This is a genomic window from Bradyrhizobium frederickii (assembly GCF_004570865.1).
Classification (GTDB): Bacteria; Pseudomonadota; Alphaproteobacteria; order Rhizobiales; family Xanthobacteraceae; genus Bradyrhizobium; species Bradyrhizobium frederickii.
In genome coordinates, this window is record NZ_SPQS01000009.1 from 115,344 (window position 1) to 169,548 (window position 54,205).

The 54,205-nt window shown below is 65.5% G+C and carries 60 protein-coding genes, 2 tRNA genes and 2 pseudogenes (1 of these 64 running past the window's edge); 16 read left to right on the top strand and 48 right to left on the bottom strand.

What is annotated here, in order from left to right:
* Positions 1-188: 188 nt before the first annotated feature.
* From E4K64_RS17240 to E4K64_RS17265, 6 genes and pseudogenes are all read right to left on the bottom strand, one after another.
* A pseudogene (locus E4K64_RS17240) lies at positions 189-336 on the bottom strand (methyl-accepting chemotaxis protein); the annotation flags it as partial.
* A gap of 53 nt (positions 337-389) precedes the next feature.
* Positions 390-1,061, bottom strand: coding sequence for an ABC transporter ATP-binding protein (locus tag E4K64_RS17245; RefSeq protein WP_135164578.1), 672 nt, complete (start codon positions 1,059-1,061; stop codon positions 390-392).
* Positions 1,058-1,801 carry an ABC transporter ATP-binding protein gene (locus E4K64_RS17250; protein WP_135164579.1) on the bottom strand — a complete coding sequence of 248 codons (744 nt, stop codon included), beginning with the start codon at positions 1,799-1,801 and terminating at the stop codon, positions 1,058-1,060. Before E4K64_RS17250 ends, E4K64_RS17245 begins: the two co-directional genes overlap by 4 nt.
* A complete protein-coding gene (locus E4K64_RS17255; protein ID WP_235884696.1) occupies positions 1,801-2,757 on the bottom strand; it encodes a branched-chain amino acid ABC transporter permease in 957 nt (318 codons plus the stop codon). The genes E4K64_RS17250 and E4K64_RS17255 overlap by 1 nt, the downstream gene beginning before the upstream one ends.
* Positions 2,757-3,656 carry a branched-chain amino acid ABC transporter permease gene (locus E4K64_RS17260; RefSeq protein WP_135164581.1) on the bottom strand — a complete coding sequence of 300 codons (900 nt, stop codon included), beginning with the start codon at positions 3,654-3,656 and terminating at the stop codon, positions 2,757-2,759. Before E4K64_RS17260 ends, E4K64_RS17255 begins: the two co-directional genes overlap by 1 nt.
* A gap of 71 nt (positions 3,657-3,727) precedes the next feature.
* Positions 3,728-5,032 (bottom strand): ABC transporter substrate-binding protein, encoded by a 1,305-nt coding sequence (locus E4K64_RS17265; protein WP_135164582.1) that lies wholly within the window; start codon positions 5,030-5,032, stop codon positions 3,728-3,730.
* A gap of 1,077 nt (positions 5,033-6,109) precedes the next feature.
* Between E4K64_RS17265 and E4K64_RS17270 the strand changes: the two genes are divergently transcribed.
* Genes E4K64_RS17270 through E4K64_RS17295 form a run of 6 tightly spaced genes read left to right on the top strand, consistent with a single transcriptional unit; the run spans position 6,110 to position 11,899 of the window.
* Positions 6,110-6,988: an N-acyl homoserine lactonase family protein gene (locus E4K64_RS17270; protein ID WP_135164583.1), complete on the top strand. Its 879-nt coding sequence runs from the start codon at positions 6,110-6,112 to the stop codon at positions 6,986-6,988.
* Positions 6,985-8,022, top strand: a complete 1,038-nt coding sequence (locus E4K64_RS17275) for an ABC transporter ATP-binding protein (protein ID WP_167772076.1) — start codon at positions 6,985-6,987, stop codon at positions 8,020-8,022. The genes E4K64_RS17270 and E4K64_RS17275 overlap by 4 nt, the downstream gene beginning before the upstream one ends.
* Positions 8,019-8,720, top strand: a complete 702-nt coding sequence (locus tag E4K64_RS17280) for an ABC transporter permease (protein WP_167772077.1) — start codon at positions 8,019-8,021, stop codon at positions 8,718-8,720. Before E4K64_RS17275 ends, E4K64_RS17280 begins: the two co-directional genes overlap by 4 nt.
* A gap of 4 nt (positions 8,721-8,724) precedes the next feature.
* Positions 8,725-10,260 carry a GldG family protein gene (locus E4K64_RS17285; RefSeq protein WP_135164586.1) on the top strand — a complete coding sequence of 512 codons (1,536 nt, stop codon included), beginning with the start codon at positions 8,725-8,727 and terminating at the stop codon, positions 10,258-10,260.
* An 8-nt stretch (positions 10,261-10,268) separates the two neighbouring features.
* Positions 10,269-10,799, top strand: a complete 531-nt coding sequence (locus E4K64_RS17290; protein WP_135164587.1) for a hypothetical protein — start codon at positions 10,269-10,271, stop codon at positions 10,797-10,799.
* Positions 10,796-11,899 carry a HupE/UreJ family protein gene (locus tag E4K64_RS17295; protein WP_135164588.1) on the top strand — a complete coding sequence of 368 codons (1,104 nt, stop codon included), beginning with the start codon at positions 10,796-10,798 and terminating at the stop codon, positions 11,897-11,899. The genes E4K64_RS17290 and E4K64_RS17295 overlap by 4 nt, the downstream gene beginning before the upstream one ends.
* A 183-nt stretch (positions 11,900-12,082) precedes the next feature.
* Here E4K64_RS17295 and E4K64_RS17300 read toward each other — a convergent pair whose 3' ends face one another.
* The 16 genes and pseudogenes from E4K64_RS17300 to E4K64_RS17380 all read right to left on the bottom strand — a co-directional run bounded on the left by E4K64_RS17300 (position 12,083) and on the right by E4K64_RS17380 (position 22,968).
* On the bottom strand, positions 12,083-12,352 hold the full coding sequence (locus tag E4K64_RS17300; protein WP_135164589.1) for a hypothetical protein: 270 nt from the start codon (positions 12,350-12,352) through the stop codon (positions 12,083-12,085).
* A 170-nt stretch (positions 12,353-12,522) separates the two neighbouring features.
* Positions 12,523-12,795, bottom strand: a pseudogene (locus E4K64_RS17305) (SOS response-associated peptidase family protein); the annotation flags it as partial.
* Positions 12,796-13,221: 426 nt separating this feature from the next.
* Positions 13,222-13,572 (bottom strand): DUF6538 domain-containing protein, encoded by a 351-nt coding sequence (locus E4K64_RS17315; protein ID WP_135164592.1) that lies wholly within the window; start codon positions 13,570-13,572, stop codon positions 13,222-13,224.
* Between the two features lie 86 nt (positions 13,573-13,658).
* Positions 13,659-13,734: transfer RNA gene (locus E4K64_RS17320), tRNA-Phe, on the bottom strand.
* A 174-nt stretch (positions 13,735-13,908) separates the two neighbouring features.
* The gene (gene yacG, locus E4K64_RS17325) at positions 13,909-14,091 is read right to left on the bottom strand and encodes a DNA gyrase inhibitor YacG (RefSeq protein ID WP_126260330.1); all 183 of its coding nucleotides are present in this window, start codon (positions 14,089-14,091) and stop codon (positions 13,909-13,911) included.
* A gap of 144 nt (positions 14,092-14,235) precedes the next feature.
* The gene (locus tag E4K64_RS17330; protein ID WP_126260329.1) at positions 14,236-14,865 is read right to left on the bottom strand and encodes a Maf-like protein; all 630 of its coding nucleotides are present in this window, start codon (positions 14,863-14,865) and stop codon (positions 14,236-14,238) included.
* 199 nt (positions 14,866-15,064) lie between these two features.
* Complete coding sequence (locus E4K64_RS17335; RefSeq protein WP_135164593.1) at positions 15,065-15,532, bottom strand: arsenate-mycothiol transferase ArsC; 468 nt, start codon at positions 15,530-15,532, stop codon at positions 15,065-15,067.
* A 71-nt stretch (positions 15,533-15,603) separates the two neighbouring features.
* Positions 15,604-16,101: a UPF0262 family protein gene (locus E4K64_RS17340; protein ID WP_135164594.1), complete on the bottom strand. Its 498-nt coding sequence runs from the start codon at positions 16,099-16,101 to the stop codon at positions 15,604-15,606.
* Complete coding sequence (hisD, locus tag E4K64_RS17345; protein WP_135164595.1) at positions 16,098-17,393, bottom strand: histidinol dehydrogenase; 1,296 nt, start codon at positions 17,391-17,393, stop codon at positions 16,098-16,100. Before hisD ends, E4K64_RS17340 begins: the two co-directional genes overlap by 4 nt.
* A gap of 145 nt (positions 17,394-17,538) precedes the next feature.
* Positions 17,539-17,988 carry a DUF2948 family protein gene (locus tag E4K64_RS17350; RefSeq protein WP_135164596.1) on the bottom strand — a complete coding sequence of 150 codons (450 nt, stop codon included), beginning with the start codon at positions 17,986-17,988 and terminating at the stop codon, positions 17,539-17,541.
* An 82-nt stretch (positions 17,989-18,070) separates the two neighbouring features.
* On the bottom strand, positions 18,071-18,730 hold the full coding sequence (locus tag E4K64_RS17355; protein ID WP_135164597.1) for an NAD-dependent epimerase/dehydratase family protein: 660 nt from the start codon (positions 18,728-18,730) through the stop codon (positions 18,071-18,073).
* 105 nt (positions 18,731-18,835) lie between these two features.
* Positions 18,836-19,660 carry an alpha/beta fold hydrolase gene (locus E4K64_RS17360; protein WP_135164598.1) on the bottom strand — a complete coding sequence of 275 codons (825 nt, stop codon included), beginning with the start codon at positions 19,658-19,660 and terminating at the stop codon, positions 18,836-18,838.
* A gap of 142 nt (positions 19,661-19,802) precedes the next feature.
* Complete coding sequence (locus E4K64_RS17365) at positions 19,803-20,312, bottom strand: hypothetical protein (RefSeq protein WP_167772078.1); 510 nt, start codon at positions 20,310-20,312, stop codon at positions 19,803-19,805.
* A gap of 191 nt (positions 20,313-20,503) precedes the next feature.
* Positions 20,504-20,812, bottom strand: a complete 309-nt coding sequence (locus tag E4K64_RS17370) for an EthD family reductase (protein WP_126260320.1) — start codon at positions 20,810-20,812, stop codon at positions 20,504-20,506.
* A gap of 236 nt (positions 20,813-21,048) precedes the next feature.
* On the bottom strand, positions 21,049-22,755 hold the full coding sequence (locus E4K64_RS17375) for an FAD-dependent oxidoreductase (protein WP_135164767.1): 1,707 nt from the start codon (positions 22,753-22,755) through the stop codon (positions 21,049-21,051).
* Positions 22,756-22,779: 24 nt separating this feature from the next.
* Positions 22,780-22,968, bottom strand: a complete 189-nt coding sequence (locus E4K64_RS17380; protein ID WP_135164600.1) for a hypothetical protein — start codon at positions 22,966-22,968, stop codon at positions 22,780-22,782.
* Positions 22,969-23,287: 319 nt separating this feature from the next.
* Between E4K64_RS17380 and E4K64_RS17385 the strand changes: the two genes are divergently transcribed.
* A tRNA-Thr gene (locus E4K64_RS17385) sits at positions 23,288-23,362 on the top strand.
* 79 nt (positions 23,363-23,441) lie between these two features.
* On the opposite strand, the gene E4K64_RS17390 is transcribed toward E4K64_RS17385, so the two are convergent.
* The 5 genes from E4K64_RS17390 to E4K64_RS17415 form a co-directional block, all read right to left on the bottom strand.
* Positions 23,442-24,569 (bottom strand): acyltransferase family protein, encoded by a 1,128-nt coding sequence (locus tag E4K64_RS17390; protein WP_135164601.1) that lies wholly within the window; start codon positions 24,567-24,569, stop codon positions 23,442-23,444.
* Positions 24,554-25,219, bottom strand: coding sequence for an SGNH/GDSL hydrolase family protein (locus tag E4K64_RS17395; RefSeq protein ID WP_167772079.1), 666 nt, complete (start codon positions 25,217-25,219; stop codon positions 24,554-24,556). Before E4K64_RS17395 ends, E4K64_RS17390 begins: the two co-directional genes overlap by 16 nt.
* A 1,344-nt stretch (positions 25,220-26,563) precedes the next feature.
* Positions 26,564-27,037, bottom strand: coding sequence for a cyclic nucleotide-binding domain-containing protein (locus E4K64_RS17405; RefSeq protein ID WP_135164603.1), 474 nt, complete (start codon positions 27,035-27,037; stop codon positions 26,564-26,566).
* Between the two features lie 109 nt (positions 27,038-27,146).
* Positions 27,147-27,776 carry a ferric reductase-like transmembrane domain-containing protein gene (locus E4K64_RS17410; protein WP_135164604.1) on the bottom strand — a complete coding sequence of 210 codons (630 nt, stop codon included), beginning with the start codon at positions 27,774-27,776 and terminating at the stop codon, positions 27,147-27,149.
* A 12-nt stretch (positions 27,777-27,788) separates the two neighbouring features.
* The gene (locus E4K64_RS17415) at positions 27,789-28,292 is read right to left on the bottom strand and encodes a peptidase associated/transthyretin-like domain-containing protein (protein ID WP_135164605.1); all 504 of its coding nucleotides are present in this window, start codon (positions 28,290-28,292) and stop codon (positions 27,789-27,791) included.
* Positions 28,293-28,510: 218 nt separating this feature from the next.
* Between E4K64_RS17415 and E4K64_RS17420 the strand changes: the two genes are divergently transcribed.
* Positions 28,511-29,503 carry an LLM class flavin-dependent oxidoreductase gene (locus E4K64_RS17420; RefSeq protein WP_135164606.1) on the top strand — a complete coding sequence of 331 codons (993 nt, stop codon included), beginning with the start codon at positions 28,511-28,513 and terminating at the stop codon, positions 29,501-29,503.
* Positions 29,504-29,764: 261 nt separating this feature from the next.
* Here the strand turns inward: E4K64_RS17420 and E4K64_RS17430 are convergent, their stop codons facing one another.
* From E4K64_RS17430 to E4K64_RS17455, 6 genes are read right to left on the bottom strand one after another with little or no spacing between them, the layout of a single operon-like run.
* Positions 29,765-30,640, bottom strand: coding sequence for an amidohydrolase family protein (locus E4K64_RS17430; RefSeq protein ID WP_135164608.1), 876 nt, complete (start codon positions 30,638-30,640; stop codon positions 29,765-29,767).
* Positions 30,641-30,652: 12 nt separating this feature from the next.
* A complete protein-coding gene (locus tag E4K64_RS17435) occupies positions 30,653-31,048 on the bottom strand; it encodes a RidA family protein (protein ID WP_135164609.1) in 396 nt (131 codons plus the stop codon).
* Positions 31,049-31,072: 24 nt separating this feature from the next.
* Entirely contained in the window at positions 31,073-31,876 is an 804-nt protein-coding gene (gene hpaH, locus E4K64_RS17440) for a 2-oxo-hept-4-ene-1,7-dioate hydratase (protein WP_135164610.1), read from the bottom strand.
* Positions 31,877-31,879: 3 nt separating this feature from the next.
* Complete coding sequence (locus E4K64_RS17445; protein WP_135164611.1) at positions 31,880-32,740, bottom strand: fumarylacetoacetate hydrolase family protein; 861 nt, start codon at positions 32,738-32,740, stop codon at positions 31,880-31,882.
* A 53-nt stretch (positions 32,741-32,793) separates the two neighbouring features.
* Positions 32,794-33,411, bottom strand: coding sequence for a flavin reductase family protein (locus E4K64_RS17450; RefSeq protein WP_135164612.1), 618 nt, complete (start codon positions 33,409-33,411; stop codon positions 32,794-32,796).
* A 3-nt stretch (positions 33,412-33,414) separates the two neighbouring features.
* Positions 33,415-34,380, bottom strand: a complete 966-nt coding sequence (locus E4K64_RS17455) for a Bug family tripartite tricarboxylate transporter substrate binding protein (RefSeq protein ID WP_135164613.1) — start codon at positions 34,378-34,380, stop codon at positions 33,415-33,417.
* A gap of 121 nt (positions 34,381-34,501) precedes the next feature.
* Between E4K64_RS17455 and E4K64_RS17460 the strand changes: the two genes are divergently transcribed.
* From E4K64_RS17460 to E4K64_RS17475, 4 genes are all read left to right on the top strand, one after another.
* A complete protein-coding gene (locus E4K64_RS17460; protein WP_167772080.1) occupies positions 34,502-35,293 on the top strand; it encodes an IclR family transcriptional regulator in 792 nt (263 codons plus the stop codon).
* 310 nt (positions 35,294-35,603) lie between these two features.
* Entirely contained in the window at positions 35,604-36,899 is a 1,296-nt protein-coding gene (locus tag E4K64_RS17465) for an O-acetylhomoserine aminocarboxypropyltransferase (RefSeq protein WP_135164615.1), read from the top strand.
* 4 nt (positions 36,900-36,903) lie between these two features.
* Positions 36,904-37,686: an alpha/beta fold hydrolase gene (locus tag E4K64_RS17470; protein WP_135164616.1), complete on the top strand. Its 783-nt coding sequence runs from the start codon at positions 36,904-36,906 to the stop codon at positions 37,684-37,686.
* Between the two features lie 67 nt (positions 37,687-37,753).
* Positions 37,754-38,257, top strand: a complete 504-nt coding sequence (locus E4K64_RS17475; protein ID WP_135164617.1) for a DUF6496 domain-containing protein — start codon at positions 37,754-37,756, stop codon at positions 38,255-38,257.
* A gap of 14 nt (positions 38,258-38,271) precedes the next feature.
* Here E4K64_RS17475 and E4K64_RS17480 read toward each other — a convergent pair whose 3' ends face one another.
* Both E4K64_RS17480 and E4K64_RS17485 read right to left on the bottom strand, forming a co-directional pair.
* Positions 38,272-39,225, bottom strand: coding sequence for an aliphatic sulfonate ABC transporter substrate-binding protein (locus tag E4K64_RS17480; RefSeq protein WP_135164618.1), 954 nt, complete (start codon positions 39,223-39,225; stop codon positions 38,272-38,274).
* A gap of 21 nt (positions 39,226-39,246) precedes the next feature.
* The gene (locus E4K64_RS17485; protein WP_135164619.1) at positions 39,247-39,468 is read right to left on the bottom strand and encodes a hypothetical protein; all 222 of its coding nucleotides are present in this window, start codon (positions 39,466-39,468) and stop codon (positions 39,247-39,249) included.
* A 392-nt stretch (positions 39,469-39,860) separates the two neighbouring features.
* Here E4K64_RS17485 and E4K64_RS17490 point away from each other — a divergent pair, with 392 nt between their 5' ends.
* Positions 39,861-40,592 (top strand): SDR family NAD(P)-dependent oxidoreductase, encoded by a 732-nt coding sequence (locus E4K64_RS17490; protein WP_135164620.1) that lies wholly within the window; start codon positions 39,861-39,863, stop codon positions 40,590-40,592.
* A 188-nt stretch (positions 40,593-40,780) separates the two neighbouring features.
* On the opposite strand, the gene E4K64_RS17495 is transcribed toward E4K64_RS17490, so the two are convergent.
* From E4K64_RS17495 to phnG, 9 genes are read right to left on the bottom strand one after another with little or no spacing between them, the layout of a single operon-like run.
* The gene (locus E4K64_RS17495; RefSeq protein ID WP_135164621.1) at positions 40,781-41,392 is read right to left on the bottom strand and encodes a pyridoxamine 5'-phosphate oxidase family protein; all 612 of its coding nucleotides are present in this window, start codon (positions 41,390-41,392) and stop codon (positions 40,781-40,783) included.
* Between the two features lie 24 nt (positions 41,393-41,416).
* Positions 41,417-42,013 carry a phosphonate metabolism protein/1,5-bisphosphokinase (PRPP-forming) PhnN gene (phnN, locus tag E4K64_RS17500; protein WP_135164622.1) on the bottom strand — a complete coding sequence of 199 codons (597 nt, stop codon included), beginning with the start codon at positions 42,011-42,013 and terminating at the stop codon, positions 41,417-41,419.
* Entirely contained in the window at positions 42,010-43,167 is a 1,158-nt protein-coding gene (locus E4K64_RS17505; RefSeq protein WP_135164623.1) for an alpha-D-ribose 1-methylphosphonate 5-triphosphate diphosphatase, read from the bottom strand. The genes phnN and E4K64_RS17505 overlap by 4 nt, the downstream gene beginning before the upstream one ends.
* Before the next feature lie 11 nt (positions 43,168-43,178).
* Complete coding sequence (gene phnL, locus E4K64_RS17510) at positions 43,179-43,877, bottom strand: phosphonate C-P lyase system protein PhnL (RefSeq protein ID WP_167772081.1); 699 nt, start codon at positions 43,875-43,877, stop codon at positions 43,179-43,181.
* Between the two features lie 22 nt (positions 43,878-43,899).
* The gene (phnK, locus tag E4K64_RS17515) at positions 43,900-44,697 is read right to left on the bottom strand and encodes a phosphonate C-P lyase system protein PhnK (RefSeq protein ID WP_135164625.1); all 798 of its coding nucleotides are present in this window, start codon (positions 44,695-44,697) and stop codon (positions 43,900-43,902) included.
* On the bottom strand, positions 44,690-45,586 hold the full coding sequence (locus E4K64_RS17520; RefSeq protein WP_135164626.1) for an alpha-D-ribose 1-methylphosphonate 5-phosphate C-P-lyase PhnJ: 897 nt from the start codon (positions 45,584-45,586) through the stop codon (positions 44,690-44,692). The genes phnK and E4K64_RS17520 overlap by 8 nt, the downstream gene beginning before the upstream one ends.
* Positions 45,583-46,686 (bottom strand): carbon-phosphorus lyase complex subunit, encoded by a 1,104-nt coding sequence (locus E4K64_RS17525; protein ID WP_135164627.1) that lies wholly within the window; start codon positions 46,684-46,686, stop codon positions 45,583-45,585. The genes E4K64_RS17520 and E4K64_RS17525 overlap by 4 nt, the downstream gene beginning before the upstream one ends.
* Positions 46,687-46,689: 3 nt before the next feature.
* Positions 46,690-47,298: a phosphonate C-P lyase system protein PhnH gene (gene phnH / locus E4K64_RS17530; RefSeq protein WP_167772082.1), complete on the bottom strand. Its 609-nt coding sequence runs from the start codon at positions 47,296-47,298 to the stop codon at positions 46,690-46,692.
* A gap of 4 nt (positions 47,299-47,302) precedes the next feature.
* Entirely contained in the window at positions 47,303-47,767 is a 465-nt protein-coding gene (phnG, locus tag E4K64_RS17535; protein ID WP_135164629.1) for a phosphonate C-P lyase system protein PhnG, read from the bottom strand.
* Between the two features lie 120 nt (positions 47,768-47,887).
* Between phnG and phnF the strand changes: the two genes are divergently transcribed.
* The gene (gene phnF / locus E4K64_RS17540; protein WP_135164630.1) at positions 47,888-48,616 is read left to right on the top strand and encodes a phosphonate metabolism transcriptional regulator PhnF; all 729 of its coding nucleotides are present in this window, start codon (positions 47,888-47,890) and stop codon (positions 48,614-48,616) included.
* Between the two features lie 127 nt (positions 48,617-48,743).
* On the opposite strand, the gene phnE (E4K64_RS17545) is transcribed toward phnF, so the two are convergent.
* The 4 genes from phnE (E4K64_RS17545) to phnC form a co-directional block, all read right to left on the bottom strand.
* Complete coding sequence (phnE, locus tag E4K64_RS17545; protein WP_135164631.1) at positions 48,744-49,589, bottom strand: phosphonate ABC transporter, permease protein PhnE; 846 nt, start codon at positions 49,587-49,589, stop codon at positions 48,744-48,746.
* Positions 49,586-50,470, bottom strand: coding sequence for a phosphonate ABC transporter, permease protein PhnE (gene phnE / locus E4K64_RS17550; RefSeq protein WP_135164632.1), 885 nt, complete (start codon positions 50,468-50,470; stop codon positions 49,586-49,588). The genes phnE (E4K64_RS17545) and phnE (E4K64_RS17550) overlap by 4 nt, the downstream gene beginning before the upstream one ends.
* A 73-nt stretch (positions 50,471-50,543) precedes the next feature.
* A complete protein-coding gene (phnD, locus tag E4K64_RS17555) occupies positions 50,544-51,482 on the bottom strand; it encodes a phosphonate ABC transporter substrate-binding protein (protein WP_135164633.1) in 939 nt (312 codons plus the stop codon).
* A gap of 72 nt (positions 51,483-51,554) precedes the next feature.
* Positions 51,555-52,364 carry a phosphonate ABC transporter ATP-binding protein gene (gene phnC / locus E4K64_RS17560; RefSeq protein ID WP_135164634.1) on the bottom strand — a complete coding sequence of 270 codons (810 nt, stop codon included), beginning with the start codon at positions 52,362-52,364 and terminating at the stop codon, positions 51,555-51,557.
* Between the two features lie 172 nt (positions 52,365-52,536).
* Between phnC and E4K64_RS17565 the strand changes: the two genes are divergently transcribed.
* Positions 52,537-53,205, top strand: coding sequence for a transferase hexapeptide repeat family protein (locus E4K64_RS17565; protein WP_135164635.1), 669 nt, complete (start codon positions 52,537-52,539; stop codon positions 53,203-53,205).
* Positions 53,202-54,205, top strand: the 5' portion of a protein-coding gene (locus tag E4K64_RS17570; protein ID WP_135164636.1) for an alpha-D-ribose 1-methylphosphonate 5-triphosphate diphosphatase. The gene runs 190 nt beyond the window's last position; 1,004 of the gene's 1,194 nt are visible here — the first part of the coding sequence; its start codon is at positions 53,202-53,204; its stop codon lies off the right edge, out of view. Before E4K64_RS17565 ends, E4K64_RS17570 begins: the two co-directional genes overlap by 4 nt.

A 54,205-nucleotide genomic window follows, 5' to 3' on the forward strand; every position in this document is an offset into this window, starting at 1 on the left:
CCTGAACGTCACAGCCGAATCGGACAATCAGGTGGTACACAGCGGTGGCCACAAAATTCGACCCGGTCTTTTGGGAATCCTTGTTTTCTGCGGGTTTTCGCGCGTTCGCGGCATAAGGAGAAGAGAATCCCTCTCTCTCCGCCATCGATTTCGGACAGCGCACAAGTCCCTAAAAGGCTGAGAATTTAAAGACTTTCCAGAAATGCAATGGGGCGAGCAGACCTGGCGGCAAGCTCTTTGACATACTGTGCGACTACCGCAAATCCCCTGCCGGCTTCGCCGGCGCGGGCCGCCTCTTGTTGCATTGAGCGCCAGTAGTTTCGCCTGTTCGGCAAGCCTCGATGGAGCTTGGCTTGACCGTCTGTTGTGCGCGCCGAACCGGGCGAGCGCTACGCAAGGACCCGGCTTTCGATTTCGCCGCGCTCGATCGTCAGCGTCACGTCGGCGAAGGTCTCGAGCAGCTTCGGGTTCGACTCCGTGATCAGCAGGGTAATGTCCTGATCCTGCGAACGAAGCCGACGCAGCGCCTCGGCGTACCTCTGCGCCAGCACAGGGGCGAGGCCCTGGAACGGCTCGTCCAGAATGACGAGGCGGGTGCCTAGCATCAGGGCGCGCCCGAGGGCGACCATCTTGCCTTGGCCGCCCGAGACGGAGCCCGCCGGGCGACTCGCCAGTTCCTTGAGCTCCGGCAGGACGGAGTAGGCTCGCTCCAGTCGCCGGCGCGCCTCGTCCGCGCTAAGTTTCGCGACGCGACCGGGCAAAAGAATGTTTTCTTCCACCGTAAAGGCCGAAAAGAGACGACGGTCCTCGGGGGCGTAGCCGATGCCTAAGAAGGGCCGGCGGTGCGGAGGAACATGTCCCAGGTCCTGACCGCCCAGGCGCATGGTGCCGCTCGCCTTCGTGAAGCCCATGATGGTCCGTACCGTCGTGGTCTTGCCGGCGCCGTTTCGCCCGATGAGCGCGGCGGTCGCACCCGGCGGCAGCGAGAAGCTGACGCTGCGCAGCACCGGCGCATCGGCGATCGCGACGTTGACGTTCTCGAAGTCCAGCATCGCCGTCATATGCCGATCACCTGTTCGCGGACCTTGGGATCGGCCAGAACCTCCGCCGGCGTGCCGACCTTTTGGATCTTCCCGACGTTCCACACCGCGACTCGGTGGGCATAGCGCTCCACCATGTCCATGTCGTGCTCGACGAAGACCGAAGTCACATTCTCCTTGGCGAGCGCGGACGTCAGGATGTCCATGATCTCCAGCTTCTCGGCGGAGGCGACGCCCGAGGTCGGCTCGTCCATCAGCAGCAGTCTGGGCTTCAACGCGAGCGCCAGAGCGATGTCGACCAGCTTGCGTTGTCCCTCGGGAAGCTCCCTCGCCTTGCGAGATGCGTACAACTTGACGCCGACGAGATCCAGAAGGCGCTCCATCTCAGGCAGCTCAGGCAGGGCGGAAAGAGCCGTGTAGCCGGAAGGGCTTCCCAGCCGCGAGGCCGCGGCGATCAGCATGTTCTCCATCACAGTGTGATCGAGAAAAAGCTGCGGAATCTGAAAGGCCCGCGCGATGCCAAGCTTGGTGATCGTGCGCGGGAGCTGCGCCGTGATTTCCTGGCCTAGGAAGGTGATGCTTCCGGCCTGCGGCCGCAGATAACCCGTCGAGATGTTGAGGAAGGTGGTCTTTCCGGCGCCGTTCGGTCCGATGATCGCGAGGTTCTCGCCTTGGAGCACGTCCAGATCGATACCGTCGGCAGCGACGACGCCGCCGAACCGGATCTTGATGCCCTTCGCGGAAAGGAGGACTTTGGCCATCAATGTCCTCCCTGCTTCGCCTGGCCGTAGCGCTGCCTGAGAGCTATCAGTCCGTTAGGCGCATAGAGAATGATGACGATCAAGACCACGCCGAGGATCAGCTGCCAGGTGTCGGCCAGGTGGGCCGCCGCATAGAAGCGCACGCACTCGAACATCGCCGCGCCGGCGAACGCTCCGAAGGCGTGGGCGCTGCCGCCGAGGATCGCGATAAAGACGAACTCGCCCGACTTCGTCCAGAACCCGAACTCGGGCGTGGCGATCTGCTGGATGATCGCCACCAGCGTGCCGCCGATGCCGCCGAGAAAAGCCGAGATCACGTAGCCTATCAGAAGCACGCGCCGTGCGGACGTCCCGAGGTACTCGAGCCGGGTCTCGTTCGATTTGATGGCACGTAGCATGTGTCCGAGCGGGCTGTCGAGATAGCGTTGCACGCCGTAGAACGCGACGACCGCGATCAAGAGGCTCACGTAAAGAATGACGTACTGGAAGGTTTCGGGCGTAAACGACAGCCCCAACAGGGCCGGACGAGGGACCCGGATGCCGTCGGCGCCATTGGTGTAATGAAACATCTTCTCCAGCAGCGACCACAGCACCATCGAAAACGCCAGATTCAGCATTCCGAAAAAGATTTCCCGGTAGCGCACGACGAAGAGCCCGACGATGAGGCCGAAGACCGCGGAGGTTATGCCGCCCAGCGCGATGAAGAGCACGATGTCGCCGCCACCGACGTATTTGCCCCAGAACGCCGCGGTATACGCCCCGGTAGCGAAGAACATTGCATGTCCGAACGACACCTGCCCCGCCTGCAGCAGAAGAATGATACCGAGAACGACGATGCCCTTCGCGAGGATCAACGCGAACAAGGTCGCCCAGCTCGATACCAAAAGGGGCCCGACGGCGCTGACCAGAAAGAAGATCAGCGCGATCGTGGTGACCGGCTTGATGCGACCGCTCATCATATTTTCCTTACCTGCACGGCGCCGAACAGGCCGAACGGACGCACCAGAAGCACCAGCACCATCAGCAGATAGGGAACGAGAACTTCGAATTCCGGCTGGAGATAGATCACGAAGGCACGGGTCAGGCCGATCATCAGCGCGGTGAGCGCGGTGCCCTCGATCTGGCCGAGACCCGCGGTCGCAGCGACGGCAAAGGAAAGCACGATCATATCGGCGCCCATACCGGGGACCAGCGAGGTGGTCGGCGAGGCCAGCGCTCCTCCCAACGCGGCCAGACTCGCACCGATGACGAAGGTGACGAAATATACGCGTTTTGCGTCAATCCCGATGGCCGTCGAAGCTTCGCGGTCCTCCGTGACCGCAAGGATCACCGCTCCCAACAGCGTCCTGCGCAGGAAGTAGCGGAGCCCGAACAGCGTCGCCAATGCGACGCCGGGCAGCAGAATGACCTGGTACGACGTGTAGCTGACGCCGAACACGGCAACGTTGGGAAGTAGTCTCAATGGCTCGGCGGCGAAGATGGGCTGCACGCCCCAGATCAGACGCTGCAGGTTGTCCATGATCATGAAGGCGGCGAAAGTGATCAGAAGCTGGAGGACATCCTCCTGTCCGGAGAGCGGTCGCAGCAGAAACCGTTCGATGAAACCGCCGCACACGACGCCGATCACGATGGAGGCGGCCAGCAGCGCGGGATAGGTGAGCCAAGGCGAGATCGGCGCGATTGCAAGGCTGAACGTCGCAGCCAGGTAGGCGCCGAACGCGTACAGCGAACCGTGCGCGACGTTGACCACGCGCAGCACGCCGAAGATCAGGCTGAGCCCGACCGAGACCAAGAACACCAATGCGGCGTAGCTGATCCCATCGAGGATAGCCAAGATAGCGAGTGTCGAGTTCATGATGGCCTTCGGAAAAGGTCCGTCCTCCGGGACGAGGCTCGGAGGACGGGGATCAAAAGTCGAGCGTGCCGTTACTGAGCTTTGAAGGTCGGCACGTCCATCTTGACGAAGTCCGGCTTGAGCGTCTTGAGCCACTCAACCGACCGTACGCCAGCCGGGTTGGTGATCATCTTCGGATCGAAGATCATAATGTTGTCGAGCAGCTTGAAGTCGTACCCCGGAACGGACTTGGTGACGCCGACCAGCTGCGCCTCGAGACCTTGGTTGTCCTCGGGCCGCAGCGTAATCGGACGGCCGAAGCCGGTGGCGAACTCGGTGCCCCCCGTCGCGTCCACGACCTGTTCGCGCGTGGGCCAGTTGCCGCCGTTGGACTTGATCGCCTTGTCGTAGGCCGTCTGCAGGGCCTTGAACGCCTGCGCCATGTGATAGACCGGGTAGATCGGCCATGCACCGGTCTTCGCCTTGAAGGCTTCATTGAACGCCTTGAAGGCCGCGTCGTTCTTCTTCTCGGGATGCAGGAACCAGTGGTCTCCGCGCGCGCCGACGATCAGGCCTTCAGGCAAGTCCTTGCCCAACCGCTGGATCGATGATTCGCCGATCCCGAGCACGAAGGTCGACTGCTGCAACAGGCCGCGCTGACCGGCCTGGCGGACCAGCGTGTCGAGATCTCCGCCCCAAGACGTGGTCAGAACCACATCCGGCCGCAGCGCCAACAGACGGGAAACCTCAGTGGAGTAGTCCGGGGCGCCGAACTTCGGGAAGAGCTCCGCGACGACTTGCACGTCCGGCTTCATCGCCTTGAGCGCGGTCGAAAAGATCTCCCAGCTCTCCCGACCCCATGCATAATCCTGATTGACCACCGCGATCGTCTTAAAGTCGGGCTTGGTCTTGAGCAGGTAAAGGAGCACGGCCAGCATTTCCGGCGTGCCGTTCGCCTGAGTCCGGAAATTGTAGCGGTACTTCTTGGTTTCGAGAATGGAGGCCGCACCGCAGTCCCACATGAAGTTCATGACTTTGAGGTCTTCGGCGACCGGCACCAACTGGGTGCAGCTGCCCGACGAGATCGAAGCAAACGTGGCATCAACCTTTTCGTCCTGCACCACGCGTCGGTAGTTCGAGACGAGCGCTTCGCCTCCCGCGCCTTCGTCGATGAAGGAGAGCTTGACCGGCACGCCGCCGATGCCGCCCTTCTTGTTGAGGTCCTCCGCGATCATCTCGGCCGCGGCCTTCGCCGGCACACCGAAGACTGACGCAGGGCCCGACAGGAACGTCGTGATGCCGATTTTGAGCTCCGACGGCTTGCTCTGCGCAAGCGAGGTGCCCGTAAAGGTCACAACTACAAGCCCAGCCGCAACCGCAGCCTTGAGAAATTGCATCGAAAGTCCTCCCTCTTCTATGTGTCGCGTCCGGCTTCAGCCGCCGTGCGCTTCTTCTTGCAACAACGCTACTATAATTGGCGCGTGTTGCCAGCCCTCTTCGCCGCCATTCGCGAGCCGACGAAACCCGGTTCGACGACGCCGCCCATTTTGTCGGCTGCGCATCGATTGGAACGGACAAGGACCCCGAAATGATCGATGCCTCCAATCCCAGGGTGAGATAAAAGCTCCGGCCAGAGCCCCTACGCGCCATTCGTGCCTGCTCTTCCTCTGCGACGTAGGCTTCCGAATAGCGTCGAAAGGCCATGGCCTGTCCTACGCGTACCAGCCAGCCGTTCACGCTTTCCTTGTCGATGGAGCGTGTCGCGAGGTCGCGGCCTTAGCGATCTTTTCCGGAGGTATCGCAGCGCCACTGGTCCTCAAGCTCGCGTTCCCTGCGCATCATCTCCGCCTGGACCTTCTGCGCTTCGGCAAGCTTCGCATTGTTGGAGGCGAGCATCTGCTGCAGGCCGCAAGCTGGCGGTCGCGCACGCCGAGGTCGTCCGCGAGCGCAAGACGCGCCTCGTGGCCTTGGTTTTCGGCGATGGCGGTGCGCTCGGTCCGCAACTTGGGCGCTGGTCCAAACGAGCACTTGGTTTTGCGCGTGCGAAGTGACGTTCCCTGTGGATTGACTTAGGGATGGGACGCTTCGTTGAAGGCGCGGACAGATCCCAGCTGACGCTCTTACCGGACTGCCTGGAGGATTGGGTATTGGACCATAGCGGGCATTGGAATTACGACACGTGACATTTGGAAATTGAGCGCCCCAGGAGAGCTATACGTCTACTGAAATTCCACATTTGGCCTGCTGCGGTTGAAGACTGGTTTCAGCAGGAATGCCCCTCCCATCCACTCACGCAACGAGCCTCGGCCAATCCTGACCACCGGCGCCGCAGTGCCGTCGGGTGAACCGATACACCGTCCAGAATTATTGACAGGTCTAGTGCGGCGTGTTGAACTTAAGTGCATCCTGCCGGCGCCTCTGCGGCTTTGCACAGAAGCAAAACATAACAAAATTCGCGACGAGGGAGGCAAAGAATGACCTGCAAATATTTGACGGCAATGGTCGCTCTTCTCGGGAGCGTATTGTCGAGTACGGCACTAAGCGCGCAAGACCTTAAGCTCTACGCGTTCAGTTCCGGCGCGTTGACTCTCGGCAAAGGATTTTTGGTGAACGGCGCACCCATGGAGCCGGCGATCCAGGTTCCGGTCGGTTTTTACGTGATCAAACATCCGAAAGGGAATGTTCTCTTCGATACAGGTAACAACGACAAGATTATCACCGACCCAGGCTACTGGGGTGCCGCGTTCACGGGGTTGAAGCCGGTCAACACGCCAGATGTCGCGATCGATACGCAGCTGAAGAAAATCGATCTTACGCCCGACGATATCACCTACGTCGTGGTGAGCCACCTCCACCTCGACCACGGCGGCAACGTGGCCAAGTTCCCGAAGTCGACGCTCGTCGTGCAAAAGAGCGAGCTTCAGAACTTCTTCTGGCCGGAGCCCGGCACCGGCTCCAATTACGTTCTCGGCGACGTTCTGCCGCTGCGCGGAAACATGACACCAAGCGCAAACGCGGTGAAGATGTTGCAGCTCGAAGGCGATCAGGACCTGTTTGGAGATGGCACGCTCGTCGTGAAGCGCTGGGTTGCCCACACGCCGGGCAGCCAGATGATGACGGTGCGGCTGAAGAACACCGGCCTCACCATCCTCACCGGGGACAACGTCTATTTCCGCGAGAACGTCGAGCAGAATATACCGCCGAGCACCCCGTTGGTCTATTCGACATCGGGATTCTACTCGGCCTTCGAGTGGATCAGACGGGAGATGGCGACGCAGAAGGCAAATTTCTTCACTGCCCACGACCCAGACGCGTTCAAGGCGATGAAGAAGGCGCCGGAATTCTACGATTGACCGGCTCGACGCCGACAGTGGACCGGCACCTGACCGATCGACCGCCCCGAGCCCCGGCGGGGCTTGGCATTGCGCCGGCTGAAAGCTCGCGGCACGGCATCGCCGTCGCCTCCGTCGAACGGCTGGGCAAACGTTATGGCCGCCGCCAGGCAGTGGACGGCGTCTCGTTCGAGGTGAAGGAGCGGGAAGTGGTGGGCCTGCTTGGTCCCAACGGCTCGGGTAAGACCACCATCCTGCGCGTCATCACCGGCTATCTGAGGCCGAGCGAAGGAACTGTCCGCATCGACGGCTTCGATGTGGTCCGCGACGGACACCAGGCGCGCGCGCGGATCGGCTACGTGCCGGAGAACGCCCCGCTCTACGGCCATATGCGAGTGGACGAATTTCTCCACTTCATGGGCCGGTTGCGGGGCTTGCGGGGAGGCGCGTTGCGCCGAGGCATCGAGTCCGCCCGCGCGCGGCTCGCGCTCGAGCCGGTCGGCGACGCCGTGATTGGCCGGCTGTCGCGCGGCTATCGGCAGCGCGTCTCAATCGCCCAGGCCGTGCTGAACGAACCCAAGTTGTTGGTGCTCGATGAGCCGACCAACGGCCTTGACCCGCGTCAGGTCATCGAGCTGCGCGGGCTGCTGCGGACCCTGGCCCGCGACAGCGCGGTCCTTATCACCTCGCACGTCCTTGCCGAGATGGAACGCGTCGCCGATCGGGTCGCGATCCTGCTCGACGGGCGGCTGCTCACCGTCCACCAGCTCGCCGGCGCGGGGCGCGGCACTTCGCTTCGCGTCCGCGCCCGAGCCGATCGCGCGGACGAGGTCGCGGTGGCTTTGTCCGGCCTGGCGGGGATCGGCGGCGTGACCCGGGAGGAGCCGGAGGGCGGCCTCGCCGGCTGGCGGGTGGAGGTGTCGGAGGCCGGCGCAGCTCCCCGTGTCGCCGCCGCCCTCTGCCTCGCCGGCATCGCCAGCGTCGAGACGGTCGAGACGGCTTCAGACCTGGAGGAGCTGTTCCTCCGGCTAACGGCGAGCCGAGCGCTCCAGTGACGGCGTTCCTCGCCCTGGTTGCCAAAGAGTTGCGCGCGCTGTTCGTCTCGCCGATCGCTTACGCCGTCATCGCCGTCTTCCTTGTGCTCAACGGCTACGGCTTCGCCGTCACGCTCATCGCCACCAAGCAGGCGACGCTGGTGAACGTCTTCTTCCAGGCGGCAGTGCAGCTCGTCCTGTTCGTGCCGCTCGTTACCATGCGGCAGTTCGCCGAGGAACGCCGGGGCGGCACCCTCGAGCTGCTGCTGACGTCGCCGGTGCGCGAGGGCGACATCGTGCTGGCCAAGTTCGCAGCCTCGATGGGAATGCTGCTCGCGATGGTCGCGCTCACTTTGGTGTATTCAGCGATACTGGCGCGGTTCAGCACTCCCGATTGGGGCCCGATCTACAGCGGCTACCTCGGCCTCACCCTGCTCGCCGGCGCCCTGGTCTCGATCGGTCTTGCCGTTTCCGCGCTCACCGCCAACCAGGTCGTGGCCGCGGTCGTTTCGCTCGGCGTGTTCGGGATGCTATGGGCGATTGACGCCTGGGCCGCGTTGCTGCCGTCGCCGATCGACAATTGGGTGCTCGGGCTATCGCTGCTGGCGCGCTTCCAGCCTTTTGCCCTCGGCGCCATGTACGCTTCGGATTTCGGCTTCTTCCTCGCGGTGACCCTGCTCGGGCTGTTCCTCGCCGTGCGCGGGCTGGCCCGGCGCTGACGCCATGGAGCACCCCGAGCTCGACTGGAACGCGTTGCTCTGGGCTGGTGGCTGGCTTACCGCCGTCCTGGTGCTGTTCGCGACCGGGCTGAGACTGCCGCTGCAGACCGGGCTCGCGGGCTGGCGGGGGCGGGCCTATTCGGCCGGAGTGATCCTGATCGCGCTTGGCGCCGCGGTGCTGGCCAATGTCGCGCTGCATCTGCATGACGTGCATTTCGACCTGACTCGCGAGAAGGTCTATACGCCCTCGGGGGCGGCCATGCGGGCGATTGACGAGGTCTCCCGCGAGGTAACCGTCACCTACTTTTATCGGTCGCAGGATGCCGCGGGGCGGCGCGCGCGCGACCTCCTTGCGATCATGGCCCGGCGCAACCCGCTGCTCAAAGTCGTCGCGGTCGATCCGGACCGGGACCCCAGACTCGCGCGCGAGAAGGCAATCCAGATCTACAATGCCGCGGTCGTGGAGGCGGAGGGACGTCGGGTGCTGGTGCAAGGCACGGACGAGACGGAAATCGCGATAGGCATCCAGCGCGTATTGCGCGGTCGCGCGATTACGGCCTGCTTCCTCGAGGGCCACGGCGAGCTGCCGATGGACAACTTCGAGTACCACACGCACCTGGAAAGCGGCGCTGGCCACAACCACGACGACGCCAGCTCGCAGGTGGTGGAGATGCCGGGCCACGGCGCGGGGCGGCTGCGCCGCGCGCTCGAAGCGCAGGGTTATGAGGCGCGCAAGCTCATCCTCGCTACCGAGGGTGAGGTGCCGACCGGGTGCACCCTCCTCGTTGCGGTCAATCCGCGTACCACGTTCCTGCCGGCTGAAAGCGCGGCCTTGCGCGCCTATCTGCGACGCGGCGGGTCGGCCCTTCTCCTGCTAGACTTGGGTTTCGTGCTCGAACCCGGGCTCGCCCGGCTCGTGGCCGAGCTCGGCGTTCGCCCGGAGCAGGAGGTCGTCGTCGATCCCTTGAGCCACTACTCGACCAACCCCGAGATCGTGGCGGTCACGGGCTACGACCCTCACCCGGTTACGCGCTCGATCTCGCTCACTTTCTACCCCGGCATCCGCCCCATCACGATGCTGTCGACGGCGGGCGACCTCCGCGTCACCCCGCTGTTGCTCAGCAGCCGGGACAGCTACACGCGCCCGGTCAAACCGGTGGGGTCACACGCGGTCGAGCCTGACGCGGCGGGTGACAAGGACGCGGCAGCGCCCCCGGTCCCGGGCCCGCGCGTATTGGGCGTCGCCGTGGAAGGGCGCCTCGACGGCAACTCCGAACCCATGCGCGCCATCGTCGTCGGCGACAGCGACTTCGCCAGCAACTCGTTCTTTCCTTATATGGCAAATAGTGACCTTTTGCTCTCGGCGGCCCGCTGGCTGGCACGTGAAGAGCGCACGGCGGCCGTCGCCGCGCGCGTTCCCGTACCCCCCCTCATCGCGTTGACCGGGCGGCAGTCGAATGCGGTGTTCTTCCTGGTCGTCTTCGCAATGCCACTCCTGGTGGTCGCGCTCGGCTGCGTCGTTTGGTGGCGGCGCCGATGAGGCGGCACGTGCTGCACCCCGTCCTCGCGGCGCTCGCGCTCCTCTACCTCGCGGCGATGGTGGTGAGCGGCGCCATGCCGGTGCAGCGCCAGCTCGTGCGGTTCGAGGCCAAGGGCGTGCTCAAGCGCGCGCCGGAAGAGATCACGCGGGTGGAGTTGAGTCGCGGCACGCGGCGAGTTACCCTGCTCCGCGCGAGCGAGACGGCGTGGGCGACGCCTGACGGCGTCGACATCGGCACCGCCGGGCTCCGGGTCAGCAGGGCCGTCCAAATCATGCACAATTCCGGGCCTGTCCGCGAGATCGAGGCGGCGGAGCTGGCGGGGAGCGACCCGGCGCCGTTCGGTCTCGACCCGCCGCAGCTCTCCGTGAAGCTCTACGGAGGGGACGGCGAGCCGGTTCTCAGCGCCCGCTTCGGCGAGTTCAACCCCGAGGGGTACCTCCAGTACATGCGCATCGATGGCAATCCGCGGCTCTACCTCATGTCCCGCTTCGTCGGCGGCGAATGGGCCGAGGTCATGACTGAAGCGGCCGCGCGATGACGCCTCCTGCCTCTCTCCGCCGCGCGGCGCCGTGGGCTGCTCTCGCGCTGCTGCTACTGTTCGGACCAGCGCAAGGGCACATCGCCGGCTCGATGGGCTATGCCACCGTGAGCCTGCACGACGGAACTGTCCGATACAGCCTCACCCTCGGCCCCGATGCGCTCGCGGCGGCCGGCGGCGAGGCCGCCGGGTTGCGGCTGGCGCCCCGTGGAGACTACGCCACGCTGGCCGATTTGGTCGCGCGCAAAGTCGGCATTTCCGCGAATGGGATGCGATGCGAGCCGGTGCCCGGAACGGTCACGCCGCCCACGCCCGACCGCGCCAATGCCATAGTGATCATCGATTACGCCTGCTCTGGTACGCCGCGCGAACTTGTGCTGCGCGACGACCTGTCCGATGTCCTCGGCAACGACTACCACACGCTTGTCCGCGTCGAAGCCCTCGGGAGCGTGCAGCAATACACCCTCGAACGCGACCGGCGCGAGGCTCGCCTCGCCGTCGCGGCACCAAGCGGGGGCCCGGCCCCCGAGGTTACCGCCGGGAGCGGCGTCTTCGCCTTCTTTCGGCTCGGCATCGAGCACATCCTGACGGGAGTTGATCACCTCCTGTTCGTGCTGGCCCTCGTCCTGGGGGGCGGAGGAATCGGATCCTTGTTCGGCGTCATCACCGCCTTCACGGTGGCGCACAGCATCGCCTTGGCCGTGGCGGTACTGGGCGCGGCGTCGCCGCCTAGTTGGATCGTCGAGCCGGTGATCGCGCTGTCGATCGTCTACGTCGCGGTCGAAAACATTTTCCTCAAACGCACGGCGTCGTGGCGCTGGGCCGTGGGCTTCGCGTTTGGCCTCGTGCATGGCTTCGGCTTTGCCGGCGCGTTGCTCGATCTCGATCTGCCCCCGGCCGCCCTGGCAGGCGGGCTCGTGTCGTTCAACCTCGGCGTTGAAGCCGGCCAGGCAGCGGTGATCGCCGCTTTCCTGCCGGTTCTCATCTGGTTTCGGCGAGCCGCGTGGGAGCGGCGGGCGGTGACGGCGCTCTCCGCGCTCGTGCTGGTCGCTGGGCTCGCCTTCCTCGTCGATCGCGTTCTGGCCGCCGCGAACTGGTGAGATCCCGCCAAGTCGGGCGACCGCCTCGTTATGTTGATCTCCTCAACTGGTTCGGTTGGTCATCTTCAAGTCGGAGGGCTTTCGATCCAGCATCTACTTCTGGGCCTGTTGCAGCTCCGCCCAGACGCCTTTGCTGCAAGCACACACGATGTCGCTGCCTGGCTAAGCCGCGCACCGTTGGACCTAATCGACCTGTTGCGAACACTCCAGGCAGGTGTCGCCGATGCCGTCCAGCACTTCCCCGACCGCGCCAACCGCATCGTGCGCAGACATGCCCTGAGGCGGGTCCCGCCGCGCGGTGTCGAAGGCGCGATCGCGGGCGTGCGGGTCGGCGCGATCCAGCATCCAGCCGTGCGCGTCGCATTCGCGGATAGCGCCGGCTTCCTGCAGCACGGAGATCGCCCAGCCGCGCCGCGTCCGGATCGCCGGTCTTCTCTGTTTCGTCATCAGCATCGAGATGGCTCCAGCCGGGACGAATCCTTGTGCCGCCCGCGTCGTTCCCGGCGGTTAGCACAGGGCAGGGATTCGAAATCGCTGGAGCCGCCGCTTGTCCCCGTGTTCCGCCGCCCTATGCACAGCCGCGAACTCCAATTTGGCAGCAGCTTGCCGCCAAGTTGCCTCGCTCAGGCGGCCAGCGGCGGGTCTTCCTTCTCGCCCGTGGCGACGATCTGCAGCGAACCATCCGGTAGCGGCCGCTGCAACGACTTCGCCTCGTCCCAAGAGGCGCGGAGCCAGATCTCGTATTCCCCCGCCGTCGCCAAGATCACCGGCATCGCCTTAGGGTGCACGCGCTTCACCTCCGCGTTCGGCTCGCAGGTGAGGAAGGCGAAGACGTCGGTGGTGATCTCGCCTTCCTTCACCTTGCGCACACTGGTCCAATTGGTCCACAAGCCCGAGGGAATGGGAATGGGCTTGGCAATCTGCCACTCGATCATTCGTCGGCGTATGGCAGATCGATCGGAAGGACCATTATCGCGCCGGCGGCCCTGGTTGCGCTCAGCAGATCCCTTCTGGCTGTCTCCAGACCTTCATTGAGACCTTTGCCAGGATCAATCACGCACTCGATCGATAGACTTCGCGCCAACGCGATAGCATCCGCATCATTGGTCACCACGCAAATTTGCTGCCTCGAAAAGGCTCTCATCGCGAGATCGAGTGTGCGAACGAACAGGCTCCTGCACAGTTCTTGTCTCGACACCGATTCGAGACACGCCGCCAGGCGCGACTTGCCCAAGTCGAATGCTTAACAGGGAATAACGTACGATCTTTCCTTCATCAGGCGTTTGGCGAAGTTCAGACAATCGTGAGCGAGCGCCACTCGATCATCGAGAGCGCGCGCATAGCCGGCCTCCAAACTCGATATCCCAACTGGTCTGCTGACTCGGATTATCCTTGTACTGCTCTAGCCAACGGTCGTGGGCGACAATGGCGAGTTGATGCGCGTCACGCTCCGTCAGCGGTTTCGGGCCAGCCCGAAGATTGGCCCAGCGAGCTTCGAGCTCCGCGAGCGCCTTCGCGTGCCGCACCTTGGCCTCTGCTGGATCGCGGGTCTGGAGACTTACCTTCTCCTCGCGTTTGCCCACGAGCTTGCGCAGATCGTCCGGGACCGCTTTCCGGAGTTGGTAGATTCCTGTTTTCGGATGCTTCCAAGGACGCGACATGGCTAACGGCATTGTACCACCCTTCTGTACCATCGAGGAGCGGGTAAGCCGTTGAATTTGCTTGAATAGCTTTGGATATCAGGCTCTTAGACGAGCGATGGTGCCCAGGGGCGGAATCGAACCACCGACACTGCGATTTTCAGTCGCATGCTCTACCAACTGAGCTACCTGGGCGTGCTCCAAGAGAGGGGCCAAAGCCCATCGAGCGGGCGGGTTATAGTGGGCCGGAAGCGGCCTGTCCACCCGGCTTCGCCAAGAGGCTTCGCCGGGCGCGGCCCGGCTGTGCACAAGGTGGGGCGGCTGGCGCGCGGCGGGGCGGACGATCAAATAACCAATTGATATTCCTTCTTATTCCACGTCATCGACGTCGTCGTCGCGGCCGGGGATGACGTAGGTGCCCTTGAGCCAGCGGTTCAGGTCGACGTCGCGGCAGCGCGAGGAGCAGAACGGGCGGGTGGCCTCCGATTGCGGCTTGCCGCAGATCGGGCAGGTCTTGAGTGGGCTGGCGGGCTTTTTGACCTGGTCGTCCATGGTGTCGGCAGCTTGCGCGGGGTGAAAGGGTTCAAGAGCCTGTCGGCAAACGGGTTCCTGGGGCGACGGCGCATGCGGCCCGTCGGGTCATTCTACTGTGCATGGGGTTGTTTTCGCGATTCTGTCGGGCCGCGGCTTGCCGGCTCACACGGCGGTGGAATTGAGCCAGCCGAAGCGGATCGGAAAGCCCTCGCCGCCGAGCAGCGTGGTGGTCTCGTAGAGCGGCAGGCCGACGACGTTGGTGTAGGACCCGACCATCTTCACCACGAAGGAGCCGGCGATGCCCTGCACGGCGTAGCCGCCGGCTTTGCCGCGCCATTCGCCGGAGCCGATATAGGCCTGGATGTCGTCCTCCGAGAGGCGCTTGAAGCGGACGCGGGTCTCGACCAGGCGCTGGCGGAAGGCTTCGCGCGGCGTGACCAGGCAGATCGCGGTGTAGACGCGGTGGTTGCGGCCCGACAGCAGACGCAGGCACTGCGCCGCCTCGTCGACCAGATTCGCCTTGGGCAGGATGCGGCGGCCGACCGCGACCACCGTGTCGGCGGCGAGGATGAAGGCGCCGCGCAGCTCGTCGTCGAGCTGCACCGATTTCAGCGCCGCATCGGCCTTGGCCCGCGCCAGCCGATTGGCGCAGGCGCGCGGCAGCTCGCCCCGCCGCGGCGTCTCGTCGACGTCGGCCGGCCGGAGCGCATCCGGCTCGATGCCGGCCTGGTTGAGCAGCGACAGGCGCCGCGGCGAACCGGAGGCAAGTACGAATTTGGGGCGGCCAAGCATCAGGTGATTTGGGGGATGAAGCGGGGTGAATTGCGCGCGGAACCTATCGGAAGGGGGCCGATTTCACAACCCGGGAACCCGGGGTTTGGTGATTCGAGATTGCCGAGATGGCTGTGCCCGCGGTCTGTGACGCGGGTGTTACGGCTGCCTCACCCCGCAAGCGGGGCGAGGGGGAGGAGGCGCCGCGTCCGGCACGAGGTCAGTCTGACGCCGCGCCGACCTTGGCGAAGCGGCGGCGCATGCGCATCAACAGCTGGTCGCAGACGTCGCGATAGGCTGCGAGCTTCTGGTCGCGGCTGCCCTCGATGGTGGTGGGATCCTGTGTCGGCCAGTATTCGACGTCGGCCGCGAGCGTCCGCGTCAGCTCCAGCGCCTTGTGGTGTGCCTCGGGCGAGAGCGTGATGATGAGGTCGAAATTCAGCCCCTCCCAGTCCTCCAGCTCCTCGAAGGTCTGCGGCTTGTGGGCGGAGATGTCCTGGCCGAGTTCGGCCATCACGGCGACGGCGAACGGATCGAGTTCGCCTTTTCTGGTGCCTGCGGACTTCACATAGAGCCCCTGCGGAAACATGTGCTGCAGCAGGCTTTCGGCCATCGGCGAGCGCACGCTGTTCATCGCGCAGGCGAACAGCACCGATTGCGGATCGCGTGCGCGTGGCGGCGCCGCCATCGCGCCTAGCCTCTATCGATGGAGGGCATGGCCTTGTCGGAAAACCGCTGCACACTTTTCCGGGCCATGCCCTAACCCTTCCAGTGCAGGACAGTAATGAGCGTGAACAGCCGGCGCGAGGTCTCGAAATCGACCCGCACCTTGCCCTTCAGCCGCTCCTGCAGCGTGCGCGATCCCTCGTCATGGATGCCGCGACGACCCATGTCGATGGCCTCGATCTTGTCCGGCGTCGCGGTGCGGATCGCCTGGTAGTAGCTGTCGCAGATCATGAAATAGTCCTTCACGATCCGCCGGAACGGCGTCAGCGACAACAGATGCGCGACGACGGGCGTGCCGTCCTCGCGGCGGATGTCGAACATCAGACGGTTGCCGGTGATGCCGATGTGCAGCGTGAACGGGCCCTTCCCGTCCGCGCCCTCGGGCGCGAACAGGTTCTGCTCGATCAGGTCGTAGATTGCGATCGCCCGCTCGTGCTCGATGTCGGGCCCGGAACGGCCGATCGACTCCTCGTCGAGCGTGACGCCGACGATGCGATTGTTGGAGTCGTCCTGTTCGGGCGGCTTTGTCATGACAGATTGAGGCGCAATCCAATCGAGCGCGAATGAGCGTCCAGCCCCTCCGCCTTGCCGAGCGTCATCGCGGCAGGCCCCAGCGCGCGGAGCTGATCCGGGCCGCATTTCAGGATCGAGGTGCGCTTCATGAAGTCGTGCACCGACAGGCCTGAGGAGAATCGCGCGGAGCGCGCGGTCGGCAGCACGTGGTTGGAGCCGCCGACGTAATCGCCGATCGCCTCGGGCGTATGCGGCCCGAGGAACACGGCGCCGGCGTTGCGGATCTCTGAGGCGAGCGCATCGGGATCGACAGTCATGATCTCGAGATGCTCGGCGGCGATCGCATTGGCGAGCGGAATGCTGTCGGCAAGGTTCTTCACCATGATGACGGCGCCGAAATCAGCCCAGGACGCGCCGGCGATCGCGGCGCGCGGCAGCGTCTTCAATTGCGCCTCGACCGCCTTTTCGACGTCGGCGGCAAGCCGCGCCGAGTCGGTGATCAGGATCGATTGCGCGCTGGCATCATGCTCGGCCTGCGCCAGCAGGTCGGCGGCGATCCAGTCGGCATTGCCGGTGTCGTCGGCGATCACGAGCACTTCGGACGGACCGGCGATCATGTCGATGCCGACCTTGCCGAACACCAGCCGCTTGGCGGCGGCGACATAGGCGTTGCCGGGGCCGACGATCTTCGCGACCGGCGCGATGGTCGCGGTGCCGTGCGCCAGCGCGGCCACGGCCTGCGCCCCGCCGACGCGGTAAATCTCCGTGACGCCGCCGAGATGCGCGGCCGCCAGCACCAGCGGATTGAGCTTGCCGTCGGGCGAGGGCACCACCATCACGAGGCGCGAGACGCCGGCGACCTTGGCAGGCACCGCGTTCATCAGCACCGAGGACGGATAGGCCGCGGTGCCGCCGGGCACGTAGAGGCCGGCCGATTCGATCGCGGTGTAGCGCCAGCCGAGCTCGACGCCGAGCGCGTCGGTGAAGCGCTCGTCCTGCGGCAATTGCCGCCGGTGGTAGGTCTCGATGCGGTCGCGCGCGAGCTTGAGCGCATCCAGCGTCGCGACATCGCAAGCCTTGGTGGCGGCCTCGATCTCCGCGGCGGTGACGCGCAGGCCGGATGCATCCAGCTTCAGGCGGTCGAACTTTGCGGTGGCCTCGAGCAGGGCGGCGTCGCCGCGCCTGGCCACGTCATCGACGATGGCGCGCGCGGCGGCCTCGACGTCGGCCGAGGCCTCGCGTTTGGCGGCGAGGAAGGCCGCGAATCGCTGGTCAAAATCGGCGCTGCTGCGGTCGAGGCGAACGGGCATGTCTGGCTTGGCTTCTGGCTGGTCTTGGGGCGGATTGGCGCACCAGGTCCCATGCTCAATGGCGCGGCGGGGAAGCGACGTCAACCCTCGCAGGGTGCCGTTCTGGCTCAGGGGCTGGGGCAGTGCGGCTGGTATACCGGCTGCTTCACGTCTCACCCTCCATCTCCACCCCCGTTCCCAGCGCGTCCGCCCCGAGGTCGGTCAGCTCGCATTCCAGGCACTCGACATCGAGCCGGATGGCGCCGCCTTGGGCGAACAACAGCAGGGCACTGCCGGCGGGCTCCTCGTCGCGCCCGCCCCTCGGGTGAAATTCGATGCCGACGAGGTCCAGCACCTTGTCGGGAGCCGCCAGATCGATGTTGCGCGACTTGCAGGCGAGCACGCGGTCGAAGCGGAGCGCGGCGACCAGCCGGCGCGGCTCGGCCTCGCCCTCCAGCGTCTGCTCCCAATCCAGCCGGCTCATTCCGACCACAAGCCGTTTCTCGCTTTGTCGCCAGATGATGTCGGAGGCCTGGACACGGGCGTCCTGGACATGGGTTGAGATCACGGCGAGATCGTCGGCGTCGAGTGCGATCAGTTTGAGCTGGGGCGACATCGCCGACGCTTCTCCTTCGGAGTGGGCAGGCCTCAACGCGCGCGGGCCGTGAAATTTCCGCACAAACTAACGGGCCGGCCGGCTAGAGGCTATTGATATCCTCCATCTCCAGCACCTTGCGCGGATACCCCTCCCGGGCGACACGAATCATGGCGCGGCCGATCTGCTCGGTCGAGGTGACGAGCCGCGGCGAGAGCCGGCGCAGCACCGACCAGAGCGGCCAGGTTACAGTATAGACCGCCTGCACCCAGGCGGTCTTGGAACGGGCGCCATGCAGGGGCTGGATCGCACCGGGCCGGAACATGTACGCGGCCCTGAACGGCAGCTTGAGCAGATCATTCTCGGTCTTGCCCTTGATCCGCGCCCACATCCGCGATCCCTGCTCGGTGGAATCGGTGCCGGCGCCGGTGACATAGGTGAAGACCATCTGCGGGTTGAGGCGCGCCAGCGTCGTCGCTGCCGCAAGCGTGAGATCATAGGTGAGGTGGCGGTAGCGCTGCTCGCTCATGCCGATCGAGGAGACGCCGAGGCAGAAAAAGCAGGCATCGAAGCCGGTCAGCCGCGTTTCGATCGCCGAATAGTCCAGAAAATCGTCGTGGATGATCTCGACGAGCTTGGCGTTGCGCACGCCGGTCGGGCTGCGGCCGACCACGAGCACATTGTCGATTCCGGGGTCGACCAGGCATTCGCGCAAGACGCCCTGTCCGACCATGCCGGTCGCGCCGAAGATGATGACTTGCATCGGGATGTCCCCCAATGGCGTCGCTGCTCATGCGACGACCGCCCTGTCGAACGATACACCGGTCGGGGTTTCCGTGCGATCAGGGCGATCTCGAGGTGAGCCGCCTCACTCCTTGAAAAACGCCAGCAAATCCGCGTTGATGGTCTCGGCGTGCGTCGTCGGCATGCCGTGCGGGAAACCCTTGTAGGTCTTCAGGATGCCCTTCTTCAGCAGCTTGGCCGAGAGCGGCGCGGAATCGGCGTAAGGCACAATCTGGTCGTCGTCGCCGTGCATCACCAGCACGGGCACGTTGATCTTCTTCAGGTCTTCGGTGAAGTCGGTCTGCGAGAACGCGACGATGCCGTCGTAATGCGCTTTCGCGCCGCCCATCATGCCCTGGCGCCACCAGTTCTGGATCACCGCTTCCGACGGCTTTGCGCCGTCGCGGTTGTAGCCGTAGAACGGGCCGGCCGCGATGTCGCGGTAAAACGCCGAGCGCCCGGCGGCGAGCTGCTTCTGGAGATCGTCGAACACGCTCTTCGGCAGGCCGCCGGGATTGGCGGGGGTCTGCACCATCAGCGGCGGCACCGCCGACAGGATCGCCGCCTTCGCCACCCGGCTCTCGCCGTGGCGCGCGATGTAGTGCACGACCTCGCCGCCGCCGGTGGAATGGCCGACATGGATGGCGTTCTTGAGGTCGAGATGCGCGGTGACGGCCGCGAGGTCGTCGGCATAATGATCCATGTCGTGACCGTCGGCGACCTGCGCCGAGCGGCCGTGGCCGCGGCGGTCATGGGCGACGACGCGGTAGCCGCGCGTGACGAAGTACAACATCTGCGCGTCCCAGTCGTCCGACGACAACGGCCAGCCGTGGCTGAACACGATCGGCTGGCCACTGCCCCAATCCTTGTAGAAGATCTCGACGCCGTCCTTGGTGGTGATGGTAGGCATTGTGGGCTCCTTAAGTGTCAGTCCGGCGCGCGCGTCCGCGCGAACCCGGAATCTAGAGATTGTTGAACGAGATTCTCAGGTGCGCGATTGCGCACCTGAGTTCGATGCTTCGCATCGCCCCGGAATGACGAGGGGGGACCGGTCAGGCAAACGCCATCGGCTTGAAGCGACGCCAGGCGCCGACGGTGAGCACGACGAAGAACACCAGCACGATGCCCTGCACCACCGCGAACACCGGACCCGACGGCGGCGCCGGCGGCACGGCAGGCGCGAGCGCGGCCAGCGTCGGCACCTTGAGGAACGACTGGATCACCAGCACGAAGCAGTTGAAATACAGCGAGATCATCGCGGTCACGATATAGACCGGACGCCAGACGCCGGCGAGCTTCATGCCGTAGAGCGCGACGCAGGCGATCGCGAGCAACAGCAGCGAGATGATGCCGATGATGTGCGACGGCAGCAGCTCCTTGAACGGAAACAGGAAGCCGGTGGCGCTGGTGAGGATGGTGAAAGCCAAGAAGATCGCGGTGAGGCCGGGCATCGGCTTCGAACCAAGCAGGCCGAACATCACGACGAGGCCGGCGGCGATGGCGATCAGGCTGATGATGACATGGACCATCGTGAAGGCGGGCAGGCTCAAGCCAAGGACCATGACATCTCTCCTACGCTCCATTGGGATTCAGGAGAGTAGTATTACGGCCCTCATGGGATTACCACCTGCGTTGTCGTCGCATGGATGTGCGAAGCCATGCGTCATCGTGCGAATCGACAAACGCATGGCTGAATTTTTTGCATCGCTGTCACAAAATGCGAGCAGCTTTCAACCAAAGTTGAGTCGAAGTCTCACACTTCCTTGGTGTCGAAGATCAAGAGGTCGGCGCCGCCGCTGGCGAATTTCGGCACGTCTGCGCCCGTCGCCTTGCCTTCCGGGCTGCCGAATGCCGCCTGGATATCGGCCACGCTGTCGAAGGTGAGAATGGCGACGAGATGGATTCCGGAAGGCCCGGTCGGGGATGCGACCGGTCCCTTGCTGACGGCGTACTTCTTCAGGCCGGGAAGTTTCTTGGCGAGCGGAATGTGCGTCTCGGCATAATACTTGTCGAAGGCGGCAGCATCCTTGGGCGTTTTGTAGAGCACGACAACTTCAGCCATTTAGTCCTCCCGTGTGGATCCTTGTTTTGTATCAACTTCTCATGGTGAGGAGGCGCGTGAGCGCCCCTGCGGGCGATGCTTGCGCATCGCCGCGCGAACCATGCAGGCCCGGCCATATCCGGGCCTGCATCCTTCGAGACGCCGCTTCGCGGCTCCTCAGGATGAGGGGATAGTCTGTAGTTGCCTGCACGATGGCAAGCCACATTCGACTTGCCATTCTCTTGACTTGTCGTTGCCTAAAGCGCCGGTTTTGCGGCGTCGCCGAGATAGCCGTGCAGGGAGGCCACGACCTGGGCACCCTCGCCGATGGCGCCGCCGACGCGTTTGACCGAGCCGGAGCGGACGTCGCCGACGGCATAGACGCCAGGCACCGAGGTCTCCAGCGGCGCCACGAGGCGGCCCTGGTTCTGCTCGGACTGCGCGCCGGTCACGACGAAGCCGCCGCGATCGAGCGTCACGCCGCAGCCGTCGAGCCAGGCGGTGGCGGGATCGGCGCCGACGAACAGAAACAGATTGCGGATGTCGGCGGAGTCCACGTCGTCCGACAGCCGGCTCTTCCAGTGGATGCGCCGCAGCAGCGAGGCCTCGTCGCCCTCGAGCGCGGTGATCTCGGTGTTGAACATCAATTCGATGTTCGGCGTCGCTTCGATGCGCTCGATGAGATAGCGCGACATGCTGGCCCCGAGCCCGCCGCCGCGGATGATCATCAGGACGCGCCTGGCGTGACCCGACAGGAACACGGCGGCTTGGCCTGCCGAATTGCCGGCACCGACCAGTGCGACCTCCTCGCCGGCGCAGAGCCGCGCCTCGACCGGCGAGGCCCAGTACCAGACGCCGCGTCCCTCGAACTTGTCGAGGTTCGCGATGTCAGGCCGGCGATAGCGCGCGCCGCTCGCGACCACCACCGCGCGCGAACGCAGGGGATCGCAGCCCTCGAGCGCCACCGAGAATGCGCCGTCCGTGCGCGTGCAGTCGAGCGACTTCACCGTGACGGGAATCATGATGTCGGCGCCGAATTTTTGCGCCTGGGTGAAGGCGCGCGCGGTCAGCGCCTGGCCGGAAATGCCGGTGGGAAAGCCCAGGTAGTTCTCGATGCGCGCGCTGGCGCCGGCCTGGCCGCCGAAGGCGCGGATGTCGAGCACGGCGACCGACAGCCCTTCCGACGCCGCGTACACGGCGGTGGCGAGCCCGGCCGGACCACAGCCGACGACGGCAACGTCGTAGATGCGATCATCCTTGGCGCCGCCGATCATGCCGATGGCGCGCGCAAGCTCGGTCTCGCTGGGATTGCGCAGCACCGTGCCATTGGCCGCGACGACCAGCGGCCAGTCCTCGGGCTTGGGCGAATAGCGCGCGATCACTTCGGCGGCGTCGCGATCGCGCTCGGGATCGAGCAGATGATGCGGCTGGCCGTTGCGGGTGAGAAAGCCCTGCAACCGCACCACGCCGGCCGAATGCGACGGCCCGATCAGCACCGGGCCGCCGATGCCGCCCTGGATCAGATTGACCCGGCGCAGAATCAGCGCGCGCATGATGCGCTCGCCGAGCTCGGCCTCGGCGACCAGCAGCGCGCGCAGCCGGTCCGGCGGCAGCAGCAGCGTCTCGACCTCGCCCTCGGCGCGGCCGTCGACCAGTGCCGGCTGGCCCGAGAGCTGGCTGAGCTCGGCCAGGAACTGCCCCGGCCCCTGGTCGATTATTGGCGTCACGTGACCGAGCCCGTCGCGCTGGGTGATGGCGACATGGCCTTTCAGCACCACGAACATGCCGGGCCCGGGCTTGCCGGTCTCGAACAGGAACTCGCCGTCCTCGTAGCTGCGGACCTCGCCGAAATGTCTGATCCGTTCGATCTCGGCCGGCGTCAGCGCTGGAAAAGTCTGTTCGGGGCGCGTGAACCGCGACATCGGCGCGTCACCATTGGTTGGTTGCCGTCCGTCCTGCCCCATCGTCATTCTCACCATTCCAATGTCTCACGTGCCGGCCTTCCCGGCGGTCCCCTCATTGAGGGAACCATCGTCGTTTGAGGAGGGCTCAGCGCCTGCGGCGCGTTCGCGCGCCTGCAGCTTCCGCCGCTTCAAATTTTCGCGCAGCGCCGATTTCAGCCGGTCGTCCCGGGACGTCTTCGCCTGGCGCGCGCTCTTCTCGTTCTCGTCGATCATTGGGAATCCGATACCGGCCATCGGCGATAACATGCCCAGAGATTGCGGCAGCTCAAGAGGTGCCTCGCGATCCGATCGTGCGAAACTCGAAATGGACCGAATCCGATCGCTTGGCCACCTGGCCAGTTGGTGGGGGATGAGCCGACCTCGAATCGCCGGAAAGCCGGCGGTTTCGAGCCAAAACGAGCATTTTGGCCCCGATATCGGCCCGATTTTCTCGTTTTGACGGGCCGAGCGAGCTTGCGCGGGAGGGGGGCTTGTGGCAGATATCGGCCCGCTTGGCAGGGGCCCTCGGGCGCCCGATTCTTCACCAGCACATGCTGCCGTAGCTCAGTGGTAGAGCACTCCATTGGTAATGGAGAGGTCGACAGTTCAATCCTGTCTGGCAGCACCATTCATCCTGCTGTGAACGTTGATTTTATCGAACATTCGGGCCTGCGCCAGGGTTATGGCCGCGGAACACCGCAGCGTGCTCACGCCACGGCGGGGCGGCGGACGGCCTCACCGCGCACCGGCAGCAACGCGGCACGGATCAGCCGCTGCGCCGGTTCTTCGAAATAGCGATAGGTGACATGCGACGCCAGCAGCGTGATGCCGATAAAGGTTGCGAAGAATGCGTCGTCGTAGAGCGGGATCGGGACCTGCATCAAGGAAAAGCCCAGCACCATCGCCAGCTGGATCGGGAAATGCAGCAGGTAACTTGAATAGGTCACGTTGCCGGCCGCCTCGACAATTCGTTGAAGCCGGACCGGCAAAACGATGTCGCGCGAGAGGCTATAGAGCAGCAGCGGCGTACAGATCAGAAGCAGCAGCAAGCCGATCGATCGCAGCTGGCCGCCCATCAGCCAATATCCGCAGACCACGGACACGACAGCGAGCCAGGCGGTGCCTTCGGCTGCCAGCGCATGAGCGGGCGAAGACTGCAAGGATTGGCGCGCCATCGCCGCGAGCCCGCCGACGTAAAAGTAGGTGAAGCAGTCCGCGATCTCTCCGGGAATCGTCAGGCTGATGGCGATCAGCGCCACATTGAGCCACCAGGAACGGGTCGCCAGCAGCAGCACGAAGAAGACAAAATAGACCAGCACTTCGACCGAGACCGACCAGATCGGACCGTTGAAACTCAGCGCATCCTGCGACGTCGCAGTGCCGGCCATCAGGAGCTGCAGCACGAAATGGGTGAGATCGTTGTTCTGATACACGAAAGACGATCCATGGAGCCCGATGTAGAGGGGCTGCAGCAGGGCCACGAGCAGAAGCGTAGCGAGGTGCAACGGGTAGAGCCGCGACAAGCGCAGGACGAAAAACTTCCAGCCGTCGAGCACCCGATCGGCGATCGCGTCGCGATACTTCCAAAAAAAGATGAAGCCGCTGATGCACCAGAAAACGCGGACTGCATAGGGCCCGCTCCCGTAGAACGGGGCGAGCAGCCAATAGAACGGCAGATGATCCTGGAGAAGCCCCACTTCCCTGTCGCCAATGAAGGCGAATTGGCGATAGTGAAACACCAGAATCGCGAACGCCGTCAGGAAGCGCAACAGCTCCAATCCGAGGAGCTTGTTCGCCCGGGCAGGAGCAACCGACGCTGTCAGCTCGCCCTGCATGCGACGGATGCTCCCTGCAGGACGGCTTGATTCCACAGCTGATAGCCGGCGGCGTTCAGATGCACCCCGTCGATCGTGTGCGGCACCGGCATGGGCGGCAGCGCCGCAAAGGTCGCGCCGCTACGGCTGGCGAGTTCAGGCAAGGCGGAATTATAGCTCTCGATCAGGCCCATCGCTTTCGTCTGCGCTTCGGCGGCCAGACGAGGTGAAACCTCGAGTGGGGGGACCGCCAGCACGACAATGCGGGCTTTCGTCGCCGACAGCTGCGCCATCAATGCGCTGTAGTTCGCCTTGAACTCCGCCAAATCGCGCGCAGCTCCGAGCGCGTCGTTGATACCCAGTGCCATCACGATCGCAGCGGCAGGTCTGCCGTCGAGCACATCCATCAACCAATTGCCCAGGTCGCTGGTCGTGGAGGCGCCGTCCAGGCCGGCATTGACGATGGCATGACCACAGAGCTCGCGCGGCAGCGCGGAGGCTTCGACCACGCTGTCACCGAGAACGATGATGGGATCGTCGACCCGGGCCAGCGTATAGTGAAGGATGACTTGACGGCTCCGCCGATGCGATTCGAAGAAGGCCTGCTTCTTGGCTACGGAGGCCCCGGCCGCAACAGCGCCGATCAGCACGACGGCAAGGCCGATAAGCATCCTGTTCATGTACCGGCTCGAAACGTACCCAGGTGTTGAACGTCGAAGTGCCGCGCTGCATCGACCAGAGTCATCGCCTGCTCCTCGACGTCAACGGCGCCAGGCAAGCGTGCCACACAAGATCACATCGCCGGCCCAATAAAATCCGCTCAAATTGATGCAAAATGGAATGAATGCGTGCATCTGTCTGGCAGCGCCATTCTCCTCGCGGCGACCACGCATGGATCGGCGTTCTCGCGGCCTGAAGCGCCCGAGTTTTGCTCTTCTCTTTCGCCCTCCTTTGTGAAGAGGGCGCAGGGAAGGCCGGGTGCCGGCTGGCACCCGCGGTCCGCTGCGCGAAAGAATTTGCACACGCAAATGCGCAGGCGGAAAACAGGTGGGCCGGAAAACACCCGGCCTTCCCTGCGCGATGGGTTGACGGCTTATGCCTGCTCTCCCCGGAGCCGAGTTCCTTCTGGCCTCCGTCACCTCGCGAAAACTGATGCACCGCGTCCGGTTGGCCGATGCATCTTCGCGAAAGCTTGGCTGTAGCAACGACAGCCAGGACGACATGGTTTTGCCGTACGCGACAGCCCGGCTTGGCCCAAAGGGCTTCGCCGGACACTGCGCCGTTCGTCGCACGGAGAAGGACCTCACGAGCTTCACCCGCCCCGGTCCTGCCTTGCCATGCCCGACGCAGCCGCGTCCACCGCAGCCCGGTCCACGTTCGTTGCGACGTACGATCGCCCCTCTCCCTGGGCCGGGATGGCGGGAATATGCCGTAATTCCGAATTTCGGTAAAGTGGAATATTTTTGCGGAAGGGGGTTGACGGAGGTTTGGGTGTTTTGCCCGACGGGTCCGCCCCTTTTGCAGGGCAATTGCAAATGAATGACACCGGGACTGTCTGCTTGCTCCGCCTCTCCCGCTTGCGGCAGAGGCCGACGCGCTCGCAGAGCGCGGCGGGTGAGGGCTCTCGCCGCGCAGGGACGTCTTCAGTTATTCTCAATAATCCCTGCGCGGAGACACCCTCTCCCCAACCCTCCCCCGCAAGCGGGGGGCTATCGCATATGGCGCTTTTGCGAGACCTGAGCGCGCGCCTCGTCCTTCGAGACGACCGCTTCGCGGTCTCCTCAGGATGAGGCTAAGCAGCATTGGTGCTCGTTGAAACTGGTGCCGCGCACCCGCATCCTCATCCTGAGGGCCCGCCAACGGCGGGCGTCTCGAAGGATGGCCACAGGCGAGATCGCTCCCATATGCGATTGCCCTCCCCCGCAAGCGGGGGAGAGAGCCCACTGCCGATGTCGCACTCAGCGAAACCCGTCAAAATCCTTCCGGGCTCTACCCATCCTACGCCCGACACGCGATCAACCGTCACTCGCCAGCCGCGCGGCGAACCGCTCGTCCGACCGGCGCAGCCGGCGGCACAGCTCGCGGTTGATGTTCTGCAGGACGATCACATAGGCGTGGATGTCGGTCTTGTAGCAGGCGTAGAGACTTTGGGCGGTCAGCTCGTACAGCACCGTCGGGACCTCCGCGACCACATTGGCCGAGCGGTTCTGCATTTCGATCAGCGTCATCTCGCCGAAGAAGTCGCCACGCTCGAGAACGGAAATCGGGATGACGCGTCCCGAGCTCGCCCGCTTGCTCACCGCGAGCCGGCCGGATTTGACGATGAACATCGATCGTCCCGGCTCGCCTTCCGCGACGATTGTAGCGCCGGGCTCGAAGCGGCGCTCGGCCAGCATCGACACCAGGAGGTCGAGGCCTGGGTCCGACAGGCCGCCGAAGAACGGCGTCGCGAGCAGGAACGCTTTCAGATCGGGGGCCGTGGCGTTCATGGCGCGAGGTTACGCCCCGTCACCATTCGGGACAAGCAGAGCGGCATGGCCCGGGCGTGATCCGGGGCCCTCGCCGCAGACGCGCTTGTCCCGGATTCTTCCATCCCGGCTACGGGCCTTCCCCGCGCAGCGTCCTCCGCTTTCGCCACACCTGCAGATCCATCATGACTTTCGCGGTCGCCGCGAGAACAGCAGCGCACAGTACGGCCTTCGAGAACGTCTCCATCGTTCCCTCGATCAGGAGGCAATGGACCACGCTGCCCACGACGATGATGATCGCAAGCGGCATGTGAATGAAGCGCCAGGTGCGCGGCCGCAGCTCTAACCGCCGGCGCAGCAGGGCCAGGAGCGCGACAATGAAGATCGCCCACATCGCGGTCACGCCAAACGGCGAGAACGGCGTCGGCGATGAATAGGTCAGCGCGTCGATCATGTCAGGCGGGCTGGTGATCCAGAGGCCGGCAACGTGGATCATTACGGCCAGCACCAGCGCGCCGCCGATCCAGTGATGGGCCCGCCGTCCGCGGTAGGCCGACAGCGGCGCCAGATATCCGCCGATCAGCAGCGGCTGCACCAGCACGAGACCGAGCGCGACGATCCCGGCGAATCCGGCGAGAATGTAGACCGGACCGCGCCAGGCGAGCTGCTCGCTGATCGCAGCCAGCGCGGTCGGCACGCCAATGACCAAGGCCAGGGCGATCCAGATCAGGATCACCCGTGCCGGTCTCCGTCCCGCCATCCCCGCGCCCGATCAGGCCGCCTGCAGCACGAAGTGCGCCTCGAGGCTGTTGTCCTTGGCGCTCCGCATCACCGGCCGCAGGAACACGGTTTTGAATTCGCCGCTGTCATAGGCGAGATGGCCATGCGGCTGGCCGAAGATCGGAATGATCTGCGGCATCTCGAGCCGGAACTTGCCGTCCTTGTCGGTGAGCGTGGCGCCGTGGCTCTGCGGCTCGTGCTCCTGGCCTTCGACCGTGTGCGCCCAGATCTGGATGCGCTGGCCGGCGAGCGGCGCGCCGTCGCCGGCGCGGCGCACGGTGCCGCTCATCCAGAAGCCGCCCTTGCCGATGCGATCGACGATCGCCGCGCCCTTGCGGTAATTGTTCGCCCCGCCCGACATCGATTCAGTGGGCGCGAGGCCGTTCGCACGGGCGGGTAACAGCAATCCGGAAACGCCGGTCGCGAAAACCCCGCTCGCCAGGACGGAGCCGCCGGCGACGAGCAGGCTGCGGCGGTTGAGTACGACCATGGTCATATCGGTTCCTCCTGGCAACCGTGCGATTGCCACGCCAAACTACAGCAACACGCGCAAAACGCCCAGTTGGGATGAAGGGCGCCTGAGGTCGCAATAACAGTGTTGTGAACGATAGCGTTGCAGCCCCAAACCGCGGGGGCAACGGCAGGTCCCGACACTACATGTGACGCCACAGACGCGCATCATCGCGCAGATCCTCCCGTTCAGGTGCCCCCCGCATGATCCCCTTCTCCGTGCTCGACCTCGCGCCAATTTGCCAGGGCGGCGATGCCGCGCAGGCGTTCCGCAATTCGCTCGACCTCGCCCGGCATGCGGAAGGCTGGGGCTACAAACGGTTCTGGCTCGCCGAGCATCACAACATGACGGGGATCGCCAGCGCGGCGACATCCGTGGTGATCGGCCACATCGCCGGCGGCACCAGGACGATCCGCGTCGGCTCCGGCGGCATCATGCTGCCGAACCATTCGCCGCTGGTGATCGCCGAGCAGTTCGGCACGCTGGAATCGCTCTACCCCGGACGGATCGATCTCGGGCTTGGGCGGGCGCCGGGCACCGACCAGTTCACCGCACGGGCGCTGCGGCGCGACCTCGCCACGGCCGCCGAGAACTTTCCGCAGGACGTTCTGGAGCTACAGGCGCTGCTCGGCGAGGTGCAGCCGAACCAGGCGATCCGCGCCGTGCCCGGCATGGGCACCAAGGTGCCGCTGTGGATCCTGGGCTCCAGCACCTTCGGCGCGCAGCTTGCGGCAATGCTCGGGCTGCCGTTCGCGTTCGCCTCGCATTTCGCGCCGCAGATGATGATGCCGGCGCTGCGCGAATATCGCGCGCGGTTCGAGCCGTCGGCGCAGCTCGCCAGGCCCTATGCGATGGTCGGCGTCAACGTGTTCGCGGCCGACAGCGACGCGGAGGCGCAGCGGATGTTCTCCTCGCTGCAGCAGCAGTTCATTAATCTGCGCCGCGGCACGCCCGGCCCGCTGCCGCCGCCGGTGGACGACATGGACGCGCTGTGGTCGCCGGCGGAGAAGGCCATGGTCGGCCAGTCGCTGTCCTGTTCCGCGGTCGGCTCGCCCGATGTGGTGGAAGAGAAATTGAAGGCGCTGATCCGCGAGACCGGCGCGGACGAATTGATCACCACCGGGCAGATCTACGACCACGATGCACGGCTGCGCTCGTTCGAGATCGCCGCCGAGGTGCGGGAGAGGTTGGCGTGAGTGGCACGCGGCCGATCGCGTTACGAGATAGGGCTCGGTGGCTGCGCCGAGTGAAGTGCGTTCCCTCCCCCCTTGTGGGGGAGGGTTAGGGAGAGGGGTAGCCCAGGCAAAGGTGCCGATCGCTTAACGACGCACCCAGGTCGGTGCGCAGCGGAGAGAATCCCCGTGTGGCACCCCCCTCCCTGCCCCTCCCCCACAAGGGGGGAGGGAACGGAGAGAGCACGGCTTGCCGCCGATTTCGACCTCAGCTCATGGCGCCTTCTAATCCGCAAACCCGAACAGCTTGGCCGGATTGTGCACCAGGATCTTCTCCAGCTCCGCCTGGTCCGGCGCGTAGCGGTACATCAGCTCGAGCAGATCGGCATCGTTCGGCGGCTGCTTCACCGAGACCGGGTGCGGCCAGTCGCTGGCCCAGACGCAGCGATCGACGGCTGCCTCGATATAGGCGCGCGCGATCGGGATCACGTCGTCGTAGGGCGCGCCGGCCTTCGAGGTCTTCTCGCCAAGCGACAGCATCACCCAGAAATTGCCCTTGCCGAGCAGCTCGAGCATCTTGCGCAAGTTGGGATCGCTCTTGCCGGCCTCCGGGTCAGGCCGGGCCATGTGGTCGATCAGCACGGGCACGTCGAGGTTCTCGTATTTGGCGACGCTCGACATGATGCCGTCCTTCTCGGGCTGGATCTTGACGTACCAGCCGAGCTCGCGGATGCGCGCGATCGCACGGGTGAAATCGGCATCCGACAGCACGGCGCCGAGCTCCTGGCGGAAGCTGAAGCGCGCGCCGCGCACGCCGGCATCATGCAGCCTGGAGAGGTACGCATCGCTTGCCTCGGCGAACACCAGCGCGTTGGCGCAGCCGCGATAGTTCGGGCCCATCGCTTTGAGCCCGTCGAGCACGACGGCATGATCGGCGCCGTAGGTCGTGGTCTGCACGATGATGCCGCGCTCGATGCCGAGCGTCTTGTGCATGCGCAGCGCCGCTTCCCAGGTCGCACTCGGCATCCGATAGGCCGCGCCGGGGCGTTCCGGATATTTCTCGATCGGGCCCAGCACGTGAAACTGGCTGTCGACGGTCTTTGGCGGCGGCGCCTTCACCGGCCGGCGCGGATTGGGATCGAACGGCAAATAGGTCGGCATGCAAGCGCTCCTTCAGTCGATCACGGCGGTGAAGTCGCACTGCACCAGCGCGCCGCCATCCATATGGTCCATCGGCAGCGCGTGGCGCGCCGGGCGCGAATGCTCGTCCGGGAACATCTTCAGCCACTCGACATTCACAGGTCCGCGGTTGCTGCGGTCCTTCAGCCAGACCGTCATCTTGATGATGTCATCGGTGCTGCCGCCGGCGGCTTCCACCGTCGCCCTCATATGCGCGAACATGTTGGCGCATTGCGCCTCGAGGCTCTCCGGCATCGTATTGGTCGCGGGGTCGCGGCCGAGGATGACGCCCGACATCACGAGATTGCCGATGCGGCAGGCGTTCGGAATCGGATTGACGTGCTTGAAGCCGCCGATGTGAATGCTTTTGCGCCGCTTTTGACTTGTCATGGTGCGCTCCCTCTTATTGTTGGTTCAGACGAACTGGCACGACACCGAGCCGAACGGGCCGTAGTCGGCGTGGAACGTGTCGCCGCGACGGATATCGACAGGCCGCGTGAACGATCCCGCCAGCACCACTTCGCCGGCGGCGAGATGCTCGTCATGCGGCGCGAGGCGGTTGGCGAGCCAGGCGATGCCGTTGGCGGGATGATTGAGCACGCCGGCGGCAAGCCCGGTCTCCTCGACCTCGCCGTTGCGGAACAGCAGCGCGCCGATCCAGCGCAGATCGGCATCCATCGGGCGGATCGGCCGGCCGCCGAGCACCAGCGCGGCATTGGCCGCATTGTCCGAGATCGTGTCCATGACCTTGCGGGTCTTGCCGGTCTCGGGATCGACGCGGTGCATGCGCGTCTCCAGGATCTCCAGCGCGGGCGTGACGTAGTCGGTGGCGTTGAGCACGTCGAAGATGGTGCAGTCGGGCCCGCGCAGCGGCGCCTTCAGCACGAAGGCGAGCTCGACCTCGATGCGCGGTGCGTGGAAGCGATCGAACGGGATCGGCGTCGCATCGGCATAGAACATGTCGGCGAACAGCACGCCGTAGTCCGGCTCGGAAATGCCGACCGCGTTCTGCATCGCCTTCGAGGTCAGGCCGATCTTGTGGCCCTTGACGATGCGGCCGCGGCCGAGCTGAAGCCTGGTCCAGGCGCGCTGGACGGCGTAGGCATCCTCGATGCTGAAATCCGGATAGTCCTTCGTGAACATCGGAATCAACGTCTTGCTGCGCTCGGCCTCATCTAAGCGCGCGGCCAGGCGTTCGATCGTCGCAGTGTCCAGCATGATCTAGCTCTCCGCGGCGACCTTGTTGCGCAGCACGCCGATGCGGCTCGACTCGACCTCAACCACGTCGCCGACCTTCAGCCAGCGCGGCGGATCGAAGCGCGCGCCTGCCCCGGTCGGCGTGCCCGTGACGATCATGTCGCCGGGCTTGAGCGTCGCAAAGGTGGAGAGGTAGGAGATCAGGACATCGAACGGGAACATCAGCCGCTCGGTCGTGTCCTGCTGCCGCACCTCGCCGTTGACGCGCGTGACGATGTCGTGCGGTCCGCGCGGGTCGAGCTCGTCCGACGTGACGATCCACGGGCCGATGCTGCCGGAACGGTCGAAATTCTTGCCCTGCGTGACGTTGAACTTGCCGTGGCGCAGCCAGTCGCGGATCGTGCCCTCGTTGCACAGCGTCATGCCGAAGATGTGCGACCACGCCTGCTCGCGCGGGATGTGACGACCGCCCTGCCCGATCACGATGACGAGCTCGCCCTCATAGTCGAGCTGCTCCGAGACCTTCGGCTTCTCCAGCGGCTGGCCGGAGCCGGTCATCGACGACATGCTGCGCACGAACAGGCTGGGATATTTGGGCAGGTCCGAATTGTCCCTGTATTCGGCGTTGCGCTCGGCGTAGTTGACGCCGATGCACCAGAGCTTTTCCGGCGCCAGCACCGGCGGGAGCAGGACGAGCTGGTCCAGCGCGTAGTCGGGCGTTTGCCCGGCGATGGCTTCCTGCGCGTCGGAAAGCGCGTTGGCCGCGATCAGCGCCTTGACGTCGGAATAGTCGCGGCCGATCCGCTTGGTGAGATCGACGACGCCGCCTTCGACGGCCGCGCCGTAACGCGGCGCTCCATCCACCAGATAGCTCAGGAGTCGCATTGTAATTCCTCCGATGATGTCGAGGCAGCCTGGCCGGCGACCGGCCCGCGCGCTCAGTCCTTCGATTTGGGCGTCTGGAACACCGTGTTCAGCGTCACGATCTCGCCGAGACGGGCGTAGCGGGGACCGCCGATGCGCGCGATCGGATCGAGCGCCCTGGTTTCGACCTTGCCGTCGTTCACGAGGCCGTCGCGCAGATGGAACATCACGACCTCGCCGACGATCAGCCGGCTCTTGGCATCGCCGAACTCCAGGCATTGCCGGAAGCGGCATTCCATCGCGACCGGCGCGGCAGCGAGCCGCCGCACCTTGATGCACTCGCAGGGCAGCGTCTCCAGGCCGAGATGCTCGACCTCGCTGATCTCTGGCGGATGCTCGACCGACGAATCGTGCACCGCCGACATCAGCGGGGTATCGGCGATGTGGATGACGTATTCCTCGGTGTCGAGGATGTTGTGCGCGGTGTCCTTGTAATCGGCGCCCTTGCGGCCGACGCTGATGGCGAGCATCGGCGGCTTCTGCGAGACAAAGGTGAAGGCGCTGAACGGGGCGAGGTTGAGCACGCCCTTGCTCGACAGGCTCGTGACCCAGGCGATCGGGCGCGGCACCACGATGCCGGTCATCAGCCGGTAGATGCGCTCGGCGCCGAGCTCGCTGGGATCGATCCGCATCGGTCAGTCCGCCCTGATGTTGGCCTTGCGCACGACCGGAATCCACTTGGCGTCCTCGCGCTCGAGATAGGCCTTGAATTCGTCCGGCGTCATCGGCGTGGCTTCGCCGCCGAGCTTTTCGAACTTGTCGACCACGCCAGGGTCTTTCAGGATCGCAACCAGCGTCTCGTGCAGTTTGTCGATGACGGGCGCGGGCGTGCCCGCCGGTGCGAACAGGCCGGTAAAGGTCTGGCCGTCGAAATCCTTGTAACCGAGCTCGGCGAAGGTCGGCACGTCGGGCAGCGATTTCAGTCGATGCGGGCTGGTGACGGCCAGTGCGCGGAACAGGCCGGCCTTGATGTGCTGCAGGCTGACCGTGAGCTGGTCGAACGCGAACTGCACCTGCCCGCCGAGCAGGTCGTTGATCGCCGGCGCATTGCCGCGATAATGCGCGGTGACCCATTGCAGCTCGAGGTTCGACTGCATCAGCTCGCTGAGCAGATGGTTGGTGGTGCCGGGGCCGGGCGAGGCCATGGTCAGCTTGCCGGGCTCGCGCTTGGCGAGATCGATGAATTCCTTGAAGGTCGTTGCCTGCACCGACGGATGCACTTCGAGCACCAGCGGCGTCATCGAGATGGTCGAGATCGGCAGGAAGTCCTTCTTCCAATTATAGGCCTCGCGCTTGTTGATCTCGGTCGCGAACAGCACCGGACCGTTGGCGCCGACGAACAGCGTGTAGCCGTCGGGCGCGGACTTGGCGAAGGCCTCGCCCGCGATCATGCCGCCGGCGCCGGCCTTGTTCTCGATGATGAAAGGCTGGCCGAGCTTTTCCTGCAGCTTGTCGGCGACGATGCGCGCGGCGCTGTCGACATTGCCGCCGGCGGGATAAGGCACGATCAGCTTGACGCTGCGTGCCGGCCATTGCTGGCCCGATGCGGGCCCCGCCAGCATCGCAGTGACGGCGGCTATGGCAATCCAGATTAATCTCATGTTAACCTCCCGGCAGCGCTTCAATTCCATGTCGAGTGCCCCGCAAGGCAATTCGATTCGGCTGCAATCTCCAGATGCGCGCTTTACCTGTCGAGTGAATTGTGGCGTTGTTGTCCATATTATGGACAGAACCAAGATCGCTCGCAACGCGGCAACACCGCGGCAGGGCGCGCAGGCGATCCGGCGCGCGCTCGCCGTGCTGCGCATTCTTGCCGCCGGCCGAGAGGCCGGTGTGCCATTGGCAGAGGTCGTGCAGGCGACCGGCCTCACCCGCCCGACCGTGCATCGCATCGTCCACGTGCTGATCGAGGAAGGCATCGTCGAGCGGAACGCGCGCAGCGGCCGCTACGCGATCGGCAACCAGGTGCCGGAGCTGGCGCTGGCGCGGCCGCGCCCCTCGCGGCTGCTGGTCGCCGCCAATCCGTCGCTGCGGCGGGCCTCCGCCGAGATCGGCGACACGCTGTTCCTGACCGTGCGCACCGGCAACGACACGCTGTGCGTCGATCGCCGGATCGGCGTCTATCCGATCCAGGTGCTGTCGATCGAGGTCGGCGCGCGCCGGCCGCTCGGCGTCTCCAGCGCGGGCGTCGCCATCCTCGCCGCGATGCCGGCGCCGGAGGCGCGAAAGATCGTCGCGGCCAACGAGAAGCGGTTCGAGGCTTACCGGACCGATACGGCGACGGTCCTCGGCGAGATCACCGCCGCGCGGCGGCTGGGATACGGCATGAGAGAGATCGGCCTCGTGCAGGGCACGAAGTCGATCTCGACCTGGATCAAGACCCCGGACGGCCGCCCCGCCGCAGCCATGACCGTCTCCGCGGTGCGAACGCGGCTCGGCCCAAGGCGCGAGCAGGAGGTCGCGGAGATCCTGTTGCGGGAGGCGCAGATCATCGAGCAGGCGATCGGGGGTTGAGCATAGCAGACTGACGCGCGGGCAGTAATTCTTCGCCTCTCCCCGCTTGCGGGGAGAGGCCGGAATTTGCGGAGCAAGTTCCGGGTGAGGGGGCTCGCCGCGAGTCCAACTCTCACCGTCCCCGCGGAGACTCCCCCTCACCCCAACCCTCTCCCCGCAAGCGGGGCGAGGGAGCGCACCGCCGCTACGGCTGCAACTCGCGTCACAGGTAGGCGCTGCACGCCGCCATCCAACGCTGTCAATGGGCTGACGTGGCGCGCGATTCTGTGGCACAACGCCCCCACCGCCGACCGACCCAACGAGGCCATGCATGCCCGCGCCCAAACCGCCTGCCTTCGAGACCCTGAGCCTGCATGCGGGCCAGCATCCGGATCCCGTGACCGGCGCCCGCGCGGTGCCGATCTATCAGACCACGTCCTATGTGTTCCAGGATTCCGACCACGCCGCTGCACTGTTCAATCTCGAGCGCGCCGGCCACATCTATACGCGTATCTCCAATCCGACCACCGGCGTGCTGGAGGAGCGGCTCGCCGCGCTCGAAGGCGGCGTCGGTGCGATCTGCACCGCGAGCGGCATGGCCGCGCTGCATCTGGCGATCGCGACGCTGCTCAATGCCGGCGACCACATCGTGGCGTCGAGCTCGCTCTATGGCGGCACCATCAACCTTTTGGCGCATACGCTGCCGCGCTTCGGCATCACGACCACGTTCGTCAAGCCGCGCGACCTCGACGCGTTCCGCAGCGCCATCAAGCCGAACACGAAACTCGTGATCGGCGAGACCATCGGCAATCCCGGGCTGGAAGTGCTCGACATCCCCAAGGTCGCGCAGATCGCGCATGACGCGAAGATTCCGCTGCTGATCGACAACACCTTCGCCACGCCCTATCTCAGCCGGCCGATCGAGCTCGGCGCCGACATCGTCATGCATTCGGCGACCAAATGGATCGGCGGCCACGGCATCGCGATCGGCGGCGCGATCATTGACGGCGGCCGCTTCGACTGGCGCTCTTCCGGAAAGTTCGGCGTGCTGACCGAGCCCTATGGCGGCTATCACGGCATCGTCTTCGACGAGCAATTCGGCACGGCGGCCTTCATCATGCGCGCCCGGACCGAAGGCCTGCGCGATTTCGGCGCCTGCCTGTCGCCGACCAACGCATTCCAGCTGCTGCAGGGCATCGAGACATTGGGCGTGCGCATGGACCGCCACATGCAAAACACCCACCTCGTGCTGGAAGCATTGAAGTCCAACAAGGCGGTCGACTGGGTGCTGCATCCCTCGCTGGAGACGCACACGGATTATCAGCTCGCCAAGCAGCTCCTGCCGCGCGGCGCCGGCTCGATCATCTCCTTCGGCATCAAGGGCGGACGGCCCGCCGGGCGCAAATTCATCGAGAGCCTGCGCATGATCAGCCATCTCGCCAATGTCGGCGACGCCAAGACGCTGGTGATCCACCCGGCCTCGACCACGCATCAGCAGATGGACGCCGAACAGCTCAGGGACGCCGGCATCGGCGAGGAGCTGGTGCGGCTCTCGGTCGGCATCGAGACCGCGAGCGACATCATCGACGATCTGGCGCAGGCGCTGCGCATCTCGCAAAAGGTCTGACACCATGAAGCTCTCCGTCAACGGCGCTGATGTGTTCGTCGCAACCGGCGGCCGCGACTTCGACAAGTCCTTGCCTGCGGTCGTGTTTATCCATGGCGCCGGCTTTGATCATTCGACCTGGGCGCTGCATACGCGCTGGTTCGCTCATCACGGCTTTGCCGTGCTGGCGCCTGATCTGCCCGGGCACGGCCGCTCGGCAGGGCCTTCGCTCGGCAGCATCGCGGAGATGGCGGATTGGACCGCGGCGCTGCTCGATGCGGCAGGAAGCGCAAAGGCGCATCTGATCGGCCATTCCATGGGATCGCTGATCTCGCTGGAGACGGCGGCCCGGCATCCCGACAAGATCTCCGCGCTGAGCCTGATCGGCACCGCCGCGACCATGACGGTCGGCCCGGATCTGCTGAAGGCCGCCGAAGCCAACTCGCAGGATGCCAACGACATGGTCGCGATCTGGGGCCTCGGCTTCAACGCCGAGCTCGGCGGCAGCCTCGCGCCGGGCCTGTGGATGCATGGCGGCGCGCAGGCGGTGCTGAAGGCGTGCGAGCCTGGCGTCCTGTTCAGGGATCTGTCGGCCTGCAATTCCTATACGAATGCGCTTCAAGCCGCGGCGAGCGTCAAGGTGCCGACAACGTTGATCCTGGGCGAGCGGGACATGATGACGCCGGCGAAAGCCGGCAAGGCGCTCGCCGCGGCGATCCCGCATGCGAAGACCGTGGTTGTGCCGGGCGCGGGGCACATGATCATGGCCGAGCGTCCGGATGAATTGCTGACGGCCTTGCGGAACTGAAAAGGATCAATCGTCCGCGTCGTGCGTTCGGTCGGATATCCCTGTGACTCCAAAGGGGAACTCGACCATGCCAAGACAAGAGATCATTCGTAAAGCGAGGCAGGACAAGCGCGCCGGAAAGTCGCCGAGCACGCAGGCCGGCGAATTCGTCAAGGACGAGATCGACAGGATCCGCAAAGGCAAGCACGGCGCCCGCTCGACGAAACAGGCCATCGCGATCGGCCTCTCCGAGGCACGCCGCGCCGGCGTCGACCTGCCGCCACCGCGCAAGGGACGCACCAAAAAGGCGACGCGCCGCAGCGCCCAATATGCCTATGAGGTCGGTCAGGGCAAGCGCACCGCGAAACGCCGCCCGAAGGTATCGCGCGCGGTCGAAGGCGTGTTGAAGAAGGAGCCGCGCTCGACCGCATCGCGCAGCGCGCTGTCGAAACAGGGCAAGCGCGCCGCGAGCCGGCGATCCGCAGCATCGCGTTCAGCCGCGGCACGGAAGGCCAGCCGGACCAAGGGCGCCAAGGTCCGCTCCGCCGCGGCAAAGAAGGCGGCACGCACCAGGGCGCGCCGCAGGAGTTGATCAGTCGCGCTGCTTCAGGAGCCCGGCGTCCATTTCCAGACGATGTCGGACACGTTGACCGGCTTCGGGATGAGGCCGAGCTTTGCAAAGCGGTCGGCAACCGCTTGCTGCGTCTTGATCACCTCCGCGTCGAGCGGCACCACGCTGTAGGTCGAGCGATTGACGAAGCGGCGGACAGCCTCGATGTCCACGCCCGTTGCCTCGGACTGCGCCTGCGCGACCTCCTCGTGATGCGTCTCTGCCCACACGCCTTCGGAGGCGAAGCTGGCGTTGAGCTTGGCGACCAGCGAGGGATACCTTTCGACGAAATCCGTGTTGGCGATGTAATAGCCGTTCGGTTTGTGGACATCCTTGTCGAAGGCGAGAACGCGCGCGTTCTCCTTCAATTCCGCGAGCGCCAGATAGGGATCCCAGATCGACCAGGCCTCGACCGAGCCCTTCACGAAGGCCGCTGTTGCGTCCGCCGGCGCGAGCGGCGCCGGTGTGATGTCGGACCAGGACAGGCCGGCCTTCTCAAGCGAGGCAACGAGGAGATTATGCGCACTGGATCCCTTGCCGAAGGCGACGCGCTTGCCTTTGAGATCAGCGAGCGTCTTGATCGGTGAATCCTTCGGCACGACGATCGCCTGTGTGTTGCCTTCCGATTTCACCGCGGCCACGTAGCGAATCTTGGCGCCGCCGGCCTGCGCGAAGATCGGCGGCGTATCGCCAACGAAGCCGAAATCGACGCTGCCGACATTGATCGCCTCCAGCAGCGGTGGACCGAACTGGAAGTCGATCCACTTGATCTCGATACCGAGCGGCTTGAAGGCGTTCTCAAGCGTCTGGCGCTGGCGCACAGCCGGAAAGAACCCGCCCTTCTGCGTGCCGATGCGGATTTCCGCCGGTTTGTCTGCGGCGCGCACGGGGGCGACGACGGCGGTAGCGATGAGCAGCGCTGCGGTCAGGATATGTCGTCGTGGAATCATGTTGCGGTCCTTTCGGTGGGATCAGCTGGCGAGGAGCGGGGAACTCGCGCGACGGCTCCGCTCCGAGAGCACGGCGCGTGCGGCGCGCTCGGCGTCGCGGGCCGAACGGAACTGGCGGCCTTCGAGACTGTCGAACAGGCGCTCGGAGGAAAAGAAGCGAAAGCCGCGCTCATCTCGCGTGATGATGCCGGCGGCGCGGTCGTGGATCTCGATGATGTAGGCATTCGACGGAGCCTGGGACATGACTGCTCGTTCGCCGAAATCTCGGCGTTCCTGTTTGGGGATCTTCGGTGTGAGGTGCTGCTAGGAGGCGGTCAGCAACGACAACAGGCGCCTGTTGCCGCCGAGAAACAGCGCCGCGTCATGCACGAACGCATGTCGCCTTGGTTACGCTGGTGATCCATTCTCATATCGCGGCATCAAGCTCGAGGAGCAGTTTCGATGCTCCGAATATCGAGCGGTTGGCACGATTGGTCAATGAAATGGCTATCCATATTTACGGCCGGCGCGCTGGGGCGCTTCTCTCGGCGCAAGCACTAGCAGACGGATTCATCTCGCGATGAGTTCAACACAGGCGCACGGGCGGCGTGATACGCTTCTGGCGCCAAAACGCACGCAATTCGGGAGGTCCAGAGATGGCTGATGATCTGAAGGGGCGCACCGCGCTCGTGACCGGCGGCTCGCGCGGAATTGGCGCCGCCGTGTGTCGCGCGCTGGCCGAAGCAGGCGCTGCGGTGGCGATCAATTGCCGCGAGCGGATCGGGCAGGCCGAGCAGCTGGCCGGCGAGATCGGCAAACAAGGCGGCCGCGCCATCGTCGTCGCCGCCGACGTCTCGCAGCGCGAGGCCGTGGCCGCAATGGTCGAGCGCGTCACGGCCGGGCTCGGGCCGATCGACATCCTCGTCAACAATGCCGGCATCGCCATCACGCGCGGCATCGACGATCTCACCGAAGACGATTTCGACCGCACCATCCTGGTCAACCTGAAATCCGCCTTCCTGTGCACGCAGGCCGTGCTGCCGTCGATGCGCGCCAGGAAGTGGGGCCGCATCGTCAACATCTCCTCGGGCGCGGCGCGCGGCGCCGGCTCGATCGGCCCGCACTACAATGCGTCCAAGGCCGGCATGGAAGGTCTCACGCGAGGCTATGCCGCGCGGCTGGTGAAGGAGGGCATCACCGTCAACGCAGTGGCGCCGTCGCTGATCGAGACCGACATGATGAGCGGCCAGCCCCAGCTCGTCAGCCGCATCCCGCTCGGCCGCTTCGGCAGGGCAGAGGAGGTGGCGAAAGCGGTGATGCTGCTGGTCGACAACGCATACATGACCGGGCAGACCGTGGCGCTCAGCGGCGGGATGGCGTTTAACTAGGGGTAGCCGTCGCCGCGGACTCTCTTTCCTTCTCCCCTTGTGGGAGAAGGTGGCGCGAAGCGCCGGATGAGGGGTATCTATCCGCAAAGTAAAATCGCGAGAGATGTGCTTGCGGAGACAAACCCCTCACCCGTCTCGCCGCTATCGCGGCGAGCCAACCTCTGCCACAAGGGGAGAGGAGAGAAGAATCACCACATCGTCGCGGCCGCGCGCTCGGGCCAGATGCGGTCGTATTCCGCGCCGCCGACCTTGTTGTCGCTCATCTCGGCGAGGATCTGGCCCGGGGTCGGCAGCGTCTTGGGGTCGATGCGCTTGTCGGGATTCCAGAGGTCGGAGCGGACGATGGCGCGGGCGCATTGAAAGTAGATCTCGTCGACATGCATCACCATGACACTACGCGGCGCCTTGCCTTCGACCTTGAACGAGGCCAGGAGCTCGGGATCGACCGAGAGATGGGCGCGGCCGTTGGCACGGACCGCGTTGCCGGAGCCGGGAATCAGGAACATCAGCGACACCCTGGGATCGCGCACGATGTTGCGCAGCGAATCGACACGGTTGTTGCCGCGACGGTCCGGAAGCATCAACGTCTTGGGATCGTGAACACGGACGAAGCCGGGCCGGTCGCCGCGCGGCGAGCAATCGATGCCTTCCGGCCCGATGGTGGCGAGCGCGGCGAACGGTGCCTTCTCGACGAAGACGCGATAGAGCGGCGTGACGTGGTCGGCGACTTTCACTGTCGAGGCGTCGTTGGTGACGCCGTAGATGGCCTCTAACTGCTCGACCGTTTCGATCACCGACATTCCGTTCTCTCCGTGGTGGACCGGCTATTCTCGCCGGCCTTCGTTCCTGATGACGCGGACGAGCTCGCGGCTGTGATCCTCCGCTCTGCCGGCGTTGAGGATGGTGACGTCGGCCTGCGCCGTCGCGTCGTCGATGCTGCGGGTGAGACGTTCGGCGATGTTGCCATCGCTCTGCCGCGCCCGCGCGGCAAGCCGCTGCGCCAGCACTTCCGGCGGCGCCGTGATCGCGACCACCACGACATTGGCATAGGTCTGGCGCAGCGCGCCGATCACCGTGCGCGAGACGTTGGCGACGGCCGTGCGTCCGGCGCGGATATGGTCGTTGATCTCGCGCGGCAGCGCATAGGAATGTCCGTGCGCGTCCCAGTGCACGGCAAAGTCACCATGATCCCGCGCACGGTCGAATTCGTCGGGACTTATCGCGATATTGTCTTCATCGGGCGATGACGCGCGCGTCACGATACGGCGCGGAAACACGACGCTGGGATCATCGGCGCAGGCCGCCTGCGCCAGCCGCAGCAGCGTGTCCTTGCCGGCGCCGCTGGGGCCGACCACGAGCACGAGCCGGCCCGGGCCGATCGCGCCCGCCTCGCCCTCGGCCGTGGTCGCCGTCTCGCTCATGCGACGCGGTGTCCTTCGCGCCAGACGCTGCGGACGACGGGAACGTGGCCTGCAACATGCACGCGGATCAGATCGGCGCGCTTGCCGGTCGCGACCTCGCCGCGGTCGGTGAGACCGACCGCCTCGGCGGGCGCCTTCGTCACCGTGCGGATCGCCGCCGGAAGGCTGATGGCGGGCACATGCTCGGGCAATTGCAGCGCGCCCATCAGGAGGCTCGACGGGATGTAGTCCGACGACAGGATGTCGAGCAGGCCTTCCCGGGCGAGATCGACCGCGGCGATGTTGCCGGAATGCGAGCCGCCGCGCACCACGTTCGGCGCGCCCATCAGGATGTCGATGCCGGCCTGATGCAGGGCACGCGCGGCTTCCAGCGTGGTCGGGAATTCAGCGACCGAGACGCGGTCGCGCACGGCATCCGCGACGTTCTCCTCGGTGGTGTCGTCGTGGCTCGCGAGCGGGATGTTGTACCGATGCGCCAGCGCCACGATCTCGCGCATATTGCTTGCGGCGTATTGCTTCTGGTACTCGAAGCGCTTGGCGAACAGCTCGTCGAGCTCGGCATCGGTCTTGCCGCCGCCCTTGCCGCGATAATAATCGCGCAGCTTGACCTCGTCGCGGAACTGGCGCTGGCCGGGTGTGTGGTCCATCAGCGACATCAGCTTGACGTCGGGGCGGTCGATCAGCTCCCTGGCCTCCTCGACCACGCTCGGCATCGGGATCTCGCAGCGCAGGTGCAGGAAGTGGTCGGCGCGCAGCAGGCTGGCATCGCGCGCGGTCGTGATCGCGGCGGCGAGCACGCCGGCGCGGCCGTCGACCTCCTCGGCGCCGTCCTCGCGCCAGACCCGGAGCGAGTCGAACACGGTGGTGATGCCTGATGTGGCGAGCTGACCGTCATAGGAGACCACGGCGGCGACCGGATTCCAGAACACCTTTGGCCGCGGCACGTAATGGGCTTCGAGATGGTCGGTGTGAAGCTCGATCAGGCCCGGCATGATGAGGTCGCCGCCGGCATCCTCCGCCCCTGCCGGTGCCCGGCCCTCGCCGATCTCGGCAATGCGGCCGTTGGCAAGAGCGAGCCAGCCCTGCTCGATCACCCGATCGGCCAGCACGATCCTGGCGTTGGCGATCACAATGTCCTTCGGCTTGGCGTTCATTTCCATGTCCCTCAGGCCGCCGCGGCAAAGCTGGCGACGTCGACGATGCGGTCGGCAATCAGATGACGGATTTCGTCGTCATGGACAATGGCAACCACGGCGACGCCCCGGCGCTTCTTCTCGGCAATCAGCTCGACCACCACGCCGCGGTTGGCGGCGTCGAGCGAGGCGGTCGGCTCGTCCAGCAGCAGGATCGGCAGATCCGAGATGAAGCCGCGGGCGATGTTGACGCGCTGCTGCTCGCCGCCGGAGAAGGTCGCGGGCGGCAGCCGCCACAGCCGCTCGGGGATGTTGAGGCGATGCAGCAACTCGCCGGCGCGGGCCTGTGCGTCGGCGCGGGCCATGCCGTTCACGATCAGCGGCTCGGCGACGACGTCGATGGTGGCAACGCGCGGCACCGCCCGCAAGAACTGGCTGACATAGCCGATGGTGGCGCGGCGGACGTTGAGCACCTGGCGCGGCTCGGCGCTGGCGAGATCGATCAGCGCGCCGCGATGGCGGATGCCGATCCGGCCGCTGTCGCAGCGGTAATTGCCGAAGATCATCTTCAGGATCGACGACTTGCCGGCGCCCGACGGACCCGACAGCACGACGCACTCACCCGGATTGACCTGGAAGGTCACGCCGCGCACGACCGGCAGCTCGATGCCGCCCTGCAGGTGCATCGTGAAGGTCTTGTTGGCATCGGCGATATCAATCATGGCGGTCATTGCAGAACTCATATCGAAAGACTCATGGCGGCAGAATCGAGGAGACGAGGAGTTGCGTATAGGGCTCGCGGGGGTCGTCGAGCACCTGGTCGGTGAGACCGGTCTCGATAACCCTGCCGCCCTTCATCACCATCACCCTGTGAGACAGGAGCCGCGCGACCGCGAGATCGTGGGTGACGATGATGACGGCCAAGTGCAGCTCGGCGACGAGGCTGCGCAGAAGATCGAGCAGGCGGGCCTGCACGGAGACGTCGAGGCCGCCGGTCGGCTCGTCCATGAACACCAGCCGCGGCTCGGTGACGAGGTTGCGCGCGATCTGGAGGCGCTGGCGCATGCCGCCGGAATAGGTGCGCGGCGCATCGTCGATGCGTGCGACGTCGATCTCGACGCGGGTGAGCCAGTCCGACGCGGTATCGCGGATGCGGCCATAATGGTTCCAGCCCACCGCCATCAGCCGCTCGCCGACATTGGCGCCGGCCGAGACCGCCATGCGCAGGCCCTGCGCGGGATCCTGGTGCACGAAGCCCCAATCGGTGCGGAACAGGAAGCGGCGTTCGGCCTCGCCCAGCGTGGCGAGATCGCGCGTGACACCGTCGCGCATGCGGTAGGAGACGTGGCCGCCGCTGGCCGCGAGCTGGCCCGACAGGAGCTGAAGCAGCGTCGACTTGCCTGAGCCGGATTCGCCGACGATCGCCAGCACCTCGCCGGGATAGAGCGCGAACGAGACGTCGCGGCACGCGGCGATGCGGCCGAAGGACTTGCTGAGGGACGTCGCGACCAGCAGCGGCTCCTCGTTCTCGTGCAGGTCTGGATCAGCCATTCGCGCCTCCTTGCGCCTTGTCCTTGTACGGCGCGGCGCTGAGGCTGCCGTGGTGGCCCGCGGCCTGCCGGCCCTCGCAATAATCGGTGTCCGAGCAGACGAACATGCGGCTGCCCTTGTCGTCGGTGACGATCTCGTCGAGATAGGAATCCTCTGCGCCGCACAGCGCGCAGGGCGCGTTGAAGCGGTAGGGCTCGAACGGGTGATCCTCGAAATCGAGCGATACCACCTGCGTATAAGGCGGGATCGCGTAGATGCGCTTCTCGCGGCCAGCCCCGAACAATTGCAGCGCCGGGCAATTGTCCATCTTGGGATTGTCGAATTTCGGCGTCGGCGACGGGTCCATCACGTAGCGCGCGTTCACCTTCACCGGATAGGCATAGGCGGTGGCGATGTGGCCGAAGCGGGCGATGTCCTCATAGAGCTTCACATGCATCAGGCCGTATTCGGCCAGCGCGTGCATGCGCCGCGTCTCGGTCTCGCGCGGCTCGAGGAAGCGCAGCGGCTCCGGAATCGGCACCTGATAGACCAGCACCTGGTTCTCGCTCAGCGCCGCCTCCGGGATGCGGTGACGGGTCTGGATCACGGTCGCCTCCTCCGTCGCGGTCGTGGTGGCGACGCCCGCGGTCTTGGCGAAGAATTTGCGGATCGAGATCGCGTTGGTGGTGTCGTCGGAACCCTGGTCGATCACCTTCAGCACGTCGGCAGGACCGAGGATCGCGGCGGTGACCTGCACGCCGCCAGTGCCCCAGCCATAGGGCATCGGCATTTCGCGGCTGGCGAACGGCACCTGATAGCCGGGGATCGCGATCGCCTTGAGGATGGCGCGGCGGATCATCCGCTTAGTCTGCTCGTCGAGATAGGCGAAATTGTAGGCCGGCGCGTTCATTCCGCGGCCTCCTTCATGGCTTCGGGCGCTTGCGCATCTGCGAATTCCTGACGCAGCTTGCGCAGCAGGCCGAGCTCGGACTGGAAGTCGACATAATGCGGCAGCTTCAAGTGCTCGACGAAGCCCGTCGCCTGGACGTTGTCCGAATGCGACATCACGAACTCCTCGTCCTGCGCCGGTGCACGCACCTCCTCGCCGAGCTCGCGGGCGCGCAGCGCCCGGTCGACCAGGGCCATCGACATGGTCTTGCGCTCGCTCTGGCCGAAGGCGAGGCCATAACCGCGGGTGAAGCACGGCGCCTCGGTCGCGGAGCCCTTGAACTGGTTGACCATCTGGCATTCGGTCAGCTCGATCGCGCCGAGCGGCACGGCGAAGCCGGCGTCCTCCGCGAAGAACTCAACCTCGACCTCGCCGAAGCGGATCTCGCCGGCGAACGGGTGGTTGCGGCCATAGCCGCGCTGGGTGGAATAGCCCATCGCCAGCAGAAACCCTTCGTCGCCGCGCGCCAGATTCTGCAGCCGCAGGTCGCGGTCCGCCGGGAAATTCAGCGGCTCGCGGGTGAGATCGCCGACGCTGGCGCCGTCCTCGGCCTGGGGCGAGGATTCGATCAAGCCGTCGCGGCCGAGAATGTCCGTCACGCGCGGCGTCGGCGCCGTGGAGGCATCGGCCGTGGCCGGCGCCTCCGGCGCAACGCCTTGCGCGAGCGAGGGATCGAGCAGTCGGTGGGTATAGTCGAAGGTCGGCCCGAGGATCTGGCCACCGGGAATGTCCTTGAAGGTCGAGGACACCCGCCGCTGCACCCGCATCGCGCCGGTGTCGACCGGCTCGCTGGCGCCGAAACGCGGCAGCGTGGCGCGGAAGGCGCGGACCAGGAAGATCGCCTCGATCAGATCGCCGCGCGCCTGCTTGATCGCAAGCGCCGCGAGCTCGCGATCGTACAGCGAGCCTTCGCTCATGACGCGGTCCACGGCGAGGCCGAGCTGTTCCGAGATCTGGTCGAGCGTGACCTCCGGAACGCCGTGGTCGCCGCGCCGCTTGTGGGCGAGCAGGCGATGGGCGTTCTCGATGGCGCGTTCGCCACCCTTGACTGCGACATACATGCTTCAGCTTCCCTTGCTCACGACGCGCGTGGTGCGGGGGATCGCGACCACGGCATCATCGGCGACCAGCACGATATCGATGCCGCGCGGAAACAGCGGCTCGTTGAACCGCAAGCGCTCGAACAGGTCGAACGGCCTGATCGACGCCTGGAGCGTCGCGGCACCGTCGATGCCGGGCCCGCGCAGCTCGAAGCTGCGACCCGCGTCGAGGCTCTCCACCTGGAGGATGACCGTGGTGGAGCGATCCGGATATTCGCTGGTGCCGAGCGCGAAGCGTTCGAGCGGTGGAAGCGCGGCGGCGTCGCCAATCAGCGCGAAACTCGCGATCGAGCTATCCTGCACCACCGGCGCGCCGGTGTGGAATTTCAGCCATTTGATCACGTCCGGGCTCGCCGCCATCGGCGCATCGAGCCAGAGCGGCGTGTCGTGGTCGAACAGCGTCAGCGCGATCGCGGCGGTGCCGCGCATCATCATATCGGGTGCCCCCGCGCCCGGCACGATGCGCTGGAGCGAGCCCGGCCGCGCCATCGCGTCCATCACCGAGCGAAAAGTCGATTGCGCCGACAGCACCTTGTCGGCGAACCCCGGCGGCAATTCCGCAATCGTGGTCATGATCTCACCCCTCACCGCGCACCATGGTGTAGAAATCAACCTTCGTCGCGGCGGTCTCGGCCGCGGCCTGCTGGCGGCGAATCATAAGCTGCTCGCGCAACGGCGCGATTACATCCCGCTCCACCGCGCCGCCGAAATCACGGGACTGCACCAGCGCATCGCACAGCGCGATCAGCCGCGCCTTCTCACTGTTCCTTCCGAGCGTATAGCCGAAACCGACCTCGCCGCTCGCGAGCTTCACGGCCGCGCGCGACACCGTGGCCTCGCCGAGGTTGAAGGGCGCGCCGTCGCCGCCGACCCGGCCGCGCAGCATAACGAGGCCGTTTTCCGGCGCGCGCAGATCCTGATGCTCCGGAAGAGCGAAGTCGCGGAGGCGGGCGGCGATCTCGCCCGCCTCCGCGTGCGCCAGCACGGCCATGGCGGCCTTGCGCTGGGCTTGCTGGTTGTCGTGCTGGGTCACCCGATTCACCGAACCTTTGGACAGAACTTGCCGCGCCGAAGTTGTCTATGATAATAGACAACTTCATACGGGAGCGCCATGACTGTTTCGTGACAAAGCCGTGATTTCTGGGCTAGGCTAACCGGCGATATGAGCATGCAAGACACTGCATCGTCCGGCGTCGCGCTGTGGCGCCTCGTTGCCGACGGCATCGAGCGCGGCATCGCCGACGGCCGCTTCGCGGCCGGCGACAAATTGCCGGGCGAGATGGAGATCGCCGAGACCTATCGCGTCAACCGCCACACCGTGCGGCGCGCGCTGGCAGCTCTCGCCGAGCGCGGCCTGGTGCGCGCCGAGCGCGGCAGCGGCACCTATGTCGAAGCGCAGAAGCTCGCCTACCCCCTGCGCTCGCGCACCCGTTTCTCGGAGATCGTCGGCGCCGGCGGCCGCGAGCCGCGCGGCCAGTTGATCGAGGCTTCCGAGGATGTCGCGACCCGCGAGCTGGCGCGCGAGCTGGGCATGAAAGCCGGCGCGCCCCTGGTCCGGATCGAGGCGATCCGCCTTGCCGACCGCACCCCGATCTGCGTCTCCACCACCTGGCTGTCGGCCGAGCTGTTTCCGAATGCGGGCGCGGTGTTCGCGGCGACGCGCTCGATGACGAAGCTGCTCGCGCATTATGGCGTGCGCGACTATCGCCGCGGCGCGACCCGGATCACCGCCGGCATCGTGGACGCCACCGACGCGGCACGGCTGGATCTCGCGCTGGGACGCCCGATCCTGGTGGTGGACGCCACCGACCACGATCTCCAGGGCAAGCCGCTGATGACCAAGCACTCGCGCTTTGCGGCGGAGCGGGTGGAGTTTCTGGTGGAGTCGTAGGGGCACCCTCCGAGAAACGGGACTCGTAGGGTGGGCAAAGCGCAGCGTGCCCACGACTTTGATCATGTCGGAGAAAGTTCGTGGGCACGGCGCAAGCGCGCCTTTGCCCACCCTACGGCACCGACGATCAGGCGACAGCTCGCTTGCCAATGATCGCAAAGCGCAGCTTGCTCGAGATGAAATCGATCGCGGCGACCGCGACCAGGATCATCAGGATCAGGAACGACACCTTCTGCCATTCCAGCACGCGGATCTGCTCGGCGAGCTGGAGGCCGATGCCGCCGGCACCGACGATGCCGATGATGGTGGCCGAACGCGTGTTGGATTCGATGAAATAGAGCACCTGGCCGGCGATGACGGGCAGCACCTGCGGCAACAGGCCGAAACGGATCTCGTGCAGCGCGCTGCCGCCGGAAGCGCGGATGCCCTCGACCTGCTTGCGGTCGGCGCCTTCGATCGCCTCGGAGAACAGCTTGCCGAAGGCGCCGAAATCCGCCACCGCGATGGCGAGCACGCCGGCGAACGGGCCGAGCCCGACCACGTTGATCCAGACCAGCGCCCAGATCAGGGTGTCGACGCCGCGGATCGAATCCAGCACGCGGCGAACCGGAAAGCGCAGGATGCTCGACGGCACCACGTTGCGCGCGGCGAGCAGGCTGACCGGAAGCGCGAACATTGCGGCGAGCGTCGTGCCCAGCACCGCGATCGACAGCGTCTCGCCGAGCGCCTTCAGATAGACCGGCAGCGAGGAGCCGGGATCGGGCGGGATCATCATCAATGTGATCCAGCCGAGCTGGCTGAGGCCGGCGAAGAACCGCGACGGCGAGAAGTCGAGATCGACGAGGCCGTAAATCAGGATCGCGAACGCCGCGACGATCATCGCCGGCATCGCGAGCCGCGCCGACGCCGGCCGGTCGAACACATCGGGGTAGCGCGCGCGAAGCTCTCGCGGATCGACCTCGTGCGGCGTCACGTCCGCGCCTCCTTGCCGAACAGGCGGCCGCGCAGCCAGCCCGTGGTGATGTCGATGATGAAGACGGTGACGATGATGGTGAGCAGGATGGCGCTGACGTCCGAATAGTAGAATTTGCGAATGGCGACGACGAGCTCCTGGCCGATGCCGCCGGCACCGACGAAGCCCATGACCGAGGCTTCGCGCACGTTGATCTCGAAGCGCAGCAGCGCGTAGCTGGCATAGCCCGCCGTCACCTGCGGCACGACGGCGAAGCGCATGCAGGCGAGCCAGCTCGCGCCGGTCGAGCGGATGCCCTCGACCGGCTTCATGTCGGCGTTCTCGACGATCTCCGAGAACAGCTTGCCGAGCGCGCCGGTGGAATGGATCGCGATCGCGAGCACGCCGGCCATCGGCCCGAGCCCGAAGGCGATGACGAAGACCAGCGCGAACACGATGCCGGGGACGGTGCGGGCGAATTCGAGCAGGCGCCGCACCGTGAAGCGCAGCCAGGGCGCGGGCGAGGTGTTCTCGGCCGCGAAGAAATTGAGGCAGAATGCCAAGGTCGCGCCGATCAGCGTGCCGACATAGGAGATCAGCAGGGTCTCGCCCAGCATCTTCAGCCATTTGCGCCAGCCCCACAGCCACTCGCCGACATCGGTCCAGACCCGCTGGCCGCTGTCGAGCGTGAGGATACGGTCGAAATAGCTGATGAAATTGCCGAAATGGGTGAACAGCGTGCGCAGATTGACTTCGGCGCCGATCGCGGCGAGCGCCAGCGCTGCGGCGAAGATCGCGGCTCCGAACAGGAGGCGGAGCCGCCGGCGGGCCACCGCCTGGCGATAGGCGGCGTTGAGCACGGCGAGCTGCTGCTCGGGAAGGATCGAAACCGCTGTCGTCATCGGCGTGAGATTTGAGTCCCGTCAAAGAAAGAGCCGGGTCGATGGACCCGGCTCCAGTGGCATCGTCCCGAGATCAGGACGCCTTCTTCTTACGCAGCGCGTCGACGAACTTGATCAGCTCGATCGTGCCGTCCCAATCCTTGGTGGTGGCGTGATTGAAACCCTTCTTCTGGCCGTCCTGGAGGCGATCGAACGCCGCCTTGTCCTTCGCCGGCGCGTCGAAGAAGGCCTTCGCGATGGCCGCCTTGGCGTCGTCCGGCAAGTCGGAGTTGTAGGCGTAGGGACCGTTGATGATCGGTGCCGACTTGTGAATGATGCGGAAGTCGTCCTTCTTCATCGCCGAGCCGTCGGCATTCTTCAGCATGCCCTTGGTCAGCATTTGGGCCAGCGTCGAATCGTCGTCGGTGGTCCACTGGTTGGCCGCGACGTCGACCGTCCCTTGCGACAACGCCAGCATCGCGTTCTCGTGGCTGCCGGTGAAGACGACCTTGCTGAAATAGCCCTCGGCGTCGTGGATGCCCATCTTGTCGAGCTCGAAGCGCGGCACGTTGTTGCCGGAGGTCGAGTTCGGATCGACCAGGCCGAGGTTCTTGCCCTTGAGGTCGTCGATCTTCTTGTAGGCGCTGTTCGCCTTGACGAAGAACACCGAATAATAGCCGGTGGAGCCGTCGGCGTTGATGTCGTTGGCGAAAGCGTCGGTCTTGACGCCGGTGAGGCGGGCGCGGGCGAACGAAGCCGAGCCGTAGCTCGCAATGTGGATGTTGCCGGCGCGCTGGCCTTCGATCACGGCGGCGTAGTCGTTGGCGATGCGCAGCGTGACCTTCACGCCCAGTTCCTTGGAGAGATAGGTCATGAACGGCGCCCAGCGCTCGGTGACGCCGGAGGCATTCTCGGCCGGGACGACCGCGAAGGTCAGCTCGGGATATTTGGCCTTCCAGTCGTCGGCGGCGGCGGCGGAGGCCGTGAACGCGAGCGCGGCGGCGCCGGCAAGGACTAATCTGCGAGTGATCATGATACCCTCTTCATCGGTTGGGGTCGGTTGACGCAAAGACATGCAACAAAATTGCAACGAAACAGATTTCGCTCAGGCGGCCGCGGCCGTTCCGAGCGCCGGGACGCCCTCGGGCGCCGGCACGGGCATGCCGCCCATGACATCGGCGGCTTCGAGATCGTAGAGCTCGCGTGCGACGTGATCGGTCAGCGCGGCCGGCGCGCCGTCGAACACCACGCGGCCCTGCGCCATGCCGATCAGGCGATCGCAATAGCTGCGTGCGAGATCGAGCGAATGCAGGTTACAGAGCACGGTGATGCCGAAATGCTTGTTGATGCGCAAAAGCGCATCCATCACGATCTTGGTGTTGCGCGGGTCGAGCGAAGCGATCGGCTCGTCGGCGAGGATGATGTCGGGCTGCTGCACCAATGCGCGCGCGATCGCGACGCGCTGCTGCTGACCGCCGGAGAGCTGGTCGGCGCGCTGCGCGGCGAGCGAAGCAATATCGAACTGCTCGAGCGCGGACATCGCCAGCGCCTTGTCCTGCTCCGGCCACACTTGCGAAAGCGAACGCCAGGCCGGCATCGTCGCAAGCCGTCCCATCAGGACGTTGGTGAGGACATCGAGCCGGCCGACCAGGTTGAACTGCTGGAAGATCATCGCCGAGCGCGCCCGCCATTGCCGCAGCTCCTTGCCGCGCAACGCGGTGACGTCGACGCGATCGAACAGGATGCGCCCCTCGGTCGGGGTCACCAGGCGGTTGATGCTCCGCAGCAAGGTCGATTTGCCGGCGCCGGACCGTCCGATCACACCGACAAAGCCGCCGGGGGAAATTTGAAACGAGGCACCGTCCACCGCGGCTTTCGCGCCGAAGCGACACGTCAGACCTTCCACCACCAGCATGCAGCGCTCCAGATTAGCTGGGGCCACCGCTAACGCTGGCGCTTAACACTTGTGTGACAGGGACGTTGCGGTGCGGCGATCCTACACAGCTCATCCCCTGTCATCTTGATGTCATGACATCGTCATCAAGCCGCTTGAAGAGGTACGCCCGCCCCCACGTTCCGGATCCGACATGGCCGCCAAAGCTCTTTCAGTTCAGCCGACCATCGATCCCTCGGCCAAGCTGCATGAGGTCAGGCTCGGCGCCTATACCGAGGTCGGCGCGCGCACCATCCTGCACGAAGTGGCGATGGGCGATTACTCCTATGTCGTGAACGATTCGCAGATCACCTACAGTACGATCGGAAAATTCTGCTCGATCGCGGCGATGACGCGCATCAATCCCGGCAACCATCCGATGCACCGCGCGACGCAGGCGCATTTCACCTATCGTTCGAGCGCTTACTTCGAGGGCGAGAGCGACGATACCGAGTTCTTCGACTGGCGGCGGCAGCATCACGTCCATATCGGCCACGACGTCTGGATCGGCCACGGCGCGATCGTGCTGCCGGGCCGCAACATCGGCACCGGCGCGGTGATCGCCGCCGGCGCCATCGTCACCAAGGACGTGCCGGCCTACACCATCGTCGCCGGCAATCCGGCCCGAATCGTGCGGCGACGGTTCTCCGAGGAGATCGCCGGGCGGCTTGCGCGGCTGGCCTGGTGGGACTGGGATCACGACAAATTGCGCGAGGCCCTGCCCGATTTCCGCAAGCTCGGGATTGAAGATTTTCTTGCGGCATATGAAGCACGAGCGAGACCTCTCGCCAATCCTCCCAGCGAACGAAGTGCGGTCGCGTGACAGACATCTTCCTTGAAGCCGGCCGGACCCTGGTCGGCGCCGAACTCGTCGAAACGTCACTGGCGGTGTCCGGGCAGGACATCACTGCGATGGACGCCTCTCGCGGCCGGGCGCGGCTGGCGATCGACGCGCGGGGCCTGCTGGTGCTGCCCGGCATCGTCGATCTTCATGGCGATGCGTTCGAGCGGCAGATGATGCCGCGTGCCGGTGTCGACTTCCCGATCGACGTCGCGCTCGCCGACAGCGACCGCCAGGCCATCAGCAACGGCATCACCACGGTGTTCCATGCCACCACCTGCTCCTGGGAGCCGGGCTTGCGCAGCGCCGACAATGCGCGCGGCCTGATGGAGGCGATCGAACGGCAGCGTCCGCAATTCGCCGCCGACACCCGCTTCCATCTGCGGCACGAGACCTACAATCTCGAGGCCGAAGCCGAGATCGCGCAATGGCTCATGGAAGGCCGCGTCGACCTGTTCGCCTTCAACGATCACATGGACGGCACGGTCGCCGACATGGCCAAGCCGCGCAAGCGCAACCGCATGGTGGAGCGCACCGGACTGTCGGGCGAGGAATTCGACCGCCTGGTCGAACGCGTGACGTCGCGCGCCGACGAGGTGCCGGCTTCCGTTGCGCGTCTGGCCGCAGCGGCCCGCGCGGCCGAGGTGCGGATGCTCTCGCACGACGACGCGACGCCGGCGATGCGCCGGGAATTTCGCGAGCTCGGCGCTGACATCGCGGAATTTCCGATCAACGAGGAGACGGCGAGGGCGGCGGCAAGCCACGGCGATGCCATCGTCTATGGCGCGCCGAACGTCGTGCGCGGCGGCAGCCACACCGGCTGGACCAAGGCCTCCGACATGATTGCCAAGGGGCTCTGCTCGGTGCTGGCCTCGGATTATTATTATCCCGCGCAGCTGCTCGCCGCGTTCCGGCTCGCCGCCGATGGCGTGCTGCCGCTGACGGAGGCCTGGAATCTGGTCTCCGCCGGCCCTGCGCGCGC

Coding starts and splice junctions, on each gene's coding strand:
- E4K64_RS17355 (WP_135164597.1), bottom strand. CDS start 18,730: ATGCAAGTCATCATCTTCGGCGCGACCGGCATGGTCGGACAGGGCGTC.
- phnN (WP_135164622.1), bottom strand. CDS start 42,013: ATGAGCGAGACGGCGACCACGGCCGAGGGCGAGGCGGGCGCGATCGGC.
- yacG (WP_126260330.1), bottom strand. CDS start 14,091: ATGGACGACCAGGTCAAAAAGCCCGCCAGCCCACTCAAGACCTGCCCG.
- E4K64_RS17350 (WP_135164596.1), bottom strand. CDS start 17,988: ATGTCGCCCCAGCTCAAACTGATCGCACTCGACGCCGACGATCTCGCC.
- phnK (WP_135164625.1), bottom strand. CDS start 44,697: ATGGCTGATCCAGACCTGCACGAGAACGAGGAGCCGCTGCTGGTCGCG.
- phnH (WP_167772082.1), bottom strand. CDS start 47,298: ATGACCACGATTGCGGAATTGCCGCCGGGGTTCGCCGACAAGGTGCTG.
- E4K64_RS17270 (WP_135164583.1), top strand. CDS start 6,110: ATGACCTGCAAATATTTGACGGCAATGGTCGCTCTTCTCGGGAGCGTA.
- E4K64_RS17410 (WP_135164604.1), bottom strand. CDS start 27,776: ATGGCGGGACGGAGACCGGCACGGGTGATCCTGATCTGGATCGCCCTG.
- E4K64_RS17480 (WP_135164618.1), bottom strand. CDS start 39,225: ATGATTCCACGACGACATATCCTGACCGCAGCGCTGCTCATCGCTACC.
- E4K64_RS17365 (WP_167772078.1), bottom strand. CDS start 20,312: ATGGTCCTTGGCTTGAGCCTGCCCGCCTTCACGATGGTCCATGTCATC.
- hpaH (WP_135164610.1), bottom strand. CDS start 31,876: ATGCTGGACACTGCGACGATCGAACGCCTGGCCGCGCGCTTAGATGAG.
- phnL (WP_167772081.1), bottom strand. CDS start 43,877: ATGACCGCCATGATTGATATCGCCGATGCCAACAAGACCTTCACGATG.
- phnC (WP_135164634.1), bottom strand. CDS start 52,364: ATGCTGGTGGTGGAAGGTCTGACGTGTCGCTTCGGCGCGAAAGCCGCG.
- E4K64_RS17285 (WP_135164586.1), top strand. CDS start 8,725: ATGGAGCACCCCGAGCTCGACTGGAACGCGTTGCTCTGGGCTGGTGGC.
- E4K64_RS17380 (WP_135164600.1), bottom strand. CDS start 22,968: ATGATCGACGAGAACGAGAAGAGCGCGCGCCAGGCGAAGACGTCCCGG.
- E4K64_RS17460 (WP_167772080.1), top strand. CDS start 34,502: ATGGACAGAACCAAGATCGCTCGCAACGCGGCAACACCGCGGCAGGGC.
- E4K64_RS17405 (WP_135164603.1), bottom strand. CDS start 27,037: ATGAACGCCACGGCCCCCGATCTGAAAGCGTTCCTGCTCGCGACGCCG.
- E4K64_RS17340 (WP_135164594.1), bottom strand. CDS start 16,101: ATGACAAAGCCGCCCGAACAGGACGACTCCAACAATCGCATCGTCGGC.
- E4K64_RS17360 (WP_135164598.1), bottom strand. CDS start 19,660: ATGCCTACCATCACCACCAAGGACGGCGTCGAGATCTTCTACAAGGAT.
- E4K64_RS17470 (WP_135164616.1), top strand. CDS start 36,904: ATGAAGCTCTCCGTCAACGGCGCTGATGTGTTCGTCGCAACCGGCGGC.
- E4K64_RS17505 (WP_135164623.1), bottom strand. CDS start 43,167: ATGAACGCCAAGCCGAAGGACATTGTGATCGCCAACGCCAGGATCGTG.
- hisD (WP_135164595.1), bottom strand. CDS start 17,393: ATGCCCGTTCGCCTCGACCGCAGCAGCGCCGATTTTGACCAGCGATTC.
- E4K64_RS17455 (WP_135164613.1), bottom strand. CDS start 34,380: ATGAGATTAATCTGGATTGCCATAGCCGCCGTCACTGCGATGCTGGCG.
- E4K64_RS17370 (WP_126260320.1), bottom strand. CDS start 20,812: ATGGCTGAAGTTGTCGTGCTCTACAAAACGCCCAAGGATGCTGCCGCC.
- E4K64_RS17335 (WP_135164593.1), bottom strand. CDS start 15,532: ATGGCGGCGCCGCCACGCGCACGCGATCCGCAATCGGTGCTGTTCGCC.
- E4K64_RS17245 (WP_135164578.1), bottom strand. CDS start 1,061: ATGACGGCGATGCTGGACTTCGAGAACGTCAACGTCGCGATCGCCGAT.
- E4K64_RS17475 (WP_135164617.1), top strand. CDS start 37,754: ATGCCAAGACAAGAGATCATTCGTAAAGCGAGGCAGGACAAGCGCGCC.
- E4K64_RS17565 (WP_135164635.1), top strand. CDS start 52,537: ATGGCCGCCAAAGCTCTTTCAGTTCAGCCGACCATCGATCCCTCGGCC.
- E4K64_RS17465 (WP_135164615.1), top strand. CDS start 35,604: ATGCCCGCGCCCAAACCGCCTGCCTTCGAGACCCTGAGCCTGCATGCG.
- E4K64_RS17490 (WP_135164620.1), top strand. CDS start 39,861: ATGGCTGATGATCTGAAGGGGCGCACCGCGCTCGTGACCGGCGGCTCG.
- phnF (WP_135164630.1), top strand. CDS start 47,888: ATGAGCATGCAAGACACTGCATCGTCCGGCGTCGCGCTGTGGCGCCTC.
- phnD (WP_135164633.1), bottom strand. CDS start 51,482: ATGATCACTCGCAGATTAGTCCTTGCCGGCGCCGCCGCGCTCGCGTTC.
- E4K64_RS17495 (WP_135164621.1), bottom strand. CDS start 41,392: ATGTCGGTGATCGAAACGGTCGAGCAGTTAGAGGCCATCTACGGCGTC.
- E4K64_RS17330 (WP_126260329.1), bottom strand. CDS start 14,865: ATGCTTGGCCGCCCCAAATTCGTACTTGCCTCCGGTTCGCCGCGGCGC.
- E4K64_RS17395 (WP_167772079.1), bottom strand. CDS start 25,219: ATGCTTATCGGCCTTGCCGTCGTGCTGATCGGCGCTGTTGCGGCCGGG.
- E4K64_RS17420 (WP_135164606.1), top strand. CDS start 28,511: ATGATCCCCTTCTCCGTGCTCGACCTCGCGCCAATTTGCCAGGGCGGC.
- E4K64_RS17450 (WP_135164612.1), bottom strand. CDS start 33,411: ATGCGGATCGATCCCAGCGAGCTCGGCGCCGAGCGCATCTACCGGCTG.
- E4K64_RS17265 (WP_135164582.1), bottom strand. CDS start 5,032: ATGCAATTTCTCAAGGCTGCGGTTGCGGCTGGGCTTGTAGTTGTGACC.
- E4K64_RS17260 (WP_135164581.1), bottom strand. CDS start 3,656: ATGAACTCGACACTCGCTATCTTGGCTATCCTCGATGGGATCAGCTAC.
- E4K64_RS17390 (WP_135164601.1), bottom strand. CDS start 24,569: ATGCAGGGCGAGCTGACAGCGTCGGTTGCTCCTGCCCGGGCGAACAAG.
- E4K64_RS17435 (WP_135164609.1), bottom strand. CDS start 31,048: ATGACAAGTCAAAAGCGGCGCAAAAGCATTCACATCGGCGGCTTCAAG.
- E4K64_RS17250 (WP_135164579.1), bottom strand. CDS start 1,801: ATGGCCAAAGTCCTCCTTTCCGCGAAGGGCATCAAGATCCGGTTCGGC.
- E4K64_RS17375 (WP_135164767.1), bottom strand. CDS start 22,755: ATGGGGCAGGACGGACGGCAACCAACCAATGGTGACGCGCCGATGTCG.
- E4K64_RS17415 (WP_135164605.1), bottom strand. CDS start 28,292: ATGACCATGGTCGTACTCAACCGCCGCAGCCTGCTCGTCGCCGGCGGC.
- E4K64_RS17295 (WP_135164588.1), top strand. CDS start 10,796: ATGACGCCTCCTGCCTCTCTCCGCCGCGCGGCGCCGTGGGCTGCTCTC.
- E4K64_RS17315 (WP_135164592.1), bottom strand. CDS start 13,572: ATGCCGTTAGCCATGTCGCGTCCTTGGAAGCATCCGAAAACAGGAATC.
- E4K64_RS17445 (WP_135164611.1), bottom strand. CDS start 32,740: ATGCGACTCCTGAGCTATCTGGTGGATGGAGCGCCGCGTTACGGCGCG.
- E4K64_RS17300 (WP_135164589.1), bottom strand. CDS start 12,352: ATGCTGATGACGAAACAGAGAAGACCGGCGATCCGGACGCGGCGCGGC.
- E4K64_RS17430 (WP_135164608.1), bottom strand. CDS start 30,640: ATGCCGACCTATTTGCCGTTCGATCCCAATCCGCGCCGGCCGGTGAAG.
- phnE (WP_135164632.1), bottom strand. CDS start 50,470: ATGACGACAGCGGTTTCGATCCTTCCCGAGCAGCAGCTCGCCGTGCTC.
- E4K64_RS17520 (WP_135164626.1), bottom strand. CDS start 45,586: ATGAACGCGCCGGCCTACAATTTCGCCTATCTCGACGAGCAGACTAAG.
- E4K64_RS17485 (WP_135164619.1), bottom strand. CDS start 39,468: ATGTCCCAGGCTCCGTCGAATGCCTACATCATCGAGATCCACGACCGC.
- E4K64_RS17255 (WP_235884696.1), bottom strand. CDS start 2,757: ATGAGCGGTCGCATCAAGCCGGTCACCACGATCGCGCTGATCTTCTTT.
- E4K64_RS17525 (WP_135164627.1), bottom strand. CDS start 46,686: ATGTATGTCGCAGTCAAGGGTGGCGAACGCGCCATCGAGAACGCCCAT.